Origin of the sequence: Acetobacter sp. DmW_136, assembly GCF_008690365.1 — a bacterium.
Lineage (GTDB): Bacteria > Pseudomonadota > Alphaproteobacteria > Acetobacterales > Acetobacteraceae > Acetobacter > Acetobacter oryzifermentans.
In genome coordinates this window covers 1-57,671 of record NZ_VHON01000036.1, presented here as the reverse complement: position 1 = coordinate 57,671, position 57,671 = coordinate 1, and the positions used below count along the sequence as shown (strand labels likewise).

The window sequence follows — 57,671 nt, the reverse complement described above, 5'->3', positions numbered from 1 at the left end:
TTTGCGCCCTCGTATGCTGACACTGCATGCTGTTGGCGGTGCAGAAATGATGAAAGCTGCACGCAAGGCATGTGATGAGGCTTTCCCGGAAGGAGAGCGCCCATTACTGCTGGCTGTAACTGTGTTGACCAGTATGGATGATCAGGCCTTGGCAGAAGTAGGTGTGCCGGATGATACGCGCACGCAGGTTTTGCGCTTGGCGCATCTGGCAATGAAGTCCGGGATGGATGGATTGATCTGCTCCGCGCATGAACTCAAGGCACTGCGAGAAGCTCTGGGTGACAAGCCTGTGTTGGTAACGCCAGGTATTCGGCCCGCAGGAGCAGCTAAGGGTGATCAGAAACGCGTTATGACGCCTGCGGAAGCACGCGCTGCTGGAGCAGACTGGATTGTGGTGGGAAGACCCATAACTCAGGCTGCAGATCCAGCAGCAGCAGCAGCAGCAATTGCTGCGGAACTGGCAGCATAAATCTGCTGCATATAGCTGGAGTAGGTTATGAGCAGCGTTCGGACAGGCGTAAAAATCTGCGGCATTACAGAAGAAGCCGGGCTGGAAGCCTGCATGAAATATGGCGCAGATTGGGTCGGCTTTGTTTTTTTTGAACGCTCTCCTCGCTATATAAATGCATTGCGGGCAAAGGTTTTAGCTGGCCGGGTTACAGATGGCATCAAGAAAGTCGGGCTCTTTGTACGCCCTGGCGATGCTGATTTGGAACGCGTGTTGGGTCAGGTCGATCTAGATATATTGCAGCTTTATACAACGCCTGAACGCGCCTTGCAGATACAAGCCAAGTTTGGGCTGCCTGTTTGGTTATCCATTCCAGTTGCCTCAGAGGCTGACTTGCCACAACAAAGCATAGTGGAACGGCTTGTGATTGAGCCTAAGCCCCCAGTTAATGCAACACGCCCGGGTGGTAATGCGCAGCGCTTGAACTGGGATATGCTGCAAGGTTGGAAGCCTGCTTATTTGTGGATGTTGGCGGGGGGGCTAAATCCCGAAAATGTAGGACAAGCCGTTGCAACAACCGGAGCAGCAGCGGTGGATGTTTCATCCGGCGTTGAAACTGCGCCTGGCATTAAGAATCCGGATGCAATTGCGCGTTTTATCCATAATGCGCGCACTTCAGCCGTTGATTGAGATAAAAACTTTATTTTTTCCGCTTTAGGTCTTGTTTGTTCCGAAAATTTTGCTATTACCTCTCTCGCGTCGGAGAGATGGCCGAGTGGCTTAAGGCGCACGCTTGGAAAGCGTGTGTACGTTAATAGCGTACCGAGGGTTCGAATCCCTCTCTCTCCGCCATAACATGATTTTCCTCTAAAAATAGTCAGTTCAATTGAGCTGTAGAGCTACAGTGTTTTGTGATGTTGTTCCGTATCACAAGATACATACAATATTTTCCGATGCCCTAAAGCTTGGTACGGCTATAAGGTTGCAGGCTAATTGTACGAGTAGGATAGCAAAAAGTAGGGCTGCAAATACATCGTATAGTGGAAGGCCTAAAGTGAATAGACTTCCAACGGTGATGTATCCTGCTACACTATGAATGTCCGACATCCATAAAAACAGATAATCTTTTCCTTGCCATGTGCGTGTAGCAGATGGTTCTAACTCTTCATTTATTAAACGATTATTATGTGTTGCATGATGTGTTCCATCCATAATGCTTTCCTACATTACGATTCGAATACGAAATATATTATTGACCAATTAGCCAGAATAAAAATACGATTTCGATACAAAATATCATTTACCCTTTAACGATTGGAAAACAGAAAGGCAGTCCTCTTCCTGCTTCATGTTAAAGGCGGAGCGCTTATTATAGCAGAAGGCAGTATGCGGGCGGACATTCTGTGTGGCCCAGATGGAAAAATTGCTCATGTAGCAAACACGATAGAAACACCAACGGGTTGTGATGTTGTGGATGCCGCAGGGTTATTGGTAATGCCGGGAGGTATAGGTCCGCATACTCATATGGAAATGCCTTTTATGGGCATAATTACAAGTGATGATTTTTATACTGGAACAGCTACTGGCTGAGGCGCTGAAGAAAAACCCCCTCTCATGAGTGGGGGGTAGGAAAATAATGAATAAGGGAAATGACCTGAGTTCTGTAAATCTAGTTAGTATAATGCGTTAAAGGCAAATTGTGGTGATACAATGCGGGATGTGTTATGTCCCGCATAATACACGGAAACACCAGCAATAACGCCATAATTAGGTGTCCAGTTGTATTCTAGTGCTGGGGCAACCTGCCAATCTCCCGAACCGGAACTCAGTTCATCTACTTTCAAACCAGAAGCATAATGGCCTTTTAGGCGGGTGCCATTAGCCCAATCTCGTGCCACGTCAATTGCAAAAACCCATCGCTGTGTAATGCCATATTCCAAGGAAAATCCTGCTTCACCATACATGCCGGGCTGTCCGTGGCCGCGAAAACCGCGTGTGGTACCATAACTGGTAACATCTCTTAGATGAGCAGAATTAAGAGCGCGCCGGAAGGTTGCCCATAGCCGTAACCGCAACTCATGGTTATTGGGCATGGTGTATGTGGATTGTTCAGTTAATGTTGCGCGATATGTGTAAACGCCGCTGCCAACGCCATCCTGTGAGCGTCCGAGGTGAGAGTAATCACCTGTAGGAAAGGAAACGCCGGTAATAAGGTTGAGTGTGGGAATAAACCGTTTGGGATCTGCCGTAAGATAGCGCCACATGAGATCAACTGGCACATCTCCAATTTTCAGGCCGCTACTGGTTGTATCTCCATGCTTCCACCGGTAGCTGATAGCTGGCGTGGTCTGAATGCTCAGGTAATCCGTTAAGGCGTACCGATAAATGGTAAAGCTGGTAACCGATTGCTGACGCGGGGAGGACATGGGCACATTGTTATTGTGCGGACCGATCATACCTGAAGGTACAGAGTAGTACATATAGGGTTCTAAAAGAAACATGCCCTGTTTAGAGAGAGGGCCTGAAGGAGAAACCAGAGAGCCAGTGTACCATTGATCGGCCGCGCATGCGCTTTGGGAATATGTGCTTACAGTGATGGCAGATAGGGCAAGGGGCAGAAGAAAACGCAGAGATTTATCAGAAAAATATCTGAAAATAATGCTCATCAAATGTGCTCCTTGGAAACTTGATTGTTTTCCGCACATGGAAAGCCTGCATCATCGGTAAGTTCCACAGAGGAGAGTGTTTGCGGAACAATATTCTGTGGTTTCTGGTTGGAGGTTTTCCACCCAATAATCAGCACAAGAGCCAATAATGGAATGGCAGCGATAGACATGGTGCCGGTTGGGTAATCCAGTGCCATCAGCAGTAAAATGCAAAGGAAAAACACAATACTTAACCAAGATGTAAAAGGGGCACCGGGCATTGCAAAACCCGTAGGGGCAATACGACCTGCCTTAATGGCCTGACGTAATTTGATCTGGCATAAGAGAATAAAGCACCATGTGCTGATAATCCCCAAAGATGCCATGTTGATTACGATTTCGAAAATTTGTGATGGCAACAGGTAATTTAATCCAACACCAACCAGATAAATGGCAACAGTTGTGAGAATGGCTGCTGCGGGAACAGATTGTTTGTTCATATATGATAGGTAACGTGGTGCGGAACCGTTAAGTGCCAGAGCCCGAAGTACTCTGCCTGTGGAATAGAGGCCTGAGTTTAGACTGGAGAGTGCTGCGGTGAGCACCACAATGTTCATAACGGAATCCATCCCCGGAATACCGAGTTTGGAAAAAAATGTAACAAATGGGCTAATGCCTGCCTGATAAGAGGACCATGGCAGAAGCAGCACAAGAAGAGTAACAGTGCCAACGTAAAAAATAATGATCCGCCAGATAACATTGTTAATGGCGGATGGCAGGATTTCGCGTACATTCTGGCATTCACCAGCGGCAGTGCCAATCATCTCAATGCCGAAATAGGCAAATACAACGCCTTGCATCAGGGCGAGTGCAGGAAGTGCCCCATGAGGGAACAGGCCTCCATGCTCAGTAATCAACTGTAGGCCAGTCGTATGTCCATCAATCGGAACGCGCAGGCCTAAAATAGCACTTCCAACAACAAGAAAAATTAAAAGTGCTGCAACTTTAATAAGCGAGAACCAGAATTCCATCTCGCCAAACCATTTTACACCAATCAGATTCATTGATGTAATAACCATAAGGGCCATAAACGCCATAACCCATTGCGGAACAGCAGCAAATACACCCCAGAAATGCATGTAAAGGGCTATGGCGGTAATATCGACAATACCTGTCATGGCCCAACTAAAGAATGAAAGCGCACCTGCTACATAAGAAGCATGAGGCCCTAGAAATTCCAGCGCATAGGAAACAAAACTACCGCTGGTAGGCCGGTACATAACCAATTCCCCCAGTGCTCTGAGCATAAGGAAGGAAAAAATACCGCAAACTAGGTAAACTATTGCAAGAGAAGGCCCTACAGCTTGAAGCCTGCTTCCCGCACCCAGAAAAAGACCAGTTCCAATAGCGCCTCCGATAGAGATCATTTGGATCTGACGTTTGCCTAAAGCTTGTTTGTATCCTTCTGAAGTCTGTTGAAGAGGGTGGGATGAAGAAGTTTTTGTGTCCAAAATTTCTATCTCCATGACAACAGACAGTGCGAAATCTGCAATATATTTTATGGAACGCACCTTGTTTCGATAATGCAATAACAGTAATCGCAGGATCAGGGAAGTCATTGCAGAATCGAAATGCCATAGAGCTAATGTATAAAATGTTTCACAAAAATAAACTTAATATGTATTATTTAAATATATATTGACTTTATAGGTGAGTATTATCGAATTTACTTAAATTAAAATGCAAATCACAAAGTAAAAATTTTTTTATATATTATATAGTGAAGTTGAGAATATATTATAATATCTCAATCAAGATTTGTTTTTTCTGAATACGAATAAATAGTTAATTTATAAAATCCGATAAATACTGATATTTATTAGGCGTTTAAGTGAGGTGTCGTTACCATTCTATTGTAAATGGCACGACACCTCATCAAAAAGTTACTCGATGCAGACAGTCGCTTCGCTTGTAAGCACGCGGAAAGTAAAGCTTTCCTGAAGATACAGCTCAACGGTTTCTGCCGTATGGCTTAGATAACCGATGGAAAAGTCCTGCCCGATATCAAGCTGCAAATCTCCACCGCGCTTGGAGATAACAAAAGCACCTTCAATAGCCGGAGCCCAGATGGGTTCACCTTCAATCAGGCTCTCAATATGTTTGAGAACAGGGTAGCCAACATCATCTCCACCGCTTACAGCCTGATAGGCTTTGGTGCCAAGAACAAGAGAATAGGGGCCATTCACGCCAGCAAGGCGCAAGGTATCCAATGCAGCAGTAATGGCATGCGGATAATCTTTTGCAGAAGCTGGCAGCTTTGTATGTGGGTTAGATGATCCCTGCCGAATGCCTGTAATTCCGGCAGCGGCATAGCCATCAAAAATGGCACGATCCTCTGCGAAAGCAATTTTCTGGGCAGCATCCTTAACGGGCTGCCAATCAGAATCCAGAGAGCCACGTTCTACAGCATCAATTTCTTCGCGCGATAAGGTAAAGGGAACCCGCAGTTCCACAAGGGGAAGCACTTCGCGCTGTACGGCCTGTATGCCATCGCTCAGGGAGCTGATTTGTTTATTGCGGCCAGTACCAACGCTGGAAAATGCTGTGCCTTTTGGTTCTGGTGTGTCAACCACGCGCCGTCCGGCCAGATTGCGGCAGATTGTGCGAGAAGCTTCCTGTTCAATTTCGGTCCAGGCAACGTGGGAAATGGGTGCAAGATGTTTATGTAGGTTGTTCATTTCAGGCGTCCTTATTGTTTAATGATCCAATTCCAAGGGAACCGTGAAGAGGTTTTGTGTTTTGAGAAGCAGATGCAGGTTCTGGAGATGCCTGAATATTTTCTGTGCTCATGTTGGGAGCATCGTCAAGGAAGTCACTCGTGGGAATGAAGAAAAGTGACCCGGTTACCGCTGTGCTTACATCCAGAATTCTATCGTAATTGCCAGGAGGCTTGCCGATAAACATATTTTGTAACATCTGCTCTGTGCGTGCAGGAGAACGCGCATAGCCAATAAAATATGTGCCAAACTCTCCTTTACCCACTTCTCCAAAAGGCATGTTGTCACGTACAATCTGAAGTTGCTGTCCGTTTTCTTCAATGTTTGTAAGAACATTGTGCGCGTAGCTGGGCTTGGCTGCTTCGGGCAACTCTATGTCGGATACTTTTTTGCGGCCAATGATGTGTTCCTGAACTTCAGTTGGGATGGCATTCCATTTTTTAAGATCATGCAGGTATTTCTGCACAATAACGTAACTGCCACCCGTAAAAGATGGATCTTCATCTCCAATAACTGTTGCCGCAAACGCTGCTTGGCCTGTTGGATTTTCGGTGCCATCAACAAAACCGAGTAGATCTCGTGCATCAAAATATTTAAAACCGTGCACTTCATCTACAACTGTTGCAGCACCTTCCAAGCGGGAAGTCAGGGCTGTTGCCATCTCAAAGCATAAATCCATACGCGTGGCACGGATATGGAACAGAAGATCTCCCGGTGTTGAGGGGGCATGGTGCACGCCGTTAATTTCCTGAAAGGGGTGGAGTTCCTTTGGGCGAGGAGCCCCACAAAGCAGATCCCATGCGTTTGATCCAATACCGGTAATACAACTTAATTTGCCATCTGGAATACGAAACCCGACACCTCGCACAAGTGACGAAATATCGCCAAGGAGATCTAAAACCTGAGTGCGAACTGTAGGGGCATCATGCAGAGTCATCACAAGGAAAAGGGCTGATTGTGTTAATTTCGTATCAACTGGCTGCGGTGTAACCACTGTGAGGGAACTCCTGAATGCATAACGCGTTATATAATCACGACTGATACCTAGCATAGGCAGATGAATATTTGAGGCAAGATGGAAGGTGGTATCAAATAAACGCATCCATCGGATAATAAATTTTCATGATAAGTATCTTTTATCATAAGATAAACAAAAGGTCTTGGACGAACATTTTCTGTTGATTTATTTTAAATACCAAATCATGGAGGTGTTGTTTCCGGTGCATAATGCGTAATTATAGCATTTATGGCGTATAGATAGAATTTTTGTTGCTATCCAATGTCAATTTTCGGTCAAAATACCACTAATTATAAGTTTGGAAAGAACCTATGCAACCTGCGCATGATATTGCGCTTCTTTTGGCGCGCTTCCAGTTTGCCTTTACTGTAGGTGTTCATATCATCTTTCCGGCCTTTTCAATCGGGCTGGCAGCTTACTTGGCTGTATTGGAAGGATGCTGGCTGAAAACCGGACGTTCTGTTTTTCTTGATCTGTATCGATACTGGATCAAGGTATTTTCGATCGTTTTTGGTATGGGTGTCGTGTCCGGTCTGGTGATGTCGTATGAATTCGGCACGAACTGGTCGGTTTTTTCTCAAAAGGCAGGCCCCATTACCGGGGTTCTTTTGTCTTATGAAGTTATGACAGCATTTTTTCTTGAAGCCGGATTTTTAGGCATCATGCTGTTCGGCATGAACAAGGTGGGGCGTAAACTGCACTTTGCCGCCACATGCTGCGTATCTATAGGCACTTTAATTTCCATGACGTGGATTCTTTCTTCCAACTCATGGATGCAAACGCCACGTGGCTATATGATAGACCCCGCAACTGGGCGTTTTTTGCCAGCAGATTGGCTGGCTATTATTTTTAATCCGTCCTTCCCTTTCCGGCTGGTACATATGGGGTTGGCAGCCTTTTTGTCTGTTGCCTTTATTGTTGGCGCAACAGGTGCGTGGCACATGCTTAAGGCACGGCGTGAAGGAAAAGTGGCCACGGCTCCAGTGCGCACCATGTTTTCCATGGCCATGTGGATGGCAGCTATTGTGGCCCCGCTACAGATTATGGCGGGTGACGCGCATGGCCTGAATACCCTGAAATATCAGCCAGCAAAAATTGCAGCTATGGAAGGGGATTGGGATTCAACGTCTCGCGCGCCAGAGCTTTTGTTTGGCATCCCCAACATGAAAACCGAGCACACGGATTATGCAGTAAAAGTTCCGCTGCTGGGTTCCCTGATTTTAACACATAGTCTGGAAGGTAAAGTGCCGGGGCTAAAAGACTTCCCGCGCGATCAACGTCCACCTTCACAGGTTATTTTCTTTTCCTTTCGTATCATGGTTGCGCTTGGTGTGCTCATGATGCTGGTTGGCTTTTGGTCTCTGTGGCTGCGGCGCACACGCACCTTGTTTACAAATGCTGTGTTTCATCGTGTTGCGGTGTGTATGGCTCCGGCTGGTTTTCTGGCCCTGCTCTGTGGTTGGGTTACTACGGAAGTGGGGCGGCAGCCTTGGACTGTTTATGGTCTTTTAAGAACATCACAGAGCGTTTCACCAATTATGCTGCCAAGTATGGCTGTAACAATGACAGCTTTTGTTGTGGTGTATGTCATTGTGTTTGGGTCTGGCATTGGCATTTTGGTGCGCCAATTAGGGCATGAGCCGCAAGAGGGAGAGCCAGAGGCAAGTTCCGCAAATGCATCCGATATTTTGGCAGAACGCATGCACCCGGAAGTTATTGAATCTTCTTCTGGTAAAGGAGCTTGAGCACAATGGATCTTACATATTGGCTCCCGGTTATATGGGCCGTTATTTTGGTGGCGGCTATTTCGATCTACGTCATTCTGGATGGTTTTGATCTTGGTATTGGTATGCTGTTTGCATTGGAGCGGGACCCAGGCCGCCGGAATGTAATGGTCAGCACCATTGCGCCGGTATGGGATGGTAATGAAACATGGATGGTACTTGGTGGGGCTGTGCTTTACGGCGTATTTCCCGGGGCGTATGGCACGCTTCTGCCAGCATTTTACCTTCCGATCATTCTTATGTTGTTGGCGCTGATTTTTCGTGGTGTAGCATTTGAATTCCGGGTCATGACGCATGGCACAGGCCGTGAGACATTGTGGAATGTTGGTTTCATGCTTGGGTCTGGTATTGCGGCGTTCTGTCAGGGTGCCATTCTTGGAGGTGTTGTTCAGGGCGTAAAAGTTGTTGATGGAGCTTTTGCCGGAAGCGCGTTTGATTGGCTGACGCTATTTAGTATTCTATGCGGTATAGCCGTGATGTGTGGTTATGCCCTGTTGGGGGCAACTTGGCTGATCTGGCGCACTACTGGAGTGCTGGAAGCTTCTTGCCGCCGCTGGGCCAGTAAATTGGCCATAGGGCTGTTTCTGGGGATTATTGCAGTAAGTCTTTGGACACCACTTTTGCATGCACCTTATTTACGCCGTTGGACAGATTGGCCAAATGTCGTTCTCGTTCTTCCTGTGCCAATTCTTGTAGCTGTGTTGGGGGTGCTGTTTGTACGTGGTTTGCGGCATGAGCATTCCAAGGGCCCATTTTTATGTGCTCTGGGCTGGTTCTTTTTATGCCTTTCTGGTTTGGGGATTACGGTTTGGCCTTATATTGTTCCGCCGGGTCTGACACTTTGGGATGTGTCCGCTCCCCCAAGTAGCCAATTGTTCCAGCTTGTTGGCACAGTTATTCTGCTGCCAATTATCCTAACCTACACAATTTATTCCTATCGTGTGTTTCGCGGAAAGGTAACGGAAACAGATGGCTATCACTAAAATTGTTCAGGGAAATGGAGATGGTGCCCCAAAAAATATTGGGGCACGGATTGGATGGTTTGTGGCGATCTGGACACTGAGCACCATAGTATTTGTTGCTGGAGCTTCTTTGTTACACCTGATAATCCCGAAATAAATTAGGCTTTAATTTCCCCTATTTTAAATTACAAATAGGGGAATAGCTTAACGAGTGTATTTTATTTTGAGATAGCAGTATTTTCTCTTTGTTGTTTTACAGGATTATTTTTGTCTGTTTTAGAAAAATCTTCAGCATTTTCTAATTGATTGCGTGGTGTGCTTTTAAAAGGCGGGATTTTTTGCCCAGGAAAGTAGTAAGGCCCCCGGTAATTTTGATCGAGCTGAGCGTTATTAAGTTTGTCGACCATATTATTACCCGTTCCATCAGAATAAATGGAAGATTGCGGCATGGGGGTAGGCTTCTGCAGTTTAGGAGCGCTGTGCGCCAAAGCTGGCAGTATCAGGCATCCCAAAGCCATTCCAGTGTATATGATTTGGTTTATGCGTGACATGAGGGCTTTCTCTTTGCTGAGTATAGGCAGGTGAGAGACGATGGGCCTATCAAAACAGAAGCCTTCTTATAACCACTCATGACTATGAGATGTTCCTCTGGGAACGCAAAAATTTTTCATTCAAAAATGCAACCTTCGTATTGGTATTTCGTCTCTGATCTATCGGTTTGTTTTATATAATCTGGATTTATTTGGGTAATTTAAAGTATTGATTTTAAATACATAAATGAATATATCGTATGAAATATCATAAAATAGTATAGCTTAGAAAAATATTGAATAAATTTCTACATAATGATAATATTTTAGATGCACATTACGTATGAAATAAGAGGTGAGGAAATATTTTATGAAAGATTCTGGAACGGCGCACGCGCATTTTGGTTGGTTTAAGCGCCGTAAACAGATGAAGCCGCAGGACATTACTGTTGTTGATGCCCAGATGTTAAACAAGGCAGTAGGCGCGGCAGCTTTGGGTAATGCCATGGAGTGGTTCGACTTTGGTGTCTATGGCTATATTGCTGTCACACTGGGGCAAGTCTTTTTTCCATCGGATGATGCTGCCTCCCGTCTGATTGCAACTTTTGCTACGTTTACCGTAGCATTTTTGGTGCGGCCTCTTGGCGGTATGGTTTTTGGACCGCTGGGAGATAAGTACGGCCGCCAGAAAGTTCTGGCTTTTACAATGATTGCAATGGCAATCGGCACTTTCTCCATTGGCCTTATCCCGTCTTATGCTCAAATTGGTTTATGGGCGCCTTTGCTATTGCTGCTGGCTCGTTTGGTGCAGGGGTTCTCAACTGGCGGTGAATATGCCGGGGCAGCCACCTTTATTGCGGAATATTCGACCGATAAAAATCGGGGGCTTATGGGGAGTTGGCTGGAGTTTGGTACTCTGGCTGGTTATGTGGCAGGTGCTGGTATTGTAACAGCTTTGCAGATTGGCCTTAGCCATACGGCCATGCTGCAATGGGGATGGCGTATTCCTTTTTTAATTGCAGGCCCACTAGGGCTTTTGGGTGTGTATATGCGCTCCCGGCTAGAAGAAACGCCAGCTTTTCAGGCATACGCCGAACAGGCCGCGCAGCGGGATGATGAAAAGCCCGGTTGGGGTGAACTGCTGCGTGTGCATTGGCGGCAGTTGCTAAAGTGTATGGGTCTTGTTCTGGTATTTAACGTAACCGATTACATGTTGCTGACGTACATTCCCAGCTATTTGACGGTTGCTTTGGGATACGCCGAAAGCAAAGGGCTTTTGCTGATTATCATTGTCATGCTGATGATGATGCCACTGAATGTTATGGGTGGGTATTTAAGCGATAAACTGGGCCGCCGACCAATGATTATCGGGGCCTGTGTTGCCCTTTTGGTTCTCTCTATTCCTTCTGTTCTGCTGTTGCAGAGCGGGAATGATTGGTTGATCTTTTTGGGTTTGATGCTTCTTGGCCTAGCACTTGTTTGTTTTACCAGCAGTATGCCTTCTACTCTGCCAGCACTTTTTTATACTCCGATTAGATATACGGCGCTTTCCATGGCGTTTAACGTATCTGTTTCAATGTTTGGCGGCACAACACCGCTGGTAACAGCATGGCTGGTTGGGCATACGGGTAATTTGCTAATGCCTGCATATTATCTCATGTTTGCAGGGGGTATTGGTATTGTGACAATGCTGACAGTAAAGGAAACCGCCTGTATGCCTTTGCGTGGATCACCACCCGCAGTGGGAAGCGAGGCTGAAGTTAAAAAGATCCTTCAGGGGGATCACCCTATCACAGTGGATTCTACGTTACCGTCTATTCCTCAGGAATAAGGTAAAGTTAGGAACACTTCGTATGATGCAGGCCCAGTATGAAACTCTCATGCTGGGCCTGTTTTGCATTTAAGTTAGATGGTCTTTCAGCCAGTTTTCAACAGTCTCAAGTAATGCGCGCCCACTAGCTTCATCTCTGGTAGGAGCGGGAAAGCACGGGCCAGTTTGTATCTGGTAACGCATGGGGAGGGGCGGTTGTTTTAGAAAAGACCAACCCTGCGAAAGATAGGGTGAATCTGTTTTGATCAAAATGGTCTGCACTGGCAGGCGTGTGCGTTGGGCAATAGCAGCAAAGCCTGGCTGCATGGGGCTGGGTTCTGTTCCTGCGCGGGAGCGCGTGCCCTCAGGAAACAATAGTAATTGATTGCCTTCTTGCAGACGTTCAGAGGCAGGGCCAATGAGCCGCAAAAGACTATCATGCCGGATATAGCCCGCAGTGCGTAATGTACTGCCCAGAGTTGGGCGTTCCCAGATGGAGGCTTTGGTAACGCAAACCAGATGCGGCAAGGCAGAGGCCAGAATAAGGCTATCCAACCGTGAAGGATGGTTGGCAACCAGTATGATGTTGGGAACGTTTTTAAGTGTATTGAGTTCTGTTAGATCACATTCCAAAATATCGGCAGCTTCAAGATAACGCACGGCAAGCCGTGCCATGAAACATAGCCATGCTTGGCCTATTTTGCGGCGTTTTGGCCCTTCTGGCAAAGCGTGCCGAAGAAGGAAAGATCCTGCATCCAGCGCCAGAAAAATAATACCAATAACGGCAAGTGATGCATAAAACCGTAAGCTGGTACCAAGTTTTGAAAACAATGACATGAGAATACAGTACAGCTCTGGCAAGAAGAAAAGACATGCAGAACACATACATGATGCCACGCTATAGAGGGCATGGCGTCATGTATATTTAGAGTAGATCATTCACCGTTCTGAGATTGCATAATACGGCGTAGATCCGCTGCCATATGGGCGCTATCTGCACGGGCATCAACCATTCCCTTATAACGCACCTCCGGCCCCATCACCACAAACTGTGGAGACATCCGCATGCTATATGTCCATTCAGGGTCAGGCACCTTTTCGATAGGGGCATGATATTCCTTTGCCAGATCAGCCAAAGCAAAGGGCGCTGCTGTGCCGCTTACAATACGCGGGCCAATACTTTCACCATATTGGCGCAGGCGTTCTGCATCATCTCTGTCTGGGTCAAGGCTTACAAAAATGATAACAGCATTGTGCCTGCCACCTTCTACCTGATCCAATGCGGCAGACATATTGCGCAGGGCTGGGGCGCAGGCGTCTTCTGCGCAGTGTGTGGCGCCAAACAGAACAAGCATCCAACGGTTACGGAAGGTCTGATCCGTCATGGTGCCAGTTGTGGAATCCATCAGGCGGAAGGAACCTCCCACCTCGTTACCATAAGTGTTTAGTTGCACGCCGTGTTTTAAGGCCAGGTGAGTGGCCGTGTAGCCTCCGGCGGCTGCCAGAGCCAGCACGCCAAAGGTCATGAGGGCTATACGTTTTCCAGCCGGTGTCATGGTCTTAATGTGCCTCCGCCCAATTTTGGCCTATTCCGGTTTCTACAACCAGCGGAACAGCAAGATCTGCTGCTGCTTCCATAACGTTTTTAATAATTTCTGCCACAGCTTCAGCGTCTGATTCATCTGTTTCAAATAACAGTTCATCATGCACCTGCAGGAGCATGCGTGTTGCGCCAAAGCCTGCTTTTTGTAGAGCCAGTGGCAAATGAACCATGGCGCGTTTTATAATATCTGCAGCACCACCTTGTAAGGGAGCATTGATAGCTTGTCGCTCGGCATATTGGCGTCTGGCAGCACTTTTTTCATGAATGCCCGGCACATAGCAGCGGCGGCCAAAAGGTGTGAGAACATAGCCATGGGTACGTGCTTCTTCCCGCATACGTTCCATGTAATCACGAATGCCGGGGTAACGGGCAAAATAGGCATCTATATAAGTGCGCGCTTCACCAGCAGGAATGCCAAGCTGTTTGCCTAGCCCAAAGGCTGAAATGCCGTAAATAATGCCAAAATTAATGGCTTTCGCGCGCCGTCGCGTAAGGGCATCCATACCCTCAAGCGGGATATTGAACACTTCCGATGCCGTGCGGGCGTGAATATCCTGCCCGAGCTGAAAAGCTTCACGCAATGCAGGAATATTGGCAACATCGGCCAGTAGCCGCAGTTCGATTTGCGAATAGTCAGCAGAAATTAGCTTCTTGCCAGATGGCGCAATAAAGGCCTGCCGGATGCGTGTGCCTTCTTCCGTTCGCACTGGAATATTTTGCAGGTTGGGATCAGTCGAAGATAAGCGCCCGGTGGAGGTGATAGCCATTTGGAAAGATGTATGCACGCGGTCATCCCGCCCGGCTTGGCGCAAGAGCGCATCCGTATAAGTGGATTTCAGCTTGGCAAGTTGTCTCCATGCTAAAATACGCGCAGGCAGATCATGCCCTTGGTCGGCTAGATCCTGCAATACAGAGGAATCTGTGCTCCACGCTCCGGCCTTGCCGCGTTTGCCACCCTTCAGGCCCATTTCGTCAAACAGGATTTCCCCCAATTGTTTGGGGGAGCCGATATTGAACTGTCGCCCGGCGGCTTCGTAAATATCGTTTTCCATGCCCTGCATACGGACTTCAAAATCTTTGGAAAGCCGGTCAAGCTCTGTACGATCTACAGCAATGCCAGCTTTTTCCATATCGGCCAGAATAACTGAAAGCGGGCGTTCAATCTGTTCATAAAGTGCCAGTGCCTTGTTGGTGCGCAGCGTGGGGTGCAGCACATACCAGAGGCGCAAGGTTACATCGGCATCCTCAGCCGCATATTTGGTAGCTGTTTCAACAGGAACTTGCGCAAAAGGCACGCGGTTACGGCCTGTGCCGGTCACACTGTCATACGTAATGGGCGTATGGTTTAAATGCAGGTTAGAAAGCTCATCCATACCTTGCCCATGCAACCCGGCAGACTGGCTGTAAGAGATTAGCATAGTGTCATCAACAGCGGTGATGCTGGAAAGCGGAATGCCCGCATGATCCAGAATGAGCAGATCAAACTTGGCGTTATGGAAGATCTTTAAAACGGCATCATCCTGCAAAAGTGGTGCCAGAAGTTTAAGGGCCGCATCAACAGCAAGTTGTTCACCCGTAGGAGCTTCCAGAGTGCCTTCATGTTTTAATGGCACATAGCAGGCTTTGCCCGGAGCCGTTGCAATAGAAAACCCAACAATATTAGCCGCCAGCGGGTCTAACCCATCTGTTTCTGTATCAACGGCACAGATACCGGCTTCCTGCGCTGTGCTGATCCATTTTTGCAAAGCTTCTGCTGTGCGTACGGTTTCATAGTCATGATATGGCGCAGAAAGTACAGAAGCATCGGTGGTTGGCGCGGCATCAGCAGGCGTGGTGGCTCCGGCAACAGATGCTGCAGCCACTTTTTTTGCTGCACGATGTGCGTGGGCGCCAGAGGGATGCCCAAGCCCCATACGGCTGAGGATGGAACGAAAGCCCATGCGGTCCAGCCAGTCTGCCAGCATTAGCATGTCTGGTTCACGCGTGTTGAGCTCATCCACCGGCACGGGGAGGGGAACATCTGTAGCAAGTGTTACCAATTGCAGAGAAACGCGAGCGGCTTCGGCGTGTTCAATCAGCATGTCACGCCGCTTGGATTTTTTCATTTCCGGTGCGGCATTCAAAACAGCTTCCAGTGTGCCATATTCCTGCACAAGGGCTGCTGCTGTTTTGGGGCCAATACCGGGCACACCGGGAACGTTATCTGTGGGGTCTCCCATCAGGGCCTGCACATCCACTACTTTTGTAGGGGGCACCCCAAATTTGGTTTCCACTTCTGCAGGGCCAACAGGTGTTTGCTTGATTGGGTCCAGCATGCAAACGCCATCCCCCACCAACTGCATGAGATCTTTGTCTGAAGAAACAATGGTGCAGGTACCGCCCTGTGCCCGAATGGCTGTTGCGTAGGATGCAATAAGATCGTCTGCTTCCCATCCGGGCAGTTCGATGCCCGGCACATTGAAGGCCTGTGTGGCCTCCCTGATCAGGCTGAACTGGGGGCGCAGGTCTTCAGGTGGTTCGGGCCGGTGTGCTTTATACTGCGGATAAATTTCTGAACGGAATGTCTGGCGGCTGGCATCAAATAACACAGCCAGATGGGTGCCTACATGGTCTTTAAGCAAACGAGCCAGCATGGTGGTAAAGCCGTAAACGGCATTTACGGGCACACCTTCTGGGCTGGTCATGGGCGGGAGGGCATGAAAGGCGCGGAAAATAAAGCCGCTGCCATCTACCAGAACCAGATGGGGTGTTTCTGTCATACTGATGCAAACCGTGTAAGCGGAAGGGAAGGCAGAAAGAAAGCCATAGGGGTTGGATATGCCCCTTGGGTTTTGATGTCCAGCACTGGGCACCTGGCTTTCTGGAGGGTGTTAAGGCTTGTAACAGACAAATACCCCGGCGAAGGCCGGGGTATAGGGAGTATGTTTACAGGAAAGGCACCTGCAAGTTAGCCAATTTTTTTAACCCAGCCATGCGGGTCTGCTGCGCGGCCAAACTGGATATCGCACAAAGCTTTACGTAGGCTGCTGGTGACCTCACCTGTCTGGCCGTTACCAATGGTGCAGCCGCCTTCTGTGCTTTTGAAGGTGCCAATGGGTGTCACAACAGCGGCTGTGCCACAGGCAAACACTTCTTTCAGCTTGCCGGAATCGGCATCACCATAAAGCTGATCAATAGCGTAGCGTTCTTCTTTTACCTTAAGACCACGATCACGCGCCAAGGTGAGAAGGGAATCGCGCGTAATGCCGTGCAGAATGGTGCCGCTATCCAGCGGAGGTGTTTGCAGGGTGCCATCTTCAAACACCATCATCACGTTCATGCCACCCATTTCTTCCAGCCAGCGGCGTTCCTGCGCATCAAGGAACAGAACCTGATGGCAGCCATGTTCCTTGCCTTCCATCTGGGCCGTTAGGCTGGCGGCATAGTTGCCACCACACTTGGCCGTACCTGTTCCCCCGCGGGAGGCACGAACAGTGCGTTCTTCCACCCATACGGAAACCGGGCCGGCATCCTTGGAGAAATATTCACCCGCGGCACAGGCAATCACAATAAACTTGAATTCAGATGCCGGTTTCACGCCCAACGCGGCTTCTGTGGCAATCATGAAGGGGCGGATATACAGTGTGCCGACTTCTGGCTTGGGCACCCAGTCCTTATCCAGTTTTACAAGCTGGGTGACTGCTTCCAGAAAAAGTTCTTCAGGCACCTGCGCCATAGCCATACGTTCGGCAGAATGGCGGAAGCGGTGGGCATTTGCATCTGGGCGAAAAAGCTGCACGCTGCCATCTGGAGTGCGATAGGCCTTCATGCCTTCAAAAATTTCCTGCGCGTAGTGCAATACGGATGCCGCAGGATCCAGCATCAACGGCTGGCGGGGCAGGATTTCAGCAGAATGCCAACCCTTACCTTCCGTATAGGTGACAACAGCCATGTGGTCGGTAAAAACGCGGCCAAAACCCGGATTGGCCAGCATGGCTTCCCGCTCTGCTGCGGGGGTAATGTCTGTTTTGCGGGTAATCTTGAAGGCGGTGTCAGATTCGGTGGTCATGGGTTCTGCTGTCTCCACGGCGCTGGGGTCTGAGCCAGATAGTCTGGCAGCTCCGTTGCCTCGGTTCTTTTTTTGCTATCAGACGTTCTTATATCTTAGGTCTGAGTTGGCAGGCTTGATGGGGCTTTTCCTATCATGTTCATGCTTTATGTGCCAGAGAGCCAGACAGGCATGTCCCGTAGGGCGGTTTTGCATCTGGCGGAATAGGTGGCTGTTTTCGGCAAGGCAGGCTGTTATCGGGCCACCTGGGCACTTCCGTCTTTTTCCGGAGAAATGCGTTATGGCACCACTTCCTTTCCAACAAAGCTATGCAGCATTGCCAGAGCGGTTTTATGCCAGCGCGCCTCTTTCTCCTGCGCCAGATCCCAAGCTGATCCGGTTGAATTACGCCTTGGCAGAACAACTTGGGCTGGATGCACAATGGCTGGCCAGCCCGCAGGGCGTGGCTATGTTATCTGGCAGTGCAATGCCAGAAGGTGTGGATCCACTTTCCACGGCGTATGCGGGGCATCAGTTTGGCAGCTTTAATCCGCATTTGGGCGATGGGCGCGCCTTGTTGCTGGGGGATGTGCAGGACGCTCAGGGCCATGTGTGGGAAGTGCAGCTTAAAGGTTCTGGCCCTACACCGTTTTCACGCAGGGGGGATGGCCGCGCTGTGCTGGGGCCTGTGTTGCGTGAATATGTGGTCAGTGAGGCCATGCACGCCTTAGGTATTCCCACAACTCGTGCGTTGGCTGCCGTAAAAACAGGCATGGCTGTTTTACGTGAAACCATGTTGCCTGGGGCTGTTCTGGCACGTGTGGCTTCCAGCCATATCCGGGTTGGCACGTTTCAGTATTTTGCATCGCGGCAGGATTTGGCAGGGCTGCGGATTTTGGCGGATTTTGCCATTGCCCGGCATTACCCGCAGGTAGCACAAGGCCCAGCGCCGTATCTGGAGTTTCTTCAGCAGGTTATTGCGGCTCAAGCCAAGCTTATCGCGCAGTGGATGCTGGTTGGGTTTATTCATGGTGTAATGAATACGGATAATATGGCCGTATCAGGGGAAACCATAGATTATGGTCCCTGCGCTTTTATGGATCAGTATGACCCCAATACCGTGTTCAGTTTTATTGATGAGCGCGGGCGTTACGCCTTTACCAATCAGCCAACAATCGCCTTGTGGAATCTTACGCGCTTGGCGGAAGCCTTGTTGCCACTTCTTTCTGAGGATGAAGATGAAGGCGTGGCCTTGGCCGGGCAGGCGCTTGAGCAATTTGGTGGACTGTTCCATGGCGCATATTTTGCGGGATTGCGTGCAAAACTTGGTTTAAAAACACAGCAAGCCAAGGATGAAACATTCTTCCATACTTTGTTTGCTCAGATGCAGGAGCATCAGGCTGATTTCACCAATACCTTCCGCAGTTTGAGTGATGAGCGTGTGATAGCGGGTGAGTATGTGCCCGATACGTTAGAGGGTATGCAGCCCTGGCTGCATCAATGGCGGCAGCGCTTAACGCAGGAAGCGGAAGATGCACCAGCGATACGGGCAGAGAATATGCGCCGCGTAAACCCGTGTTATATCCCGCGCAACCATCTGATAGAGTCCATGATCGGCACTGCTGTAAATAATGATGATTATACGCTGTTTGAGGAAATGCTGCGCCTTACCGCATCACCTTATGCAGAGCAGGCAGATATGGCGCGGTATGCGCAACCACCCCAGCCTGAAGAGCGCGTAAGATATACATTCTGTGGCACGTAATCGCCGCTTATACGCAACCGGTAATGACGATAAAGCGGTGGTTATCGGCTGTGGTTTCAATGCGTGCTGCTACGCGGTACACAGTGCGTAACAATGCTGGAGTTAAAACCTCCGCTGGAGGGCCGGAGGCAATAATACGGCCTTCGTGCAGCACACAAACCAGGTCGCACAAGTTTAACGCGATGTTCAGATCATGTAGCACCATCACTGTAACAAGGTTGTTTGCACGCGTGATCTGCGTGAGTAGTTTTGTAACAGCATACTGATAATGCAGATCCAGCGCACTAAGTGGTTCATCCAGCAACAAAGCCTGCGGTTGGCGGCCAAGAGCCTGAGCCAGACCAATGAGCTGACGTTGACCGCCGGAAAGCTCATTCAATTTTCGCAATGCCAGATGGGCAATATTAAATTGCTTCAAAAGGCTTAGTGAAACCTCAATATCTTCTTCATTTGGGGCATCAGTAAAACGTTGCCCTTGCTTGTTGGGCATAACACGTTTTGCAGCCAGCATAGCTTCTAGCGCAGTGATATTAACAGGTGCGGGTAGGGCTTGCGGAAGATACAGGCAGTGTTGGGAACGTTCAGGCAAACGCATGCTGGTAAGCTGAAGACCATCCAGCGCAATAGTGCCTTGAGCAGGTAATAGGCCACTCATGGCGCGTAACAAGGTGGATTTGCCGCTGCCATTTGGCCCCAGCAGGGCACAGATACGCCCATGTGGAAAGCGAGGTGTTGTTAGATCATCCAGCACCGTATTGCGTCCATAATGGACGGTGAGATTTTGTGCTATCAGGCCAGAGGAATATTTGCCTGCTGTCATACCATTGGCCGCTGTTTAAGGATAATGGCCAGAAAGAATGGAATGCCCACCAGTGAGGTAATAATACCAAGAGGCACCACAATGCCCGGCACCAAAATACGCGCAACCAAAGAAGAAACAGACAAAATAAGCGCGCCGGTGAATAAGCTGCCGGGTAGGCTGAAATGATGATCTTCTCCCACCAGTCTGCGTGCAATATGTGGGGCTACTAATCCCACAAACCCGATCACTCCCACAAAAGCAACGGAAAGAGCGCATAAAAAACTGATACGTAAAAGGGTTGCTCGGCGCAGCCGCGGAACATCCACCCCAAGACTGGCGGCGCGTTCTTCTCCCATTCTTAAAAGAGTCAGCCTTCCAGCAGAGCGCAAAGAGAGTGGGAAAATAAGAACCAGACTGCCAGCCAACAAAGCTAAAGAGGCCCATGTAGCGCGGCTGAGGCTGCCGAGTGTCCAGAAAACCAGATCTTGCAGCGTATCTTCACTGGCAACAAATTGCATAAGAGCAACAAGCGCCTGAAACGAAAAAACAAGTGCAACCCCACAAAGAATAACCGTGCTGGTATCGGCTTGTCGGAAGCGTGTTAGCATATCCAATGCAAAAACGGAGAAGACCGAGAACACAAAGGCACACCCTGCTACCAGCCAGTTATCGGGCACGCCTGTAATGTGCCATTGCAAAACAATAGCTAAAGAAGCTCCAAACGCTCCGGCAGCGGAAACACCTAATGTAAATGGGCTGGCTAATGGATTGGCCAGAACTGTCTGCATTTCTGCACCTGCCAAGCCCAGAGCGCCACCTATGCAGGCAGCCATGAGGGCATAAGGCATCCGAATTTGCCATACAATAATGGCAGTTTGCTGCGGTACAGATGCTGAATTGAACAGTGTATGCAAAAAGAGGGTTGGAGAGAGATGAGCAGGCCCAACCAGAAAATTGGCACCAAGTGAAAGCACAACCCCAACAGCCAGACAACCAAGGATAAACAGCCGTTTATAGATGCTGGCACGATATGTAACTTGCACAGCAGTAAGGTCTGGCAGCGTGTTCTTGAGACCCGGCATAGTATCCTGTGCTTGACGGTGTGCAGTGGAAAAGGCTTTGTGCGTTTTCATCTTTTCCTTCTGCATGAAACTCGAAAAACGGATAGGTGTTGGCACAGATGGTTATAATGCAAAATGGTTATGATCCATCTTTGCCCGTAAAGGAAACATCCTTCTCCTTTACAGTAACGCCAGAGCAGGCAGGAGAACGGATTGACCGTTTTCTGGCAGCTATAATGGAAACGCTTTCACGCTCACGCATTAAAAGCCTGATTGAAGAAGGGCACCTTAAGTGTGATGGCGTGTGTATAAGAGAACCGGCAGCCATAGCTCGTGCTGGCATGAAAGTGGAATTGACCATTCCGCCCGCAGCCCCCGCAGTGCCGCAAGGGGAGGATATTTCTTTTACCGTTTTGTATGAAGATGATGATCTGATTGTGCTGGATAAGCCCGCAGGCCTTGTGGTGCATCCTGCGCCGGGGAATGAGACAGGCACGCTGGTTAATGGCCTGATTGCCCATTGTGGTGAAAGCCTGAAAGGTATTGGGGGAGAACGCCGCCCGGGTATTGTGCATCGGCTGGATAAAGATACCTCTGGCGTTATGGTGGCAGCTAAAACAGAGATGGCACATCAAGCCTTGTCAGAAGATTTTGCCGCTCGTCGGATAGACCGTGCCTACTTGGCCTTTTGCTGGGGGCTACCCAATCCGGCGGAGGGAGATTTTGAAGGGGCAATCGGGCGCGATAAGCGAGACCGCAAGCGCATGGCGCTTACCCCCAAAGGCGGAAAATGGGCGCTCACACATTACCGCACGTTGCAGGCTTTTGGCACGGGGGCTGCCCTTGTGGCCTGCAAGTTGGCCACAGGGCGCACACACCAGATCCGTGTGCATTTTTCTGCGAACGGACACCCTTTGATAGGTGACCCGCTGTATCTGCGTCGGATTCCCGCAGCCTCTCGTGTGCTGTCTTCTGCGGCCCGTGCTGCTGCTCTGGACTTTCCGCGCCAAGCTCTTCATGCCGCGCGGTTAGGGTTTATACATCCCAGAACGGGTGAAAAATTGTTGTTTGAAACCCCTATGCCGGAAGATATGCAGGCATTGGAACGCAGCTTGAAGGCTGATCAGGAATAGGTTTTTCGATTCGGAAACGAGAAACAGGACTGCACAGGTCCAGAAATATGGCTGTCTTCTGCCATGCATCTTAGAATTCTTGACACATGTGCTTTTTCCAGCGCACCCTATTGCACCTACTAGGCCTTGGAAACCGTAGCCGAACTGGTGGGAGAGCCTCTTTTCAGTTTGCCGCTCATACGGAGGGCAGAGGAATTGAGGGTTAAGACATCTGTCCATCGCATGACTGGATCTTGCCTCTTTTTATGAATGCATTGCGGGCGTTACGGGAACCCAAAGCATTCAAGGGAGTTTCCAGTTCAGGGGAGTAGTCAGCACATGGTATCTTCCGTTATCAATGTTGGGCCTGAAAACAATCTTTCAAGGTACCTTCAGGAAATCCGCAAATATCCTCTCCTCACACCAGAAGAGGAACTCAGCCTTTCACGTCTGTGGCGCGATAAAGGAGACGTTAAAGCCGCGCATCAGCTTGTAACCTCTCATCTGCGTTTGGTTGCAAAAATTGCCATGGGTTACCGTGGTTATGGCCTGCCAATCAATGAACTGATTAGTGAAGGCAATATTGGCATGATGCAGGCCGTAAAGCGATTTGATCCAGAAAAAGGGTTCCGCTTGGCCACATATGCCATGTGGTGGATTCGTGCAGCCATTCAGGAATACATCCTGCATAGTTGGTCTTTGGTGAAAATGGGCACCACTGCGGCTCAGAAAAAGCTGTTCTTCAATCTGCGTCGCCTGAAAGGGCAGATGCAGGCTATTGATGATGGTGATCTGAAGCCAGAGCAGGTGAACAAGATTGCTACAACACTGGGTGTTTCTGAACAGGATGTGGTGGATATGAACCGCCGCATGGCAGCCCCAGACCATAGCCTGAATGCACCCATGCGGGCCGATCAGGATAGTGAATGGCAAGACCGGCTGGTTGATGATCACACCAATCAGGAAGACGTTTACGCTGAGAATGAGGAACTTTCTGGCCGTAAAGCGCTGCTTTCTTCCGCCATGGAAAACCTGAACGAACGTGAACGCCGGATTTTTACGGAACGCCGGTTAAAGGATGATCCCTCAACGTTAGAAGAACTGGCGCACGAATATGGTATCTCGCGTGAGCGGGTGCGCCAGATTGAGGTGCGTGCGTTTGAAAAAGTGCAGGCGGCCATGAAGAAGGAAGTTCAGGCCCGGCGCGAAGAAACCTCCCAGAATACGTAATAAGCTTTGGCGTTTCCTAATTGCAGACCATGCAGGCAGGAAACGCCAAGATGCTTATATTTGTTTGAGCGTATAAGGGAATGCTTACGATCAGGCAGCCGCAGCGTCTTGAATGAAAAATGTGGCGTCTGTTCTGCCGTTCCAGCTTTCTGCCCGCAAATACCCTGCAAGATGCAGGGCCGGGCGTGTTGTATCTTCCAGTTTGGCCGCGAGTGGGTTTTCATGCGCGCGGAACAGAAGCGCTTTCAACCGGCCGTTATTTTCACCCTTTAAAAGCAGACGCAGCGTATTGCCATCGCGGCCAATGCGATCTGCACGTATAACTGTTACGCGTGGTATGGCCAGCAGAGGTTCTGGGTTTCCAGCACCAAACGGCGCAAGGGCACCCATGTCTTGTGCTAATTCAGCCGTGGCGCCAGAAATGGCCACCACCGCATCTACTGTAAGCGGCACTTTTTCTGGAAGCGTGGCAGCCTGCGCCAACCGAGTATCTAGAAAGGTATGAAATTCTTCCAGCTTATCTGCTGTAAGGGAGAAACCAGCAGCCATGGCATGGCCCCCGCCGGTTTTCAACATACCTGCCTGACGGGCTGCAATAATCACGGTGCCAAGATCTAAGCCGGGAACAGAGCGGCCAGAACCTTTAATCGTGCCATCTTCTTGTTCTGCGCCTACAAGGGCCGGGCGATTGAACCGTTCCTTAATACGCCCCGCTACAATACCGACAACACCGGGATGCCAATCTTTCCCCGCTAGCATGATAACAGCGTGTCCGGCTTTTTTCTGAGCTTCTGCCTGTTGCATGGCAAGATCCAGAATATCGGCCTCAACACCTTGCCGACGACGGTTTACAGCATCCAGACGTTCGGCCATCTGGCGTGCTTCAAAGTTATCTGGGCAACGCAGTAGGCGGAGGCCTAAGGCTGCTTCTGCAATACGGCCACCCGCATTAATACGAGGCCCTAACGCAAAGCCGCAGGAAAAAGCATCTGGCGCTTTGGTAACGCCAGCAATTTCCATAAGTGCATTCAGGCCAGTACGTTGGCGGCGGGCCATAATTTTAAGCCCTTGCGTTACAAACGCACGGTTAAGCCCATGCAGTGGCATAACATCACAAACCGTTGCCAAAGCCACCAGATCAAGCTGGCGCATAAGATCGGGCGGAGGCTGGTTTGCTGTAAACCAGTCTGCACGCCTCAGATCTCTCGTAGTGGCAACTGCGGCAAGAAAGGCAAGGGCTGCTGCGCAAATATGATGCAGGCCAGAGGGGCAGTCTGGCCGATTAGGGTTGACCGTTGCCAGAATAGGGGGAAGGGCATCTTCCGATTTGTGATGGTCCAGCACAATCACATCGGCTTTGTCTGTCATCTGACACAAAATATCTGCTGAAGCGGTGCCGCAATCCACACAAATCAATATGGAAGCGCCCTGCGCCACCAAATTATCCAGTGCGGCTACGTTAGGGCCATATCCTTCGGTCATTCTGTCTGGAATATGGGTATGAACAGTGCAGCCGAGTTCTTCAAAAAAAGAGGCAAGAATGGCGGAGGCGCAGGCACCATCCACGTCATAATCACCAAAAATCCCAATTACTTCACGATTCTGGACAGCTTTTGCCATGCGGGCAGCAGCCTTATCCATATCCGTGAGAGTGGAAGGATCGGGCATAAGTGCCCGCAACTTGGGTTCCAGAAAATGAGGGGCTTGATCCGGGGTAATCTGGCGCATGGCCAGCAGACGGCCAACAATTTCTGGAATACCCAGTTGTTGAGCCAAAGCAGCCCCCAGACGCATCAGGGCAGGATCTTCTGCCCCGGCACGCCAAACCCAACGCCGCCCAACAAAGCTGGCTTCCACCCCTAATACAGCAGGCGTGGAAGTTTCTTCTGGTTGTTCGGTAAGTTGCAAGGTGCTGCTTTGCATCACAATTCAGAGCTGTTTATTGCGGAGCCCATGTTTTGGTTTTGAAATTATGGTGGCCTTCAATAAAGCGCACCGTTCCAGATTTGGAACGCATAACCAGAGAATGCGTAATGGCCTGATGCGGCAACTGCCGAACACCACGCAGCAACGTGCCAGTGGTTACCCCCGTGGCAGAAAACAGCACAGAGCCAGCAGCCAGATCATGCAGGCCCAGCTTGCGATCGGGGTCTTTGCCAGGGTTCATTTTGCGGGCGCGTTCACGCTGTCCTTCATCTTCAAACAGCAGCCGTCCTTGCATTTGCCCTTCTACGCAGCGAATGGCAGCCGCAGTCAACACACCTTCAGGTGCACCGCCAGAGCCTACATAAATATCAACCTGACTGGTATCAAGGCAGGCGGCAATTCCGCCAGCCACATCGCCATCTGTCAGCAGGCGCACACGCGCACCGGCAGCACGGGCACGGGCAATCATTTCTTCATGCCGTTCCCGGTCAAGTGTGCAGAGCAGAAGATCCTGAACACTTTTGCCTTTGGCTTTGGCCAGATTTTTCAGGTTGTTTTCAATGGAATTATCCAGATCAACAACACCTTCGGGCAGATTGGGGCCAACCACAATCTTGTCCATATAAATATCTGGCGCATGCAGGAAGTTACCACGTTCTGCCAGTGCCACCACGGTAATGGCATTTGGCATATCTTTGGCGCAAAGATTGGTGCCTTCTAGCGGGTCCACGGCAATATCCATGCCGGGGCCGCCAGAGCCTACTTTTTCACCAATATAAAGCATGGGGGCTTCATCCATTTCCCCCTCACCAATCACCACCATGCCATCAATGGCTACGGTATCAAATGCTGTGCGCATGGCTTCTACGGCAGCGCCATCCGCATCGTTTTTGCGGCCACGCCCTGTCCACCGGGCGGAAGCCAGAGCAGCGGCTTCCGTGACACGCACCAGCTCAAGCGCCAGATTGCGGTCAGAAACAACAAAAGGAGAGGGGCCTATGGAATCAGACATCAGAAACAGGATCCTTGCTTAAAAGTCTATGATACCGGAAAAGGTGGCTAGAATCAGGCTGTTTCGATCCGAATCATCACAGGGCTGTCCGTCACCACGCTCAATGCATCTATTTTGGTGATGGCATCCTGCATGGCGGCTTCTGATGTCTGATGCGTAACCAGAACAAGCGGAACATACGGTGTTGTCTCATTTTCCGCAGGATGCTGAAGCATGCTGCGCAAGGAAACACCGCAATCACGCAAGACAGCTGTAATGTCTGCAATAACGCCGGGGCGGTCTTCTACCATGAGGCGGAGATAGAAAGCGCCTGCTCCGGTGCCAGCAGGGCAAGCGCGCAATGCAGGTTCTGCACTGGCCTGCACGCCCCATACCGGAATGGTGTGGCCACGGGCAATATCAATCAGATCCGCGGTTACGGCACAGGCTGTTGGGCCAGCACCGGCACCGCGGCCTTCCAGCATGATACGGCCAACAAATTCACCTTCAGCTACAACGGCGTTAAACACGCCATCCACCTGCGCAATAGGTGCGTTGTGTGGCAGCAGGCAAGGTGCAACACGCGCTTGCAGGCCTGCATCTGTCAGCCGGGCAAGGCCCAGAAGTTTGATGCGGTAGCCAAGGGTGCGAGCAAAAGCAAAGTCAATGGCGCCAATTTGGCGGATGCCTTCTACCTGCACGGAATCAAATGCTACTGGGCGACCAAAAGCCAAGCCTGCCAGAATTGTCAGTTTGTGGGCTGCATCTATGCCGTCAATATCGGTGGAAGGGTCGGCTTCTGCATATCCCAGATCCTGTGCATCTTTCAGCACCAGATCGAAATCCTTACCCGTTTCACGCATTACGGTAAGAATATAGTTGCACGTGCCGTTCAGGATGCCGCCAACATGCAGGAATTTGTCTGCGGCCAAGCCTTCTCGCACTGTTTTAATGGCAGGGATGCCGCCTGCTACGGCGGCTTCAAACAACAGGGGAGCGTTGTTGTCTGCACTAAGCTTGGCAAGGGCGGAGCCGTGAACAGCAAGAAGAGCTTTATTGGCGGTTACAACTGGTTTGCCAGCAGCCAGCGCTTTTTCTACCAGCGCACGGGCCGGGCCTTCGCTTCCACCAATCAACTCTACAACAACATCCACATCTGGGTCTGAAACCAGATCCAGCGAGTTATCATGCCAATGTAACGTGGAAACATCTATGCCGCGGTCGCGCGTGCGGTCTCGAGCGCTTACGGCCACCACTTCCAGTTTGCGGCCTGCGCGGGCGCTCAGCAGATCTGCATTCATACGCAGCAGGCGAATAACGCCAGCGCCAACCGTGCCCAGACCGGCAATACCAAGACGAAGAGGAGAAGAATTGGAACAGGATGTCACGGTGCAACAGGCTCCGGCTTTTTGGTAGAGGAAGAAGAAGATGGCGAGATACCATGCGCAGACAGGAACCCACGAATGGAACGCAGGGCCTGACGCAGGCGCTGGGTGTTTTCAACCAACCCAATACGAACATGGTCATCACCATATTCACCAAAGCCAAGGCCAGGAGCCACAGCCACGCCAGCTTCTTCCAGAAGGAGTTTGGAAAAGGCAACACTGCCCATTTCACGGAACGGCTCAGGAATAGGGGCCCAAGCAAACATGGAACCTTCTGGAGAAGGAACATCCCATCCAGCTCCGTGTAGGCCGCGAATCAGCACATCGCGCCGGTCTTTATAAAGAGCACGCAAGTCAGCCACACAGTCCTGCGGGCCGTTAAGGGCGGTTACAGCAGCTACCTGAATAGGCGTGAAGGCACCATAATCCAGATAAGATTTAATGCGGGTAAGTGCTGCAATTAGGCGCTCATTACCCGCAGCAAAGCCTACGCGCCACCCAGCCATGGAATAGGTTTTGGAAAGAGATGTGAATTCTACAGCAATATCTTTCGCGCCCGGCACGGCCAAAATGGAAGGAGGCACAAGATCACCAAAATAGATTTCAGCATATGCCAGATCAGACAGAATCCATATTTCTTCCTTGCGGCAGAAAGCAACCAATTCCTTATAAAAATCCAAATCAGCCAGATAGGCCGTTGGGTTGGACGGAAAGTTTACAATCAACGCGGTGGGCTTGGGCACGGAATGGCGTACAGCCCGCTCTAGCGCGCGCAGCATGTTTTCATCCGGCGTTGCCGGAATGGAGCGGATGGAAGCCCCGGCAATAATAAAGCCAAACTGATGAATGGGGTAGGAGGGGTTAGGCACCAAAATGGTGTCCCCCGGGCTGGTAATAGCGGAAGCCAGATTGGCTAACCCTTCCTTGGAGCCCAGTGTGACAATCACTTCCTTGTCCGGGTCCAGCCCAACGTGAAAGCGACGTTCATAATACCCAGCAACAGCCTTGCGTAGCCCCGGAATACCGCGACTAACAGAATAACGGTGGGTACGAGGATCCTGCACCGTTTCCAGTAGTTTATTAACAATGTGCTGCGGGGTGGGGGTATCTGGATTGCCCATGCCGAGGTCAATAATATCCTCGCCCCGCGCGCGGGCTGCTGCCTTGGCCTGGTTTACCGAGGCAAATACATAAGGCGGCAGACGGCGGATGCGATGGAATTCTTCAGTCATGGGTTTTTAATGCTCTAAAGAAACAGGGGGTAAGGAACCCCCCGCAGGTTTGTGGGAAGAAGCATAGTAATCGTCAGAGCAGAACAGGCAACTCCTCACTCTGCCCAAAATGCTGGAATGACACTTTTGTAAGTGAGTTTCAGGGGCTGGTCGCCACTTTGGCACCTGTGCCAAAGGCATCCCCCCGTACATGAATGCTGGAGGAAGGCACGCCAAGATTTACCAGTGCTGTTGCCAAACGTTGAGCCCGCAAAATCCCAAGTTTTACAGCATCAGACTGATCCTGCGCGCTTAATGAAAGGGCATTACCAAACCCACGGATAAAGAATGGCCCATTAGGGTGATCCGCTTTGAGTTTGCTGAGCGTATTTTCCTGCCCGCTGGACAGCACATCTGACTGTGGCACAAAATGGAAAGAAGTGCCTTTCACATCAACCAGATCATAGTTTGGCTTGATGGTATCTGGCACATGCGCATCGGAAGGCACATCAAAGCCCGGAAAAGATGGGGCTGTGGGAGGGCCATCTGGAATCTGCGGAATATCAGAGGCCGGTATTTCTGTTTGTGCGGCTTTTGGGCGCACTGCTGGCATGCCAACTTCTGGTTCGGCTTCTGCCGTTTTATCCTGCGCCTTGTTAGCGTGGCTATCCGTGGAAGATGCCTTGCCGGTTGGGGAGGCAGCGTTTTGCGTATTTTGGTTTGGTGAGGAATCCGCGGCATCCATAATGGCACCACTTACGCCTTCTGGCAGGCTGGCCTGTTGAGAGCCATCTTGTGCCGCGCCATTTTGCTGGGGGGAGGACGCAGCAGAAGGGGCCGCTTTTGCCGGAGGCTGTGCTGTAGCAGAAGGCGGAGGCGGAATATTGGGGATAATGCTGCCATTGGCAGCGACTGTCCGGTAAGCCAGATTGCGCTCACGAATCAGCCCTTGAGTTACCAGCGCGCGATCTTGGGGGGAGGGCATTTCCGGCGCTTGTGTGGGGGTAAGGCCAACATGCGGGTAGGGATCGTAAATACCGGGCGGCGGGGGGCGTTGAGAAGCAATAACCCCACCGCGCATATGCTGCACCCAAGAAAGCGTGCCATCAACGGCATCCTTATGGGGGCTGCATCCGCCAAGAAGAAGCGCACCAGAAGCCATGAGCACTCCAAGCCGTACAGCATTTAGACCTATGGCGCTGCGGGGTGTCCGCTTGTGTTCTAAGCTGGGTTGCGGCATGGCAGCGCGGATACTCCGACTAATGGAAACCAGACAGTAAGACAGAGCGCACCTTACCCTTTTCCGTCCCGGCTGGCGAGACAGCACATGATTGCCCCTTGGCAGGCAGCCTTAGGCAGCGCAGGATAAGAGAATGTACACAGATACAGAACATGCGGAGAAAGCAATGACGGGCATTTTCCCCCGTAACGCCATCAAGATGGATGACGAACCGGAAACTCCGGCAGCCCCGGAGAAGGCAGAAGAAAAAACAGCCGGCGCCCCGCATGGCGAACTGGAACACAAGTTGTTCAAGCAGCGGAAAGTGCTGATTTTTGGCGGAATTGATGATAAAATCGCCCGCGATGTAACGGGCCGCCTTTTGGCGCTGGCTGGTGAATCTGACCAGCCGATTGATGTCTATGTCAATTCTCCCGGTGGGCATGTGGAAAGTGGTGACACAATCCATGACATGATCCGCTTTGTCGATTCGATTGCCCCGATCAACATGATTGGCACAGGCTGGGTGGCATCTGCTGGTGCGCTGATTTTTGCCGCCGGGCATAAAGAGCGCCGATTCTGCTTACCCAATACACGCTTTTTGCTGCATCAGCCGATGGGTGGCGTGCGTGGTCCGGCAACGGATATCGACATTGAAGCGCGTGAAATTATCAAGATGCGTGAACGGCTAAACCGGATTTTCGCTAAAGAAACCGGCCATAGCTATGAAAAAGTCGCAAAAGATACGGATCGCAACTATTGGATGTCTGCCAAGGAAGCGATTGATTACGGCTTAGTGACCAAGATCATTTCAAAGCTATCTGATCTGCACTAATACACATCGCGCCTGCTTCGCATTTCCAACTTTGGATTGGGCGAGGCAGGCGCGTTTGCGTTACTGGATCTGCCAGAATGTCTGCCCAAAAGGTTGGGTGTCGTATGAGGCAAGATCCCTAGAAAACAGGTTCCTCACATGGGTTCTCTGAGCGATATCTATTCTCATCTGCCTGAAAGCATGGATGATTTGCCTCCGCCGCCCAATGAGGCTGCAGTGGAAGAGGCTGATTATCGTGCCCGCCATTGGGTAAGCCCCGTAAAAGGGCCGCTTACGCCGGGGTCTGAGGCGCATAAACATGCCTTGGCGGAAATGTTCCGCGAGACGTTTAATCCTTACAGGCCATCCGTTATCAATTGGCCTAAATTGGACCCGGAAACGCTCAAGCGCATAACGTCCCTGCCTATCTGGGATATCGCCGTGCAGACGGAAGGCAAAGCGCGCCTGCGCATGGCTGCTTATGCTAATCTGGTTACAGACCCGGATATGAAGGATGCCATCTCCCGCAATGCGTGGGAGGAAAACCGGCATAAGGAAGTGCTGTCCAAAATGGTGGCAGCCTATGATATCCCTATGGCGCCGGAACCTCCTTACGTTGAGCCCAAGGATGTTGAGTGGGCGTATCTGGTGACAGGTTTTTCTGAATGTGCGGACAGTTTTTTTGCCTTTGGCATGTTCGAACTGGCCAAGCGTTCTGGCTATTTTCCGCCTGAACTGACAGACACGTTTGAACCTATCATGCAGGAGGAATGCCGCCATATTCTTCTGTTTGCCAACTGGTTGGCATGGAACCGGGCTGTTATGCCCTGGTGGCGTCGGCCTTACTTTGAGCTGAAGGTTCTGGCTGTTTGGGCATTCCTTGGCTACGAGCGCTTGTCTCTTGTGCGCACGGTGGATGATAACGGCCAGGTACATACGCAGGACAACAATTTTACGGTAACTGGCACCAAGGAAGTTACCAACATTCAGATCAATCTGCCTGATTTCATGCAGCTTTGTCTGGATGAGGATGACCGGCGTTTTTCCGGCTATGATCCACGCCTGCTGCGCCCAACAACCACGCCTGCCATTGCACGCGTTATTCGTGATGTTGGGCGGTGCTGGGAATTTGCTAGCGGTGTTTTCAAGGCAAATCGTAAAACAGCAGCTTAATCTGTTTTAAGGTTTATCCCAACCAGCCCGATTGTCTTATTTGGGTTGGTTGGGTAATTTTTTATCTGCTTGAGGCTTTGGCGTTGCCATAGCGCCTATAATGGAAAGGTGGGGGCGTTTTTGGGCGCTCTGTTATAGCTTGGGCAATAAGATCATGATCCGGTGCACGGTGGCACACAGGGTCAGTCGCCGTAGCATCTCCCGCTAGAGCCAAGGCTTGGCAGCGGCATCCGCCCCAATCATCTTCCTTGAACGCGCAGGACTGGCATGGTTCGGGCATCCAATCTGTGCCACGGAACAGGCGGAACAGGGGTGCATTTTCCCAGATATCGGCGAGAGAACGTTCTGTAACAGAAGGCATCTGAATGCCCGGAATGCTCTCTGCAGCATGGCATGGCAGCACTTTGCCTACAGGAGAAACGTTTAGAAAGCGTTGGCCCCACCCCCCCATGCAGGGTTTGGGCCGGTCTGCATAATAATCTGGCGTTACAAAATCTATGCTCATGCGGCCAGCGAGACGGGTGCGTGCTTCAGCAACAATTTTTTCTGTTTCTTCAACCTGAGCACGGCTGGGCAGTAACGCATTACGGTTGAGTAGCCCCCAGCCATAATATTGCGTATGCGCAATTTCTATGCGTCTGGCCCCAAGCTGTTCAGCTAAGGCCAGCATAGCTGGCACACGTTCACAGTTTTGCCGATGGATTACAAAATTCAGTGTAAGGGGCAGCCCTTCGGCCTTAATAAGTTGTGCTGCTTCCAGCTTTTTGGCGTGGGCGCCTTTCATATGGGCAATATGGTCTGCGCTTTCAGCTTCGGCATCCTGAAAGGAAAGTTGGATATGGTCCAACTCAGCATCAGCCAGTTCTTGCAGGCTTTTGGCATTGAGCAGCACGCCAGAGGTAATCAGGTTGCTATATAATCCTACTTTGGCGGCATGAGCGACAAGTTCGGGTAGATCTGGCCTTGCCATAGGCTCACCGCCAGAAAAGTGAACCTGCAATACGCCCATTTCAGATGCTTCGCTCAGCACACGTTTCCAGTCTTGTGTGCTGAGTTCCTGCGTGCGGGGTTCCAGTTGTAAAGGGTTGGAACAGTAAGGGCACTGTAAAGGGCAACGGTGCGTGAGTTCTGCAAGCAGGCTCATGGGAGGGGGAGGCATGTTCATACTGCCAGCAACACCTGCTTGGTGGTTAGATCCTGTAAAAGGGCTAGCACATCCCGTGCAATAATATCCCGCGGGGCGGAAAATTTTTGGCAGAGCAGCTCTAATATATCGCCCACATTGCGGGTACCATTTATGAGTTGCAGCACTTCAACCGCGATAGGGTCTGCATGAAAGGCGCGTTCAGGTGCTTGAATGAACCATACTTCCCGCACGCGGTCATATTGCAGGCGTGTGCCCCGCGCAAATCGGAGGATACTGCTTTCAGAAATCATGGAAGTATCCGGTGTTTGGCTCATGCTGCAGTTGCTGGGCGAAAAGAACCCGGTGGAATACGAGCGGGCGTGACGTAAGCATAATCCAGCGCATCCAGCATGGACCATAGCACGCCGCATTTAAATTTAAGTGCGTTGAGCACACTCTGCTGTTGTTCCACTGTGCGAGCGTGCTCCTTTACATAAGCAAGCGCAAAAGCAGAATCCTGTGGTGCCTGTGTCAGGCGCGGCTTAAAGTAAGCCAGTGTTTCTTCGGTAATAAAGGCATAGTTCTGCAACATGCCCGAAACACGCTCGCTGATAATGGTGAGGGAGAACAGTTCTGTCAGGGAGGAAGCAATAGCCTCCAGCACAGAACGTTCGCGCACAAAATGCACATATGCCTCTACAGCAAACTTTGTGCCAGGCAGCAGACCTTCGAGTGATTCGACATAGGCACGATCCAGCCCCAGGCCATCTGTAAGCTTCAGCCAGCGCGCTACGCCGCCGGAGCCCGGTTCTGTGCCATCATGGTCTTCTAACCGTCTCCGCCATTCACGCCGCAATTCGGCAGTGGGAAGGCGTGCGAGAAGAGAGGCATCTTTAGCGGGAATGCTGGCCTGATAGTAATATCTGTTCAACGCCCATGCCTGAACCTGTCCTTTGTTCAGTTTGCCATCGTGCAATGCGCGATGGAAAGGGTGCAGATTGTGGTAGCGTTCTGCGCCTATGGCACGCAGGGCTTGTTCCAGTTCATTCGGGGTGAGCAGTTGGGTGGTCATAGCGAGACTTTCATTCCATCAAATGCAACATCCCATCCTGCTTGCTCTACGGCATGGCGCTCTGGTGAATCGGCCAAGAGAATAGGGTTGGAATTATTGATGTGGATGAGAATTTTACGTTTCACATGTAAAGGGCGGAAGGCGGCAATGGTGCCATCGGGCTCATCCGCAATGGATATGTGGCCCATGCGGTGCCCGGTTTTGCTGCCCAGTCCGGCGCGGATCATTTCATCATCTGTCCACAACGTGCCATCAAAAAATACAACATCTGCGCCATTTATGCGGTTGCGTAGGGCATCTGTCATCATCGCGCAGCCGGGAATAAACAGGGCTCGGGCGCGGCCATCCGTTATTTCCAGCCCAATGTTTTCCCCGTTACTCATGATTTCAGCAGGGTTTTCGGCCTTTTCTGCGTAAAGGGGGACTTTGCCCGGTACAATAAAGGGCATGATGCTAAACTCAGCCGGAACCAAGGAAATGGGGTGCTCCGGTTGCATGGCGTGGCGCGGCACAAGCGTGCGATCTAGTGCATTAAAAATAGGATTTGCGTTAAGCTGATCCAGCACAGGTTGTGTGGCATATAGATTAAAGTGCTGCCGCTCGCGCAGGGTGAGCAGGCCCGTAATGGCGTCTATTTCCCCACTTGTAAGCACAACGCCAGAAATGGGGGTGGAGCGTAACCCTTCACGCGGGAACATATCCGGTGTCTGGTTGATCTGGGTGCGCAGATCGGGCGAGGCATTGAGTACATACCAGTGCTGGCCATCTCCGCTTACGGCAATAGATGCCTGCGTGCGGGAAGGGGCTGCGGGGTCTCCCGCACGGGCGCGGCGGCAAGCCGGGGCGTTAGAGTTCCATTGCGGAAAGCCGCCACCCGCACCTGCACCAAGAACAACAATTTCAAGCATAACAACACATCTAAATAAAAAAGCCGCCAGTGCAAAACCGGCGTTAAAACCGGTAATGGCTGGCGGCTAAGCTGGGCATAACCCCGACTTATTTCTTCTGGCCGCAAACGTAGCTGTTGATTTCAGCGCCCAACGGAATTTCGGTAACTTTTGGTGCAGTCCAAGCCATAAGCCTGTCTCCTTGATTGAGTTGAAACAGAGCAGATTCCTACAGGCTCTCCAGATAAAGATCCGCAGGAAAAAGCCGCTTTTGCGCCTTGCAGTGTGATGAAAAATGGCTATCACGCAAGGGTTCTACCCCCCAAAGAGGCGCGTAGAGGGGCTATTTTCACGCAACTGTGAATAAAAGAAGGGCTGTACAGCACAACAGCACAAAATGCGTGCAAGATTTGTCTTGGCTGGCGGAGTCTTCTAAAGCAGCCCAAACAGGCAAGGCCTCAGCCCAGCGGGGTCACTATGCCGGGGAGGAAACAGATGAGTGACCAGATACGGGTTGGGGTAAGACGCACGCATGATGAATAGTCAGGTTAAGGCTCTGTTTGTCCGTGTCTTTCGCAATACCGGGTATATTCTGGGGGGACGTGGATTTTGCGCGGCTCTATCACTTATAACCACAGCAGTTTGCGCACGTGCATTGGGCTTGCAGGATTATGGTGTTCTGCTGCTTATCAATTCTTTTGTTCTCTCCTGTTCAGCAGGGTTGCGGTTTCAATCTTGGCAACCTTTGCTGCAATACGGCAGTAGCTTGTACCGTAAGGGAGACAGGCATCCGTTTCAGATGCTCTTACGCCATTGCATGCTGCTGGATGGCGTAGGCGCTGTGGCAGGTATGGGCGTTGCCTTGCTGCTGTGTGAATGGTTCGGAAATCTTTTAGGCTGGGGAGATGCGTCTTCCGCTACACCGTTTTGGTACATGACAGTTATTCTGTTCATGAACACAGGTGGCGCTATGGGCGTGATGCGGTTGCTGGATCGGTACGAACTCTCTGTGCTGGCAGATAGCGGAAGCGGGTTGATCCGTTTGGTGGGTAGCCTTGCGGGGCTGTTCTGGCATTGGTCTTTTACCAGTTTTTTGGTGATCTGGTATTTCTCAACTGTTGCATCATTTTTTATCAATTACGGCATGGGCGCGTATCTGCTTTTGCGCTCAGATGGGTTGCAGAATTTCCGTATATTCGGCGTACCTTGGGTAAGCCCTATCAAGGGTATCTGGCGCTTTATTTTTTCTGTCAGCATCAATCAGGCGCTTGCACGGCTTTCTTCGCGCTTAACGGTGATGATTGTAGGTGCCGTTCTTGGCCCGCAGAGTGCTGCCATTTATAATGTAACGTGGCAGATTTCTGATGGTCTGGCGCGCCCGGCCCAGATGATGACACCAGCTTTGTATCCAGAACTGGTGGCCTTGAAAGATAAGCGAGACTGGGCATCTATCCGGCAGGTAACGCATCGTATCTTGCAAGTGCTTGGTGTGTTCTCGGCAGCGGTGCTGGCGATTGTGTTTGTGTTGGGGCCTTGGTTGTTGCATGTGTTGCTGACTGTGCCGTGGTCTGGCACCCGCACACTTCTGCTGCTGATGACATTAACTGCCATTCTGGACTTGTGGGATGTGCCGCTAGAACCTTTGTTGGTTTCTCTTAATCGTGCCCATCAGATTTTGCTGGGGCGGTTGTTTACAATGTGCGTAACACTGCCCTTACTGTATTTCCTAACTTCTGGGTTAGGGATGACCGGAGCCGGTCTGGCAACATTAATAGGCGAGTTGGTAATCTTCCTAACCCGGCTTGTGCCTTACCTGTTGATGAGCCGAAAGCAGGATTTTGGAAGAGGCAATGGCTAAGGCAGCACCAGTTTCTGATACATATGAGGTGTGGATACTGGATACACATCGTGCCGGTGAAATGGCGCAGTGCAGGGCTTTGGCGGATATGCTTGGATTGCCGTGCCAGATTATTCCACTCCAGGCAGATTTTAGCTTGCCAGAGCAGATTCCGGATACCCGAAACCTCCGGTTAATTCTGTCTTTTGGTAATGCAGTGCAGGCGGCCTTGGCGTTGCGAACGCGTTGTAAAAACACGCCAGCCATTGTGCAATTAGGGCGGCCAAGCCATGTGCCCGCAGCAGATTTGGATCTGATAATTATTCTGCCGCAGGATGATTATCCAGCAGCTTCCAACGTATTGCGTTTAAGATTTCCCTTAAATGGCGCGGATAAAGACCAGAGATTTATACCGCAAGCAAATCCAGTTACGCGGCATGGCGGCACGGTTGTTTTGTATGGTGCGCCCTCAAAGCAGTTTTTTCTGGATAAGCAGGATACATATAAACTTCTAAGTTTCAGCCATAAACTGGCACAGGCACACCATGAACCATTGCATGTGCTTACCAGCCCAAGAACTCCTGTAGAGGCTGAAGGTTGGCTGGAGGATATAAGTAAAACCATTCCAATGCAGATTTACACGTTCCGAAAAGGCGTTAACCCTTTCCAGAGTTTTTTGCAGGAGGCCAGCAGGTTTGTTGTAACTGGAGATAGTGCATCCATGTTGGCAGATGCGTGCCGTACGGGGGTGCCTGTATGGCTATTTCCATTACGGACTAAGCAGAGCTTCATGGAATGGTTGCAAGCCAGCGTAGATTGGCTGGGGTTACACACTATCCGCAACAGGCTCGTGCGTTCTGGTTGGTTGGGAAGTGGGACATGCTTTGAGAAGTGGCATACCACTCTGGCCGAGCAGAATTATATCCATTTGGTGTCACCACAGGTTTCTTCTCAGGCATTGATGTGGCAGCCAGATGCATTGCGGCGGGATGATGATATGCAAAAATGTTATGAGAGTATCATGAAACTGCCTTTGTTTATTGCCAGATAAGCCACGGCATTAGATATGCTGGGGAGCGTGGCAATGTTTGCCACATTTATGGTTTCTGCCATTGGGAAGTCTGTTTCGGCTGACGACTTATAACGGCATTTCACAACGGGCAGACATGTGCATGCACGATAATCTTGAACGGAATGAGCAGGAAGTTCTGCAAGGAACATGCGCAGCCATTGTTACGTATGGTGACCGTGTCCATTTTCTAAAGCAGGTTTTGGAAGGTGTTTTTAGCGCCGGTGCCGGACATGCCGTTGTTGTAGATAATGGCACGGCAGAAAGTGTGGCGGCAGAAATTGCCAGATTGCCAGAAATATTCGGGGCGGATCGGCTTACCATTATTCGCCTGCAAACCAATACGGGTTCAGCCGGTGGTTTTCATGCGGCTATTCAGGCAGCGGCTTTGCGTGAAAGCACACAGCATATATGGGTGCTGGATGATGATAACAGGCCTGAGCCAAACTCCCTGAAATTTCTTTCCAAAGCATGGATAAGTATGGGGGCAAGTAAGCAAGTATGTCTCAGTGGTTTTAGGGAAGATAAAACAACATATAAGAAACTTTTTAAAACCTGTAAGTTTCACGGAATTACAAAAAACTCATTTTTCGGCTTTTCCATGCAGACTTTGTTGCGGAAACAAAAAGCAAAGGTTTGGCAGAAAGATGGGTTGAAATGCCTGCAAATGCAGATGTCGGCTTATGGTGGTTTCTGGTTTCATAAAAGCTGGATTCAAAAAGTTGGTCTGCCGGATGCACGGCTTTTTCTTTATTTTGATGATTACGATTTTACCCTACGGATTACAGAAAACGGAGGGCAAATTTGGGCGTGCCAGAACAGTGTTCTAAAAGATCTGGAACTATCATGGCAGGTCAATGATTCCGTATTGCAACACTGGCTGCGTGAAGAAGAAAACTTTTCCCGCACTTATTTCTCTATTCGAAACCGTGTTTATATTGAAAGAAAATTTGTAAAAAATAAGTATATTTATGATGCAAATATCATTCTGTATTTTATATCAAAGATTATTTTTAAAAATAGGCAGAGTATTTACTATCATTTCCGGCATCCTCACTTGGTGTGTAGAAGGTGGAAGCTGATTGCGCAGGCTATAAAAGCCGGTAAGGCTGCAGATTTTCAAACACCCCCTCCGGCGGTTTGAAACGGTTTGAAGGAAATGTTTGCTAAGCTGCTTAACGCGGTTTTAAAGAATTTTCTTTCTGTAAGGCTAAGCAAAGCCTGATACCTTTAATCACGTCTGTTTAACCCCAGCGCAATAGTAGAATGGCGCCGGGGTTTTTGCGTCTTAAGCGCCCGATTTTACTGGGTCTTTCAACGTGACAATAAAGGGCACATGGTCAGATGGGCGCGGCATTGCGCGTTCATTTTTATCAGGTTCAGCCGTTTGCAGACGTTCTGCAAGGCGAGGGGAAAGCAGCATGTGGTCAATCCGCAGCCCGCAATCCCGCTCCCATGCGCGGGCCTGATAATCCCAAAATGTATAAGCTGCGCCTGTTGGATGCACTGCCCGCAAAGCATCTGTCAGCCCCAGCCAGAGTAAGCGACGATACGCAGCCCGGCTTTGTGGGCGCACAAGAGCATCTTCTGGGCCAAGGGCTCCGGGGGCGCAATCTATAGGGGCAGGACAGATATTGTAGTCACCCGCCAACACAAAATCTGTTTCTTCAGCTAGTAAAAGGCGCGCGCGCGCTGTTAAGGCATTTAGGAACTCAAGCTTGGTGGCATAGCCCTGTTCTCCACCTGAATTGCCATTGGGCAGATACAAATTGCCCAGCACAATATGTTGGGTGCGCACTTCCACATATCGTGCTGCCGGGTCTGAAAAGCCGGGGAGGTGATCTGTCGTGATGCTAAAATCTCCACGCACAAGAGTAGAAACCCCGTTGTAGGATTTCTGCCCTATTACGGCGCAGCCATACCCAGCATCCTCAAAGGCAGCTTTGGGGAATAGATCCGTCTCGCACTTGATTTCCTGCATCATTAACACGTCTGGCTGTTCGCGCTTCAGCCAATCCAATACCAGATCCATGCGTTGACGGACGGAGTTTACATTCCAAGTTGCAAGTTTCATGCCACGGAAAAGCTTGTGCCACAGCCGCAGGAAGATGCTGCATTAGGGTTGTTCACCGCAAAATGCGCGCCCATCAGCTTGTCTGCAAAATCAAGCTCTGCGCCAGACAGCAAATCCATACTGGCCGGATCAACCACAACCAACGCCCCATTTTTTTCTATGCGCGTATCATCGGCCTCAATATCAGCCGCGGGAATAAGCGTGAAAAGATATTGAAAGCCGTTACATCCTCCGGCTTCTACAGAGACACGCATGGCAACCGGTGCTGGCGTTTCTGGGGTGGCAGTTGCCTGCTTTTTGGCAATTACACTGGCAATGCGATTTGCCGCAGATTCCGAAACGGAGAAGGGTGTTGGCTGGGTCATCTTTCTTAAATAGCTTGCGCGCCCTCTGGTTTGAAGGGGCAAGATGCCAAGAATAGTCAACTTTGGCGGAATATTCTAAACTCCTGTAAGTTTCATCCGGATTGGATACCGGCAACAGGCTGGTGGACCGTGCTGCAAAGGAAACCGCAGGAGTGCCAGACACGACAGAATGCAGGGATCTGATGCCCTATGCCGTTCAGCCAGGAGTAGGCCGGGCGCGCCGCCTTTATGATGAGCCAGAATCTCTCACACGTTCACCGTGGCAGCGTGATCGGGATAGAGTAATCCATTCTTCGGGCTTTCGTCGCCTGCAATATAAAACGCAGGTGTTTGTGAACCATGAGGGAGACTTCTTTCGCACGCGTTTGACACATTCCTTGGAAGTGGCGCAGGTGGCCCGCTCCATGGCGCGGTTTCTGAAGCTGGATGAAGATCTAACAGAAGCCGTCGCACTGGCGCATGATCTGGGGCACACGCCTTTTGGGCATGCGGGGGAAGATGCGCTGGCTGCCCATATGCAGGAATGGGGTGGGTTCGATCATAACACACAGGCCCTCCGGCAGGTGATGCTGAAGGAACGCCGGTATCTGGCATTTGATGGGTTGAACCTGACATGGGAAACATTGGAAGGTTTGGCCAAGCATAATGGGCCAGTTAAACGTGCTCCTGCACGATTGCTGGAATTAGATGCACTGTTCCCGTTGGAACTTTCCACATATGCCTCTGCCGAGGCACAGGTGGCGGCACTGGCGGATGATATTGCCTATCACGGGCATGATCTGGACGATGGCGTAAAATCAGGCCTACTCTCGCTGGATGATCTGGTGGATGTGCCCGTAGTGGGGGAAGAACTGTTTGAAGTGCGGAAGGCTGCGGCTGATCTGCCTTCTCATGATACACGCACTTTGCAGCGTATCCGTCATGAAATGGTGCGTCGTGTTATTCATAAACTGGTGACAGATGTATTGATCTGTACGCGCGAACGCTTGCAGGATCTGGCCCCTCGGCATGTGGAGGATATACGCGCGGCATCCGGCCCTGTTGTGGCCTTTCAGGAGCAGATGGCCCAAGCCAATAAAGGTATTCGTAAGTTTCTGTTTGCCCACCTGTATCGTCATTGGCGCGTGAATAGGATGACGCACAAGGCCCGGCACGTTACGGCAGAACTTTTTGATACGCTTACGGAGTCGCCATCCCTGCTGCCAGCTGAATGGCAGCGTGAGGCAGAGGGAAAAGATGCCACAGGGTTACGGCGTGTGGTGGCGGATTATGTGGCTTCCATGACAGATCGCTACGCTATGGAAGAACATAGACGGTTGACGGACCTGTCTGTTGCAGGCTGATAAACGCGCTTTCAGCGCTTTCTTACTATTACGGGGTTAAGTGTTTTATGTCTGACTGTGTGTTTCAGCGTTATCGCCAACATGTTCTGGCCATTGTGCAGGAACTGCTGCCCAATGTGCCGGAAGAAACGCTGGCTCGCGTGGAACTGACCCCAACGCGAGACCCCGCGCACGGAGATATGGCAACCAATGCTGCTCTCCTGCTGGCTAAGGTGGCACGCCGCAAACCATCAGATATTGCGGCCGATCTGGTCGCCGCCCTGCAAAAGGTGGATGGTGTTGCCTCTGTAGCCGCAGCCGGGCCGGGTTTTGTAAACATTACACTTAAGCCCGATGTCATGCGTCGTGTTCTGCCCGCAGTGTTGCGTGCGGGTGAAGCCTATGGGGCATCTCAGGCAGGCAAAGGCTTACGGGTGAATGTGGAGTATGTTTCCGCCAACCCAACAGGGCCTATGCATGTAGGCCACTGCCGTGGGGCTGTGGTGGGGGATGCCCTTGCCAACCTTATGGCCAAGGCAGGCTTTGCCGTTACCAAGGAATTTTACATTAATGATGCCGGTGCACAGGTAAAAGCGCTGGCATGGGCGGCTTACTGGCGCTACCTGCAAGCTCTTGGCACCAAAATGACGCAGGATGATTTTTCTGCGTTAGCTCCCGGAGGCCTGCAATATCAAGGTGAATATCTTATTCCAGTAGGTATGGAGCTGGCGGCAGAATACGGGAACAAGCTGACAGAAACCGATGCAGATGGTGCGCCCCTGCCAGCGCCGGAAGCCACATGGCTGGAAACAGTGCGTGGTTTTGCCGTGGCGCATATGCTCACGGCTATCAAGGAGGATCTGGCAGCCCTTGGTGTGCACCACGATGTGTTTACATCAGAAGCCGAAGTGCTGCGCCGTGGCGTAACAGATGCAGCCATCAGCAAGCTGGAACAGCAGGGCCTGCTATATGAAGGTGTGCTGGAGCCCCCCAAAGGCAAGTTGCCGGAAGATTGGGAAGAGCGTGAGCAGCTTTTGTTCCGTTCCACTCAGTTTGGGGATGATGTAGATCGTCCACTGCGCAAATCTGACGGCACCAATACCTATTTTGCGAACGATATTGGCTACCATGCAGATAAGGTAGCCCGTGGTGCGCAGATGATGATTGACGTATGGGGGGCCGATCACGGTGGTTACGTCAAACGCATGAAGGCCGCCATTAAGGCGATTACGGGTGATACGGTGCCGCTTGAAGTGGTGCTGTGCCAGATTGTGCATATTCTGCGTGATGGACAGCCTGTTAAAATGTCTAAACGGGCAGGCACGTTTGTTACTCTGCGTGATCTGATTGATGAAGTCGGGCGTGATGCGGTGCGCTTTACCATGCTTACCCGCAAGAGCGATGCCCAGATGGAGTTCGATCTTGATCTGGTGGTGGCGCAGCAGCGTGATAACCCGGTGTTTTATGTGCAGTATGCCCACGCTCGTTGTCGCTCCGTGTTGCGCGCCGCAGCAGAAGCCGCTGCATATGGTGATACGGATGATGCAGCCCTTGCCTCAGCATCACTCGAATCTCTGACATCGGATGCTGAAATGGCGCTTATCCGCCGTTTGGCAGAATGGCCGCGGATGGTGGAAGCCGCCGCGCTTGCGCGCGAACCCCATCGTGTGGCCTTCTACCTTGCAGATGTGGCGGGTGATTTTCATGCCTTATGGAATCGTGGCCGGGATGATGCTTCTTTGCGCTTCCTTCAGCCAGATGCTGTAGAGGCAACCCGTGCGCGTCTTGCCCTTGTTGCAGCTACGGCGGTGGTTATCCGCTCTGGTCTTGCAATCATGGGTGTGGAACCCGTGGAGGAAATGCGCTGATGAGTGATGAAGACCGGCCCAAATTTTCAGCGGATGACAGGATCAGTCGTGCGCGTGAGCGTATGAGTATGGATTATGAAGACCCGGCACCAACACGGCCAACGGTTGTAGGTGGCCGCCCAACCGAAAACGTGCTGACCCGCTTTTTAAGCAGTGATACGGGTACGCGGCGGCTGGTTTACGGAGCGGCTGGTCTGGGTGGTTTACTGGTGTTGGGGATTGGTGGCTGGGCGCTAATAGGGCACCATCAGCATGGTATCGCCATTATGGGGCCGCCACCGGTTTCCATGCGCACAAAGCCGGTTGATCCGGGTGGGATGCAGCTTGATTCTGTTGCCATGCCCGATGAGGAGGGTGATCCAAAAGCACACCCTGTTCCGGCCCCAGAAAAACCTAATCCAGAAGCCTTGGCTGCCCAGTATGGCGCACAGGGTGAAAGTGATTCTGCGAAGCCGGAAGGGGTGCCCGTTCCGGCTACAGGAGCAGAAGGGGTAGGTGCTGGGCATGCAGCAGATCAGCAGGCGGCTGCGGCACCTCCGGCAGACGCGCCAAGCGCCTCTGCGCAGGAAGAAACCGAAGCTTCTACCAGCGGGGAGGAGGGGGATACAGCGGCTGCGCAATCGGTTGCCAATAACCCGAAACCCAAGCCAGACGCGGCTGTTCCGGCCAAGGATAAGGATACTGCTGCAGCAAGTAAAGCAGCACCGGCTGATACAAAAACATCAACTGTGCCACATGGCGGTGTAGAGGGTGGAAAGTATCAGGTGCAGTTGGCTGCGGTGCAGAATGAAGATGAAGCACGTAAGGAATGGTCACGTCTGAAATCGCGTTACCCCACCTTGTTTGGAGAGAGCACTCCCTCCTTTGTGCGGACGGAGCAGAATAACGCTACGTTCTATCGTTTGCGCGTAAAAGGCTTTGCTTCTGTGGCAACTGCGCGTGAATTCTGTTCTGCGGTGCGCGAACGCGGCATGGCCTGCATGGTAGTGCGGCAGTAAGCTGCAACTGGTCTGGCAGAATGGAAGCAGGACACACGCAGGCAGATGTTGAAAGTGCGCTAAGCCCGGCAGAGGCTTCTGGCGTGTTGCCTGTTCATGTTGATACCCAGGTAGAGCAGGTGCCACGTGTGCCGCTGTTGCGGTTAGAGGGGTTTGAAGGTCCTATGGATCTTCTGCTTGATCTGGCCCGGGCGCAAAAGGTTGATCTGGCCCGTATTTCCATTCTGCAACTGGTAGAACAATATCTTGCCGTTGTAGAAAATGCCCGCCGGGTTCGGCTGGAATTGGCCGCAGACTGGTTGGTTATGGCGGCATGGTTGGCGTGGCTTAAATCCCGCCTGCTGCTGCCTCCGGATGATGAACTTGCTGTAGAGGGTGAAGAAGCCGCAGAACTGTTGCAGGAGCGGCTGATAGAACTTGCCTGCATGGGTGAGCTGGCCCGTTGGTTGGATGACAGGCCCAGATTGGGGCGGGATGTATTTGCCCGTGGCGTGGCAGAAGATCTGGTGGAAATAGACCGTTCTGGTCTGGTGCTAGATATGCCGCAGCTTATGCGGGCCTATATGGCGGCTATGCGGCGTAATGCACGCAAGCGTATTTATGCCCCACGCACTTTACGGTTCTGGACTGTGCAGGATGCCTTAAGCAGACTGACACGTCTGCTAGGTGAAACACCACCAGGCTGGAGCAGTCTGGATGCTTTTTTGCCAGATGTTTTACCTGAACAGGCAGAAGGAGCAGATGCGGTGCGCCAACGGCGTGCTGCTGTGGCGGGTACACTTATTGCGGGGCTGGAATTGGCAAAAAGTGGAAGGCTGGAATTGCGGCAGGAAGAGGTTTTTGGACAGATCATGCTACGCCCGCATGAAGAAATACATGAAACCGAGCATGATAGTGCTGAAAACATACTTCCAGCCGAAGAAGCGCAAACTTCATGATCACTGACATGGCGGATAAACCTGCTTCTGAAAGTGAAGGAGCCATTAAAGTGGTTCAGTCTGAAAACACTATGGTTTCAGAAGAGGCTTTGCGTCTGGCTGAAGCGCTTATTTTTGCTTCTACCGAACCCGTAAGTGCGCGCCGGTTAGCGGAATTGCTGGAATTGCGTCAGCTTGTGCCAGATGGGGTGGATAATCTGGCAACGTTTGTAACGGCTGTTTTGCAAGCCCTTGTGCAGCGTTATGAAGGCTGCGGTGTGATGCCTGTTGAAATAGCCGGAGGATGGCAGTTTCGGACAGCGCCAGATTTGGCACCAGCCCTTACGCGTGTATTGGAGCGGCCTCGCCGTTTTTCACGTGCAGTTATGGAAACACTGGCCATTATTGCTTACCACCAGCCCTGTACACGCGTACAGATAGAAGAAATACGCGGTGTCAGCCTTGGGCAGAATGTGCTGGATACGTTGATAGAATCTGCACTTATTATGCCTAAAGGGCGCAAGGAAGTGCCGGGGCGGCCGGTGCTGTGGGGCACCACGCAGGATTTTTTACGTCACTTTAGCTTACGCTCCTTGGCGGATCTGCCGCGTAGGGAGGAACTGTTGGTGGAAGTGCCCGAAAATGCGGGAGCAATGGGGCGCCCTCAAACCGAAATTACGTTTGCAAAGGGCGAGGAAGAGGCCGCAGACCAAACAGAGCATACCCTCAATACGTCAGATGCTGATGCCGTGCTGGATAGTGAGCTACAGGCTGAGGCTGATCCAGTTGAAGGTGCTGAAAATACAGATGCGCAGGCAGAGAAAACGCCAGAGGTTGCGGAAGAAAGCGTAAAACCGCGTGTTCCCGCGCCAGAAGGCTCGTGATAGATACTCTGCATCTGGTTGTGCGGGCGTTTTTGTTTTTCCCGTGCGGTGCGTGCAGCAACGGAACTGCCCATGTTTGATTTTGCCTGGTCTGAAATTGCGCTAATTGGCGCCGTGGCTCTGGTCGTGATCGGCCCGAAGGATTTGCCCGTGGCCATTCGTGGGCTGGCTGGAGCTGTAAAAAAGGCACGTAAACTGGCTGGGGAGTTTCAATCTCACGTTGATGAGATGGTGCGTGAAGCTGATCTGACAGAAGTGCGCGATCAAGTCCGAGACCTCAAAAACCTCAACGTACGTAATCGGATCATGAAGGCCATTGATTCGGATGGTACGTTAAGCAGTTCTTTCGCACCTCCGCCACAAATTGCTGAACAGCATATTCCTGCGGGCCCTCGTGCATTGGATATGCCAACTTCCAGCACACAAAGCACAACCAATGTTTCTGCTTATGTGCCCAGTACATATGAACCAGCCGTAACAGATGAAGATATTGCCAGTGCCCCGCCAGAATTACCGCCCAATATTGTGCGCCGCATTTTAAAGGAGCAGGAACGCTTGCATCCACCAGCATTTTTGCCACCAGTGCGCGTCATGCACGGTGGGCGCAGTGTGGCGCCGGGTGAAAGATTGGGGAGCGTATCTGGCCCAAGTAAACCGGCATGGCAGCAGGATATGGATATGCAGCCAGAGCAGCCGAAAGGGGCTGAGCCAGAACAGCAGGTGGTGGATTATCAACCATGAACGAGAATGAAACCGTGGGGGAAGATCCTATTCACGATCAGCCAATGCCGTTGATCGAACATTTGCTGGAATTGCGCCGCCGTTTATTATGGGCGGGAGCGGCTTTTATTCTGTGTTTTGCGCTGTGTTACCACTACGCGGGTGATATTTATCTGTTTCTGGCGCGCCCGTTGGGTGAAATTATGCGCCAGCAGGGCGAACAGCCACATCTTATTTATACGGCACTGTATGAGGCATTTTTTACCTATATCCGTGTGGCGTTTTTTGGGGCGGCGTTCCTCTCTTTTCCCGTTGTGGCCATGCAGGCATGGATTTTTATAGCCCCCGGCCTTTACCGATCGGAAAAACGCGCTTTTGCACCTTTTTTAATTGCAACGCCCATTCTGTTTCTGGTTGGGGCCTCTTTGGCCTATTACTTTATTTTTCCCATCGCGTGGCGTTTCTTCCTGTCGTTCCAAACAGCAGGCGCTGGGCATGATGGGGTGCAGATTGAACTGCAAGCCAAGGTTTCCGAATACCTTTCTCTGGTTATGAAACTGATCATGGCTTTTGGTGTGGCGTTTGAATTGCCGGTGGTGCTTACGCTTCTGGCGCGTGTGGGCATTGTTACGGCGGATATGCTGCGCCGTTTCCGCCGCTATGCCATTGTAGGTGCCTTTGTTATTGCTGCTATTCTGATGCCGCCAGATGTCATTACCCAGATCGGTCTGGCCGTGCCTTTGGTCTTACTTTACGAAATTTCCATTATCTGCGCGCGCTTGGTTGAACCTAAGTTTAAGGCGAGCCAAGCGGAAGATACATCCAACACCCAGCAGGAGGTTCCCTAACCCATGCATGATATTCGCGCCCTGCGGGCTGATCCCGCTGCTTTTGATGCTGATCTTGCCCGCCGCGGGATTGAGCCAGTTTCGGCTCGGCTACTGGCATGGGATGAAGAACGCCGTCAAGCACAAACTGTGTTGCAGGAAAAGCAGGGCCGTCGGAAAGCGCTGGCGCGTGAAATTGGCACACTAAAGCGGAGTGGTGGCGATAGCAGTGATCTGGAGGCCGAAGGTTTGGCCTTGCGCGCAGAAATGGAAGCGCTGGAAGAACAGGTTAATACACTGGGTCGTGAAAGCACAGCCCTTCTCGCCAACCTGCCAAACCGTTTGGATGCCACCGTGCCAGAAGGCCCGGATGAAAGCGCAAACGTGGTGCAGCATGAATGGGGCACAAAGCCTGCCTTTACGTTTACACCCAAGCAACATTTTGAGCTGGGCGAAACGTTGAAGCAGATGGACTTTGCAACAGCCGCCAAGCTTTCTGGCTCACGTTTTGTTGTGCTGCGTGGCGGTATTGCCCGTCTGGCACGTGCCTTGGGCCAGTTTATGCTGGATCTGCATGTGACAGAGCATGGATATACGGAAACGCAGGTGCCCGTCATGGTGAATGATGATGCCATGTACGGAACAGACAAACTGCCAAAATTTGCAGATCAATCCTTTCGCACGGAAGATGGCCGCTGGCTTATTCCCACAGCAGAGGTGCCGCTTACGGCTTCTGTTTCTGGGGATATTTTGGAAGGTTCGGCACTGCCGCTGCGTATGACAGCGCTAAGCCAATGCTTTCGGAGCGAGGCAGGGGCCGCCGGGCGCGATGTGCGCGGAATGCTCCGTCAGCATCAGTTTGAAAAAGTGGAAATGGTTTCCGTCACCACGCCAGAAGAAAGTGATGCTGAGCATGAGCGTATGACGCGCTGTGCAGAAAAAGTTCTGGAAAAGCTGAATATCCCATATCGTCGTATGCTGCTATGCGCTGGAGATACCGGGTTTGGTGCAGCAAAAACCTTTGATCTGGAAGCATGGTTGCCGGGGCAAGATGCTTGGCGGGAAATTTCTTCATGCTCCAATACGCGGGATTTTCAAGCCCGGCGCATGAACGCCCGTTATCGCCCACAGGCAGGGGCCGCACCTGCTTTTGTGCATACGCTGAATGGTTCTGGCCTTGCTGTAGGCCGCACCCTTATTGCGGTAATGGAAAACTATCAGAACGAAGATGGCTCTGTGACCGTACCGGATGTTTTGCGCCCATATATGGGGGGCATTGAAAAAATCAGCTAGGGGAAGGCTTAGATACAATGGTTTCCAAACCCACCTTATACTTGGCAATCGCCATTGTATCTGAAGTGATCGGCACATCCTTGCTCACAGCTTCGCACGGGTTTGCGCGCTGGGGATACGCTATTGCCAGCTTGGCAGCTTATGGGTGTGCCTTTTATTTTCTGTCCATTCCGCTCAAAACTATTCCAACAGGCATTGTTTATGCCATTTGGAGCGGGGTTGGCATTGTGCTTGTTTCTGCTATTGGCGCTTTGTTTTTCAAACAGATGCTGGATACACCGGCCCTTATTGGCATTGGCCTGATTATGGCCGGGGTGTTGGTGATCAATGTGTTTTCAGGTTCCATACAACATTAATGTGCGGAACTGATGGTTTTCATAACCAACCCCGGTGTGAGCACCTGTGGCAGTGTTACGGGCGTTCCGTTAGCTGGAATGAACAGATAAAAAGGCACGCCATCGCGCCCATGTTGGCGTAGGAAAGCCGTAATAGCGGCATCATGTGTCGTCCAGTCTCCGCGCAACAGGGTGACATTCTGGGTTTTGAAGGCTTCGCGCACTTCCGGCACATCTAACGCCACGCGCTCGTTTACCAAACAGGTAATGCACCAGGCAGCCGTCATATCTACAAACACATTTTTTTTGCTGGCATGTAGGGTTTGCAGTTTAGTGGCGGAAAAAGCTTCTACGCCTTCAGGCAAAGACATGCCTTGTACGGAAGAAGGAGCCGCAGTTTGTTGCCGTAATATGGGCAGCATGGATAATGCGCCAAGCAATGCCAATAAAGCCAAGCCGTGTAGGGCAAAGCGTTTGCGATCAGATAATGTGTTCTGGTGCGTTTGGGCCAAACCATAAACCCATGCAGCCAGACCTAAAAGCACCATACCAGACCCAAGCAGCACAACTATGGAAGCACCACCTTCCAGCGTGGCAACCCATAGCAACCACACGCAGGATGCCAACAGGGGGAATGCCAGAAACTGGCGCAAATAAACCATCCATGCGCCGGGGCGGGGCAACATTCTGGCGCAGGAAGGGTAAGCTGCAATCAACAGATAAGGCAGCGCCAACCCCAGACCGAGTGCGGCAAATACGGTAAGCCCAGCAATTGGGGGGCCAGAAAGTGCCCCTGCAATAGCCACGCCCATAAAAGGGGCGGTGCAAGGTGAGGCCACAACAACAGCAAGTACGCCTGTTAAAACATCATTCCATAAGCTGTGGCGCGTATGTGGTGCGCTGCTGATAGAAACGGCAGAAAAAGAAAATACGCCCAGAAGATTCAGGGCCATGGCAAAAAGGAGCCAACAGACCATCCCCACAAAAAGAGGGGATTGAAACTGAAAGCCCCAGCCCGTTGCAGCACCTGTAAGACGTGCTGCCATCATGATTGCGCCCAGAAGGGTAAAACTGCCAATAACCCCAACTGCGTAACAGGATGCACTTAGGATCTGTTCCCGCTTTGCGGCATGGCTAAGCCGGGTGATCGCCAAAGCCTTCATGGCCAGAATGGGAAAGACGCATGGCATCAGGTTGAGGATAATGCCGCCTATAAAGGCAAACAGCATTTGCTGTATAAAGCTGGGGGAAGCAGCGAGCGTATTTTCTGGTGTATCAGTTAATGCGCTATGGGTGGCATTTATTTGCAGTGCGCGTTCTGTGCCCGCTTTGTCCTTCAAAACCACAATGCCAGCTAAGAACCGTAGGGCAGAAAAATCCGCAGTCGGTTTAAGGTGCAGTGTGACAGAGCCATTGCGGATAGTGGATTTTTGTTCGGCAGCTTCGGCAATTTTTCCCTGTTGTTCTGGCATGAACCACGCATCGGATACGGATGTGGGGTTCAGATCCTTGCCAGTCAGCTGTAAAATACCGTTGGAGGAAAAGGTTGCCGTGTAAGGTGAGGGCACAGCCATGTGCTGTGAGGTTTGCTCAAATAAAGGTGCTTGAGCGGAGGGCGTTGGAGAGCCTTTATTCAGCGTAAGAGCAAGATCAGCTTCCTCTGGCACGCAGACGTGCTCGCACACCAGCCAGTTTGCATGTGCCTTAATGTTTATTTTGTCTGATTTCTGGTCTGCGGTCTGAAGGGGAAGAACCAAAGGCAAAATAACATCGCCTGTATAGGCGTAAGACATTAACGAAGAATCGGGAATGCGCTGAGGTACCGGCCAATGGATGATTTGCGTGCTGCCTTGCAGTGCGCCATCAGCATTTATGGTGATAGTTGGCGGATCTCCCGCATCTCCCGGATTTTGCCAGTAGGTATGCCAACCGTTTTGAAGCTGAAGCCGCAAGGCAATGTGTAAGGGAGCACTGGCATCAGCGGTATCAGATGCTGTTATCAGGCTTGCGATGCTATGGCCGGTTTTAACCTGTGGGCTTTCCGCTGCGATTGCTGAAGCACTGGAAAAAACACATGCCATCATCAAAATGGCCACAAACCCAGACCGCCAGCCTGTAAAGCCATGCCTGTTTCGCCTTGCCTGCATCCAGGTAAGAGAATGAGATAGGCCAGAAGCAGTAAGACGTAGGAAGGACATAACAGGCAAACTCATGGTGCATTCTGCGATAAGGAGCGCGCAGCATAGGCCAAACTTGCCTGTAATTGTAACCTGCTGTTGGTGAAAGCAAAGGATGCAGAAAAAGCAGTTAGTGTTCTGCCTGTCCTTCGGCATCTGGTTGCAGCACAAACAGGCGTGAACAATAGGAGCATACAGTTTGATGTCCGCCAATTTTCAGCCATACGCGGGGGTGTCCAAGTTCGCTTAAGCCGCCATCACAGGCAATTTTGCGTTTGTCTACCATAATGGTTTCAACATGCCCCAGTTTGGGGTGTGGCACAGGGTTGGCAGGCTGTATCAACATAGGTGTGGTATCCCCTTTTTGCTATGATGCCTAAATGAAAGACATGTGCAGGCTGTGTGCATGATAGCTGGGTGGGCTGTGGTTTTGCACCTTTCTTATCTTCCCATGCGCGTGAGCAGGCATGGTCGCTATTGCTGCGCATTACTGGTTGTGTTTTTGAGTATGACAGGATGCAGCATGAAACTTCCTGATCCCCCCAAGCCTCCCCCACGCTTTGCGGCAGCCGCCCGGTTGGTTCCGCCTGACCGTATGTTTACACTGTCGGATGGTGCAGCTCTTCCTGCGCGCGTATGGCAGGCACAAGGACAACCTCGTGGCATATTGCTTGCGCTGCATGGGTTTAATGATAGCCGTGATGCATGGGAGCAACCTGCACCATTTTTTGCCGGGCAGGGCATAACTGTGGTGGCCCCAGACCAACGCGGGTTTGGAGAAGCCCCAAACCGTGGAGAATGGGCAGGTTCAGACCGCATGGTGCAGGATGTGCGGGAGGAAATTGCCATTCTTCAGCAAGAAAACCCGCAAATACCGCTCTATCTTACGGGCGAAAGCATGGGTGGTGCTATTCTCATGCTTTTGATGTCTGGCACGGATGCACCATCTGTTGCAGGCACGTTGCTGTTGGCACCTGCTGTGTGGAATCTGGGGCTTGGGGCCGATATTCCACTGGATGTTTTGGCAACGCTTTTTCCACACCATTTGGTAACGGGGCAAGAACTGCCCGTGCATGTGGTGGCAAGTGATAATCCGGCAGCTCTTTTGCGCCTGTATTTTGACCCGCTTACTCTGCGAGCTACCCAGCTTGAGGCTTTACGTGGGTTGGTAAGCTTGATGAAACAGGCAGCCACGGCAGCACCGCAAATGAAAGGGCAGTTGCTCTGTGTGTATGGAGATAAAGATCAACTCGTGCCTTCCAAGGCAATGGCTAAGGTATGGGAAACTCTGCCCAAAGGCGCGCGGTTGGACCTAATTTCTGGCGGCCATCATTTGTTGCTGCGCGACAAAAACGGAAAACAGGTGATGCAGGACATGCTGACCTGGATAACGCAGCCAGACAGCTTTTTACCATCAGGCGGAGATGTTGCCGCCAGTGCATGGCAGGCACAAAACCCGGCAAAGACAGAGGGAAAGTGGTTTCCTGCCTCGTGGTTGGATGGTTTGGCGCGTTAAATTCATCCAGACAGAATGACAGACTCAGAATAAGAAAAAAATCTATCTACGGGAAGTTATCAGGATAATGCAGATAGAGGCTTGGCAAATACCCCTGAATTGCGTTAGGGAAGGCGCACGGACCCGTAGCTCAGCTGGATAGAGCGTTGCCCTCCGAAGGCAAAGGTCGCGCGTTCGAATCGCGCCGGGTCCACCATCCTTTGAAATGATTGGCTATTTTTTGCAGTATTCTGCAAAGGTTAGACACTTTTGTGGTTTCGGTTAGACAGTTTGCCTTATTTTTTGCGTCGGTAATGGTCTTTTGCATCTTCTAACAAGCTACGCAGGCTTGCGCGTGGGGAAGCAATAAACCCGATAAAACCCAAAAATACGGTAATACCCGCGCCACTTCCCAAGTTGGCTCCTGTTTGAGAGGAAGATGCCCGTTGGGTTGCCCGATCTGTGTTTGGTGTGTCGTTTTTAGGTTTGGGCATACGGCGCATTCTCTCGGGCAGTAAGTGTCTCAGCACCAAATATGTAAGACCGTGAACAGGGCTGAAAAACCATTATTTCATGGGGGCAGCCAGAACATGCAGATATGTGCATATTTTTTGTATGAGCGCTTGGTCTGGAGCAGACGGAATGACATCTTTCTGTTTCAGTCTATTTAGAAGATCCTGAGTTTGTTGCATGCGCATGGAGCTGCCAGATGCCCAGATGCGAAGGATTTTTTTGAGTTCGGTTTTTAAGGCATCGGGAAACGTTTTGTCTTTCACAGTATCCCGTAGAAAAATCAGATACAGGCCTTTCACCATGTATAAGATTTGTTCCTGAATATACTGCTCCGTCTTTTCCTGAGGGAGAGCTTTAGAGGTATTGATAATTCTCACAAGGCTTTCGGCATTTCTGGAAAGCCAGATATGGGGTTGGGTTTTATCACCCGTGCGTGCCAGATGGTTCAGACTTTTTTCAATCCATCGGCGTGTGCGGCGCATGTGGGAATCAAGCCGGAATGGAAAGATAATCAGAAAAGTCCACCGGGTGAACAACACAGCGCCCAGAAACGCTAGGGTAGTATTGAAAAAAGATTGTTCATCAAATCGTCCCTGATTGGCAGGGCCTAGCAGCACTGGCAGGAACATGTTGAATGAAAAAGCATATCCTGCTGTTTGTGTGTGGCGCGCGGCCAATCCACCAATAATCATTGGAATAAACAGTAGCAGAACCAGAAGTTCTGGTGCCGTTATGGCGGGAATAACAAGTAACGCGTACAAAGCAGCAATTAACCCGCACCATAAAGCACCCTTAAAAAAAGGAGCTGCCGCCAAAAGCGGATTTTCACGCGTAGCCAGCAAGCCATATACGAGAGAAACAAAAGAAAAAAACGTAGGGCCTGCGGGCCATGCTGTCACTTCCCAGACAAGCCAGGCCCCCAGAATACCCAAGCAGGCCCGGATACCGTTATCCATTGCCTCTACGGCATGCCTGCGAGATTGCAACCTGAAGCGGAAATGATCTCCGGATTTTGGGTGCATACAAGTCTGAATGTGCTGGCGAATTATAGCTTCATCAGCCAACATGGTGTGGTTTGTTGGTGTGAGTTGATGCGTTAGGGCAAGGCCATATCCGCGGGCCAGCATGGTAATCATGCCTGCAAAAGCAGCGCGTGCGTGATCCGCGGCATGAGAATGTGGGCCTATTTCCAGCGCATCATATTCTGCGCGCGCATTGGCATTGAGAAGTGCAGATAATGCTGGCTCCAGTGTGATGGCGCGAGGGCGATGGATAAGTGAAGCAATACTTTGGTTTGTGCTGAGCAGGGTTGTGCTCAGGCGCTCTAAAAGGCGTTTTTGTGCTTGTTCCTGCAAGCCCGGCATAAACACCACGGCCAAAGTGGCCTCACACACAATTCCCAAGATAATGTAGGAACTACGGGCCATAGCGATATCAAAGATATTGTCTGGCTGCATAATGGCGCCAGATGCCACAATGGCTGAAGTGAAACTGGTAACCAGCAAGCCATAGGCACGGTAACCGGTGCCAAAAGTTGCCAATCCGCAGCACACGCCAATCCACAGAGCAAGGCTGCAAAAAAATAGGCCGGGTTCTTGGGGAAATGCTGCCATCAATACAAAAGCGGCGCAGCAGCCAATAAGCGTGCCAACAATACGCCACCGTGCTTTTGAAAGACTTTCCCCGCGGGAGGAAAGAGCCACCACCCATACAGTCAGTGGTGCCCATTGGGGGCTGTCTAGCTCCATCCACATGGCAATTAGCAACGAGAGGCAGGCCGCACTCGCGGTACGGAGTGCGAACAGAACATCTGGCACGCTAGGTGCCAGCAGCCACGCTAAAGCTGATTTGTTAAAAGGTTGCCCTATTGCGGCGGTAAGTGTGCGCATAACATTTCCTGCAGGTCGGAAAACGCACGCTGCCGGATACAAAAACAGCCGTCCAAGTGTTTGTTGTAATTATATCATAAGTAATATTTATGATGAAAACACAACAAATTCAGTGAACATTTTAGATAGAGTAAGAGTGGTGAAAATCCAACTTCTGTAAAATTTCCCAGGCGCGCATGGATAGGGTGGGCATAATAGTTTGTTGCAAGCGCACAATGCCGACATCAGGGGTGGGCAGATTTTCTAACAAGCGTGTTTGTAATATGCCGCTCCGTTCAGGAAGAGCCGCCACCGGCAAGATTGTTGCAAGGCGGCTGGCAAGTACTTCTGTATGCAGGAGTTCCATAGCATTTGTTTCTAGCATGATATGGGGTCTTATGCCCGCATCACGAAACGCAGCATCTATAAATTGCCGACTACGCATCTGTGGGTTGAGAAGCCCCAAAGGCAACCGGCTGATTGCTTCCCATGAACAATGGCGCGTGTGAGGTAGTGTTATGCCCTCGCCAGCAGCTAATACGTGCTGTTCTTGATAGAGGGTGTGCGTATCAAAAGGTCCTTCTTGGGGAATCTGATCCAGATACATCAGGCCAAGTTGGATCTGGTGTTCTCTGAGTTGGTGTAAAATTTCAGCGTTGGAATAAACCGTGATGCTTACATGTAAAGCCGGAATAGCGGCTCTCAGGCTCTCTATCAGCAATGGTATTACCTGCATGGTGGGGGGCATAATGCCAATAGCTAAGGAACCACCGGCAACATCCTGAGCAAAGGCAGCTTCTTGGCGCAAATTAGTTAAGTCTGAAACCGTTTGGCGTGCCCATGCCAGAACACGTTGGCCTTCTTCCGTCAGACCATTAAAGCGCCTGTTCCGATTTATAATGGTAATTCCCAGCTCGCTTTCTAACTGACGTATCCCAGCAGAAAGCGCGGGTTGAGAAACACCGCAATGCTCTGCCGCGCGTGAAAAATGGCGATATTTGTCTAGGGCAATCAAATAAGAAAGCTGGCGTAAAAACATGGTTTGAAATGAACCTAATGAATGTTCAAGAAAGTAAAGTGCGTGCTAGTGGGATAACGGTGTCCTTTGTAAATGGCGCCAAAGGCAGATCATCCGCAAAATTAAAAGGGTTTATCCATATAATTTGCTCTATCTCGGCCGCGGGTGAAACCATTTCTGTCTGAATAGGCAATTGGAATAGTTCGGCTTCAATAATGTGGTCGGGTTCATTGGCTGCTGGAGCACGAAAGCAGCCAATATGGTTGTGTGCAGAAACAGAAACTGTCAGCGATATTTCTTCCTGCAGTTCGCGTTCCAGTGTTTGCTCTGGTGTTTCATGCGTTTCACGCTTGCCGCCGGGTTGCATAAAAAAGTGCGTTCCCTGTTTCCGAACCAATAGAATGTTTTTGGCAGGGGAAACGAGCAAGGCAGTCGAAAGATAGATTGTTCGAGGAGAGGAAGGCATAAAAATTTCTCCTGCAAATAGGGAATAAAGCGTGTGTAACCTGAAATCAGGTGCGCCGTTAGGGCTGAAAATTCAGTTTATTTAAAAGCGCTACAGAAAGGTAATCTCACGGTAACCTAGGAAAACTGCCATTTTTGAGGCTGTAGTCGTTCTGCTAGGAATCGGGTTTTTGCAAGGATATTGTTTATTTTCAGGAGCTTACATTTTTTCTGATTTTAGGGATTGACGTTATATTATGGTGGGGTGT

53 protein-coding genes, 2 tRNA genes and 1 pseudogene (1 of these 56 running past the window's edge) are annotated in these 57,671 nt (G+C 50.9%); 26 read left to right on the top strand and 30 right to left on the bottom strand.

The window, feature by feature from the left end:
• The 3 genes from pyrF to FKW31_RS11940 all read left to right on the top strand — a co-directional run.
• Positions 1–469 carry the 3' portion of an orotidine-5'-phosphate decarboxylase gene (pyrF, locus tag FKW31_RS11950; RefSeq protein WP_063354531.1) on the top strand. It extends 245 nt beyond the left edge of the window, so only the last 469 of its 714 coding nucleotides appear in the window; the start codon falls outside the window, past its left edge; its stop codon occupies positions 467–469.
• Positions 470–496: 27 nt separating this feature from the next.
• Positions 497–1,138 (top strand): phosphoribosylanthranilate isomerase, encoded by a 642-nt coding sequence (locus tag FKW31_RS11945; protein ID WP_150178639.1) that lies wholly within the window; start codon positions 497–499, stop codon positions 1,136–1,138.
• Between the two features lie 71 nt (positions 1,139–1,209).
• Positions 1,210–1,300 (top strand) — tRNA-Ser (locus tag FKW31_RS11940).
• Positions 1,301–1,375: 75 nt separating this feature from the next.
• Here FKW31_RS11940 and FKW31_RS11935 read toward each other — a convergent pair.
• Positions 1,376–1,660 carry a cytosine permease gene (locus FKW31_RS11935; RefSeq protein WP_150178638.1) on the bottom strand — a complete coding sequence of 95 codons (285 nt, stop codon included), beginning with the start codon at positions 1,658–1,660 and terminating at the stop codon, positions 1,376–1,378.
• A 129-nt stretch (positions 1,661–1,789) separates the two neighbouring features.
• On the opposite strand from FKW31_RS11935, the pseudogene FKW31_RS11930 reads away from it, so the two are divergent.
• Positions 1,790–2,035: pseudogene (locus FKW31_RS11930) on the top strand (dihydropyrimidinase); the annotation flags it as partial.
• 86 nt (positions 2,036–2,121) lie between these two features.
• Here FKW31_RS11930 and FKW31_RS11925 read toward each other — a convergent pair.
• From FKW31_RS11925 to FKW31_RS11910, 4 genes are all read right to left on the bottom strand, one after another.
• The gene (locus FKW31_RS11925) at positions 2,122–3,114 is read right to left on the bottom strand and encodes a hypothetical protein (protein ID WP_193562076.1); all 993 of its coding nucleotides are present in this window, start codon (positions 3,112–3,114) and stop codon (positions 2,122–2,124) included.
• Positions 3,114–4,604 carry an amino acid permease gene (locus FKW31_RS11920; RefSeq protein WP_370513058.1) on the bottom strand — a complete coding sequence of 497 codons (1,491 nt, stop codon included), beginning with the start codon at positions 4,602–4,604 and terminating at the stop codon, positions 3,114–3,116. Before FKW31_RS11920 ends, FKW31_RS11925 begins: the two co-directional genes overlap by 1 nt.
• 432 nt (positions 4,605–5,036) lie before the next feature.
• The gene (locus tag FKW31_RS11915) at positions 5,037–5,831 is read right to left on the bottom strand and encodes a family 1 encapsulin nanocompartment shell protein (protein ID WP_150178636.1); all 795 of its coding nucleotides are present in this window, start codon (positions 5,829–5,831) and stop codon (positions 5,037–5,039) included.
• Between the two features lies 1 nt (position 5,832).
• Complete coding sequence (locus FKW31_RS11910) at positions 5,833–6,864, bottom strand: Dyp-type peroxidase (protein WP_150178635.1); 1,032 nt, start codon at positions 6,862–6,864, stop codon at positions 5,833–5,835.
• 335 nt (positions 6,865–7,199) lie between these two features.
• On the opposite strand from FKW31_RS11910, the gene FKW31_RS11905 reads away from it, so the two are divergent.
• Complete coding sequence (locus FKW31_RS11905) at positions 7,200–8,633, top strand: cytochrome ubiquinol oxidase subunit I (protein WP_150178634.1); 1,434 nt, start codon at positions 7,200–7,202, stop codon at positions 8,631–8,633.
• A gap of 5 nt (positions 8,634–8,638) precedes the next feature.
• On the top strand, positions 8,639–9,655 hold the full coding sequence (gene cydB / locus FKW31_RS11900) for a cytochrome d ubiquinol oxidase subunit II (RefSeq protein ID WP_150178633.1): 1,017 nt from the start codon (positions 8,639–8,641) through the stop codon (positions 9,653–9,655).
• Positions 9,656–9,852: 197 nt separating this feature from the next.
• On the opposite strand, the gene FKW31_RS11890 is transcribed toward cydB, so the two are convergent.
• Complete coding sequence (locus FKW31_RS11890) at positions 9,853–10,185, bottom strand: hypothetical protein (protein WP_063354525.1); 333 nt, start codon at positions 10,183–10,185, stop codon at positions 9,853–9,855.
• Between the two features lie 349 nt (positions 10,186–10,534).
• Here FKW31_RS11890 and proP point away from each other — a divergent pair, with 349 nt between their 5' ends.
• Complete coding sequence (gene proP / locus FKW31_RS11885; protein ID WP_035353333.1) at positions 10,535–11,995, top strand: glycine betaine/L-proline transporter ProP; 1,461 nt, start codon at positions 10,535–10,537, stop codon at positions 11,993–11,995.
• 69 nt (positions 11,996–12,064) lie between these two features.
• Here the strand turns inward: proP and FKW31_RS11880 are convergent, their stop codons facing one another.
• From FKW31_RS11880 to FKW31_RS11865, 4 genes are all read right to left on the bottom strand, one after another.
• Complete coding sequence (locus tag FKW31_RS11880) at positions 12,065–12,811, bottom strand: 1-acyl-sn-glycerol-3-phosphate acyltransferase (protein WP_150178632.1); 747 nt, start codon at positions 12,809–12,811, stop codon at positions 12,065–12,067.
• Between the two features lie 98 nt (positions 12,812–12,909).
• Complete coding sequence (locus FKW31_RS11875; protein ID WP_150178631.1) at positions 12,910–13,530, bottom strand: SCO family protein; 621 nt, start codon at positions 13,528–13,530, stop codon at positions 12,910–12,912.
• Between the two features lie 4 nt (positions 13,531–13,534).
• The gene (polA, locus tag FKW31_RS11870) at positions 13,535–16,336 is read right to left on the bottom strand and encodes a DNA polymerase I (protein WP_150178630.1); all 2,802 of its coding nucleotides are present in this window, start codon (positions 16,334–16,336) and stop codon (positions 13,535–13,537) included.
• Between the two features lie 188 nt (positions 16,337–16,524).
• Positions 16,525–17,625, bottom strand: a complete 1,101-nt coding sequence (locus tag FKW31_RS11865) for a branched-chain amino acid aminotransferase (RefSeq protein ID WP_166443405.1) — start codon at positions 17,623–17,625, stop codon at positions 16,525–16,527.
• A 280-nt stretch (positions 17,626–17,905) separates the two neighbouring features.
• Here FKW31_RS11865 and FKW31_RS11860 point away from each other — a divergent pair, with 280 nt between their 5' ends.
• A complete protein-coding gene (locus tag FKW31_RS11860) occupies positions 17,906–19,369 on the top strand; it encodes a YdiU family protein (RefSeq protein ID WP_150178628.1) in 1,464 nt (487 codons plus the stop codon).
• A gap of 7 nt (positions 19,370–19,376) precedes the next feature.
• Here the strand turns inward: FKW31_RS11860 and FKW31_RS11855 are convergent, their stop codons facing one another.
• Both FKW31_RS11855 and FKW31_RS11850 read right to left on the bottom strand, forming a co-directional pair.
• Entirely contained in the window at positions 19,377–20,189 is an 813-nt protein-coding gene (locus FKW31_RS11855) for an ABC transporter ATP-binding protein (RefSeq protein WP_150178627.1), read from the bottom strand.
• Entirely contained in the window at positions 20,186–21,304 is a 1,119-nt protein-coding gene (locus tag FKW31_RS11850; protein WP_166443404.1) for an iron ABC transporter permease, read from the bottom strand. The genes FKW31_RS11855 and FKW31_RS11850 overlap by 4 nt, the downstream gene beginning before the upstream one ends.
• 47 nt (positions 21,305–21,351) lie before the next feature.
• On the opposite strand from FKW31_RS11850, the gene FKW31_RS11845 reads away from it, so the two are divergent.
• Entirely contained in the window at positions 21,352–22,365 is a 1,014-nt protein-coding gene (locus tag FKW31_RS11845; RefSeq protein WP_193562075.1) for an RluA family pseudouridine synthase, read from the top strand.
• 249 nt (positions 22,366–22,614) lie between these two features.
• Positions 22,615–23,574, top strand: coding sequence for an RNA polymerase sigma factor RpoH (gene rpoH / locus FKW31_RS11840; protein WP_006115933.1), 960 nt, complete (start codon positions 22,615–22,617; stop codon positions 23,572–23,574).
• 90 nt (positions 23,575–23,664) lie between these two features.
• Here the strand turns inward: rpoH and recJ are convergent, their stop codons facing one another.
• From recJ to FKW31_RS11815, 5 genes are all read right to left on the bottom strand, one after another.
• Positions 23,665–25,497: a single-stranded-DNA-specific exonuclease RecJ gene (gene recJ, locus FKW31_RS11835; protein ID WP_150178648.1), complete on the bottom strand. Its 1,833-nt coding sequence runs from the start codon at positions 25,495–25,497 to the stop codon at positions 23,665–23,667.
• Between the two features lie 16 nt (positions 25,498–25,513).
• Positions 25,514–26,512: a class II fructose-bisphosphatase gene (gene glpX, locus FKW31_RS11830; RefSeq protein WP_006115935.1), complete on the bottom strand. Its 999-nt coding sequence runs from the start codon at positions 26,510–26,512 to the stop codon at positions 25,514–25,516.
• A gap of 53 nt (positions 26,513–26,565) precedes the next feature.
• On the bottom strand, positions 26,566–27,879 hold the full coding sequence (locus FKW31_RS11825) for a homoserine dehydrogenase (RefSeq protein WP_150178625.1): 1,314 nt from the start codon (positions 27,877–27,879) through the stop codon (positions 26,566–26,568).
• A complete protein-coding gene (locus FKW31_RS11820; RefSeq protein WP_035353357.1) occupies positions 27,876–29,108 on the bottom strand; it encodes an LL-diaminopimelate aminotransferase in 1,233 nt (410 codons plus the stop codon). Before FKW31_RS11820 ends, FKW31_RS11825 begins: the two co-directional genes overlap by 4 nt.
• Before the next feature lie 139 nt (positions 29,109–29,247).
• Entirely contained in the window at positions 29,248–30,414 is a 1,167-nt protein-coding gene (locus FKW31_RS11815; RefSeq protein ID WP_150178624.1) for a hypothetical protein, read from the bottom strand.
• Between the two features lie 46 nt (positions 30,415–30,460).
• Here FKW31_RS11815 and FKW31_RS11810 point away from each other — a divergent pair, with 46 nt between their 5' ends.
• Both FKW31_RS11810 and FKW31_RS11805 read left to right on the top strand, forming a co-directional pair.
• A complete protein-coding gene (locus tag FKW31_RS11810; RefSeq protein WP_006115939.1) occupies positions 30,461–31,141 on the top strand; it encodes an ATP-dependent Clp protease proteolytic subunit in 681 nt (226 codons plus the stop codon).
• Positions 31,142–31,279: 138 nt separating this feature from the next.
• Positions 31,280–32,293: a hypothetical protein gene (locus tag FKW31_RS11805; protein ID WP_006115940.1), complete on the top strand. Its 1,014-nt coding sequence runs from the start codon at positions 31,280–31,282 to the stop codon at positions 32,291–32,293.
• Positions 32,294–32,354: 61 nt separating this feature from the next.
• On the opposite strand, the gene pqqE is transcribed toward FKW31_RS11805, so the two are convergent.
• From pqqE to pqqA, 5 genes are all read right to left on the bottom strand, one after another.
• Positions 32,355–33,458 carry a pyrroloquinoline quinone biosynthesis protein PqqE gene (pqqE, locus tag FKW31_RS11800; protein WP_150178623.1) on the bottom strand — a complete coding sequence of 368 codons (1,104 nt, stop codon included), beginning with the start codon at positions 33,456–33,458 and terminating at the stop codon, positions 32,355–32,357.
• Positions 33,455–33,730 (bottom strand): pyrroloquinoline quinone biosynthesis peptide chaperone PqqD, encoded by a 276-nt coding sequence (gene pqqD / locus FKW31_RS11795; protein WP_081461428.1) that lies wholly within the window; start codon positions 33,728–33,730, stop codon positions 33,455–33,457. Before pqqD ends, pqqE begins: the two co-directional genes overlap by 4 nt.
• Before the next feature lie 20 nt (positions 33,731–33,750).
• A complete protein-coding gene (pqqC, locus tag FKW31_RS11790) occupies positions 33,751–34,491 on the bottom strand; it encodes a pyrroloquinoline-quinone synthase PqqC (RefSeq protein WP_150178622.1) in 741 nt (246 codons plus the stop codon).
• Complete coding sequence (gene pqqB, locus FKW31_RS11785) at positions 34,488–35,399, bottom strand: pyrroloquinoline quinone biosynthesis protein PqqB (protein WP_150178621.1); 912 nt, start codon at positions 35,397–35,399, stop codon at positions 34,488–34,490. Before pqqB ends, pqqC begins: the two co-directional genes overlap by 4 nt.
• Positions 35,400–35,487: 88 nt before the next feature.
• Entirely contained in the window at positions 35,488–35,568 is an 81-nt protein-coding gene (pqqA, locus tag FKW31_RS11780; RefSeq protein ID WP_014457297.1) for a pyrroloquinoline quinone precursor peptide PqqA, read from the bottom strand.
• Positions 35,569–35,910: 342 nt separating this feature from the next.
• Between pqqA and FKW31_RS11775 the strand changes: the two genes are divergently transcribed.
• The 3 genes from FKW31_RS11775 to FKW31_RS11765 all read left to right on the top strand — a co-directional run bounded on the left by FKW31_RS11775 (position 35,911) and on the right by FKW31_RS11765 (position 39,428).
• Entirely contained in the window at positions 35,911–37,236 is a 1,326-nt protein-coding gene (locus FKW31_RS11775; protein WP_006115945.1) for a lipopolysaccharide biosynthesis protein, read from the top strand.
• On the top strand, positions 37,229–38,266 hold the full coding sequence (locus FKW31_RS11770; RefSeq protein ID WP_150178620.1) for an ELM1/GtrOC1 family putative glycosyltransferase: 1,038 nt from the start codon (positions 37,229–37,231) through the stop codon (positions 38,264–38,266). Before FKW31_RS11775 ends, FKW31_RS11770 begins: the two co-directional genes overlap by 8 nt.
• A 61-nt stretch (positions 38,267–38,327) precedes the next feature.
• Complete coding sequence (locus FKW31_RS11765; protein WP_193562077.1) at positions 38,328–39,428, top strand: glycosyltransferase; 1,101 nt, start codon at positions 38,328–38,330, stop codon at positions 39,426–39,428.
• A 144-nt stretch (positions 39,429–39,572) separates the two neighbouring features.
• Here FKW31_RS11765 and FKW31_RS11760 read toward each other — a convergent pair whose 3' ends face one another.
• Together FKW31_RS11760 and FKW31_RS11755 are read right to left on the bottom strand one after the other, a co-directional pair.
• Positions 39,573–40,358 carry an exodeoxyribonuclease III gene (locus tag FKW31_RS11760; protein ID WP_150178618.1) on the bottom strand — a complete coding sequence of 262 codons (786 nt, stop codon included), beginning with the start codon at positions 40,356–40,358 and terminating at the stop codon, positions 39,573–39,575.
• Positions 40,355–40,723 (bottom strand): iron-sulfur cluster assembly accessory protein, encoded by a 369-nt coding sequence (locus tag FKW31_RS11755; RefSeq protein ID WP_035353363.1) that lies wholly within the window; start codon positions 40,721–40,723, stop codon positions 40,355–40,357. Before FKW31_RS11755 ends, FKW31_RS11760 begins: the two co-directional genes overlap by 4 nt.
• 122 nt (positions 40,724–40,845) lie before the next feature.
• Between FKW31_RS11755 and FKW31_RS11750 the strand changes: the two genes are divergently transcribed.
• The 9 genes from FKW31_RS11750 (at position 40,846) to FKW31_RS11710 (ending at position 49,908) form a co-directional block, all read left to right on the top strand.
• Positions 40,846–42,066, top strand: a complete 1,221-nt coding sequence (locus tag FKW31_RS11750; protein ID WP_089179956.1) for a deoxyguanosinetriphosphate triphosphohydrolase — start codon at positions 40,846–40,848, stop codon at positions 42,064–42,066.
• A gap of 47 nt (positions 42,067–42,113) precedes the next feature.
• Positions 42,114–43,913, top strand: a complete 1,800-nt coding sequence (gene argS, locus FKW31_RS11745) for an arginine--tRNA ligase (RefSeq protein WP_150178617.1) — start codon at positions 42,114–42,116, stop codon at positions 43,911–43,913.
• Entirely contained in the window at positions 43,913–44,911 is a 999-nt protein-coding gene (locus tag FKW31_RS11740; RefSeq protein ID WP_150178616.1) for an SPOR domain-containing protein, read from the top strand. Before argS ends, FKW31_RS11740 begins: the two co-directional genes overlap by 1 nt.
• A 20-nt stretch (positions 44,912–44,931) precedes the next feature.
• Complete coding sequence (locus tag FKW31_RS11735) at positions 44,932–45,849, top strand: ScpA family protein (RefSeq protein ID WP_006115952.1); 918 nt, start codon at positions 44,932–44,934, stop codon at positions 45,847–45,849.
• Positions 45,846–46,712: an SMC-Scp complex subunit ScpB gene (gene scpB / locus FKW31_RS11730; RefSeq protein ID WP_150178615.1), complete on the top strand. Its 867-nt coding sequence runs from the start codon at positions 45,846–45,848 to the stop codon at positions 46,710–46,712. The genes FKW31_RS11735 and scpB overlap by 4 nt, the downstream gene beginning before the upstream one ends.
• A gap of 72 nt (positions 46,713–46,784) precedes the next feature.
• Positions 46,785–47,453: a Sec-independent protein translocase protein TatB gene (tatB, locus tag FKW31_RS11725; RefSeq protein ID WP_162870692.1), complete on the top strand. Its 669-nt coding sequence runs from the start codon at positions 46,785–46,787 to the stop codon at positions 47,451–47,453.
• The gene (gene tatC, locus FKW31_RS11720) at positions 47,450–48,280 is read left to right on the top strand and encodes a twin-arginine translocase subunit TatC (RefSeq protein WP_089179480.1); all 831 of its coding nucleotides are present in this window, start codon (positions 47,450–47,452) and stop codon (positions 48,278–48,280) included. Before tatB ends, tatC begins: the two co-directional genes overlap by 4 nt.
• A gap of 3 nt (positions 48,281–48,283) precedes the next feature.
• Positions 48,284–49,552 (top strand): serine--tRNA ligase, encoded by a 1,269-nt coding sequence (gene serS / locus FKW31_RS11715; protein ID WP_089179479.1) that lies wholly within the window; start codon positions 48,284–48,286, stop codon positions 49,550–49,552.
• Positions 49,553–49,569: 17 nt separating this feature from the next.
• Positions 49,570–49,908: a multidrug efflux SMR transporter gene (locus FKW31_RS11710; RefSeq protein ID WP_063354503.1), complete on the top strand. Its 339-nt coding sequence runs from the start codon at positions 49,570–49,572 to the stop codon at positions 49,906–49,908.
• Here the strand turns inward: FKW31_RS11710 and FKW31_RS11705 are convergent.
• Entirely contained in the window at positions 49,905–52,100 is a 2,196-nt protein-coding gene (locus FKW31_RS11705; RefSeq protein WP_150178614.1) for a protein-disulfide reductase DsbD, read from the bottom strand. The two genes, FKW31_RS11710 and FKW31_RS11705, sit on opposite strands and share 4 nt — an antisense overlap.
• Before the next feature lie 94 nt (positions 52,101–52,194).
• Entirely contained in the window at positions 52,195–52,410 is a 216-nt protein-coding gene (locus tag FKW31_RS11700) for a zinc-finger domain-containing protein (protein ID WP_150178613.1), read from the bottom strand.
• A 60-nt stretch (positions 52,411–52,470) separates the two neighbouring features.
• Here FKW31_RS11700 and FKW31_RS11695 point away from each other — a divergent pair, with 60 nt between their 5' ends.
• A complete protein-coding gene (locus FKW31_RS11695) occupies positions 52,471–53,580 on the top strand; it encodes an alpha/beta fold hydrolase (RefSeq protein WP_150178612.1) in 1,110 nt (369 codons plus the stop codon).
• Between the two features lie 119 nt (positions 53,581–53,699).
• Positions 53,700–53,776 (top strand) — tRNA-Arg (locus FKW31_RS11690).
• 79 nt (positions 53,777–53,855) lie between these two features.
• Here the strand turns inward: FKW31_RS11690 and FKW31_RS11685 are convergent.
• From FKW31_RS11685 to FKW31_RS11670, 4 genes are all read right to left on the bottom strand, one after another.
• Positions 53,856–54,062, bottom strand: a complete 207-nt coding sequence (locus FKW31_RS11685; RefSeq protein WP_035353375.1) for a hypothetical protein — start codon at positions 54,060–54,062, stop codon at positions 53,856–53,858.
• 63 nt (positions 54,063–54,125) lie between these two features.
• Complete coding sequence (locus FKW31_RS11680) at positions 54,126–55,961, bottom strand: FUSC family protein (RefSeq protein ID WP_150178611.1); 1,836 nt, start codon at positions 55,959–55,961, stop codon at positions 54,126–54,128.
• Between the two features lie 121 nt (positions 55,962–56,082).
• Positions 56,083–56,979 (bottom strand): LysR substrate-binding domain-containing protein, encoded by an 897-nt coding sequence (locus FKW31_RS11675; protein WP_150178610.1) that lies wholly within the window; start codon positions 56,977–56,979, stop codon positions 56,083–56,085.
• A 25-nt stretch (positions 56,980–57,004) separates the two neighbouring features.
• Positions 57,005–57,424: an NUDIX domain-containing protein gene (locus FKW31_RS11670; protein ID WP_063354498.1), complete on the bottom strand. Its 420-nt coding sequence runs from the start codon at positions 57,422–57,424 to the stop codon at positions 57,005–57,007.
• Positions 57,425–57,671 lie beyond the last annotated feature (247 nt).

Coding starts and splice junctions, on each gene's coding strand:
- FKW31_RS11945 (WP_150178639.1), top strand. CDS start 497: ATGAGCAGCGTTCGGACAGGCGTAAAAATCTGCGGCATTACAGAAGAA.
- FKW31_RS11935 (WP_150178638.1), bottom strand. CDS start 1,660: ATGGATGGAACACATCATGCAACACATAATAATCGTTTAATAAATGAA.
- FKW31_RS11925 (WP_193562076.1), bottom strand. CDS start 3,114: ATGAGCATTATTTTCAGATATTTTTCTGATAAATCTCTGCGTTTTCTT.
- FKW31_RS11915 (WP_150178636.1), bottom strand. CDS start 5,831: ATGAACAACCTACATAAACATCTTGCACCCATTTCCCACGTTGCCTGG.
- FKW31_RS11905 (WP_150178634.1), top strand. CDS start 7,200: ATGCAACCTGCGCATGATATTGCGCTTCTTTTGGCGCGCTTCCAGTTT.
- cydB (WP_150178633.1), top strand. CDS start 8,639: ATGGATCTTACATATTGGCTCCCGGTTATATGGGCCGTTATTTTGGTG.
- FKW31_RS11890 (WP_063354525.1), bottom strand. CDS start 10,185: ATGTCACGCATAAACCAAATCATATACACTGGAATGGCTTTGGGATGC.
- proP (WP_035353333.1), top strand. CDS start 10,535: ATGAAAGATTCTGGAACGGCGCACGCGCATTTTGGTTGGTTTAAGCGC.
- FKW31_RS11880 (WP_150178632.1), bottom strand. CDS start 12,811: ATGTCATTGTTTTCAAAACTTGGTACCAGCTTACGGTTTTATGCATCA.
- FKW31_RS11875 (WP_150178631.1), bottom strand. CDS start 13,530: ATGACACCGGCTGGAAAACGTATAGCCCTCATGACCTTTGGCGTGCTG.
- polA (WP_150178630.1), bottom strand. CDS start 16,336: ATGACAGAAACACCCCATCTGGTTCTGGTAGATGGCAGCGGCTTTATT.
- FKW31_RS11865 (WP_166443405.1), bottom strand. CDS start 17,625: ATGACCACCGAATCTGACACCGCCTTCAAGATTACCCGCAAAACAGAC.
- FKW31_RS11860 (WP_150178628.1), top strand. CDS start 17,906: ATGGCACCACTTCCTTTCCAACAAAGCTATGCAGCATTGCCAGAGCGG.
- FKW31_RS11855 (WP_150178627.1), bottom strand. CDS start 20,189: ATGACAGCAGGCAAATATTCCTCTGGCCTGATAGCACAAAATCTCACC.
- FKW31_RS11850 (WP_166443404.1), bottom strand. CDS start 21,304: ATGAAAACGCACAAAGCCTTTTCCACTGCACACCGTCAAGCACAGGAT.
- FKW31_RS11845 (WP_193562075.1), top strand. CDS start 21,352: ATGGTTATAATGCAAAATGGTTATGATCCATCTTTGCCCGTAAAGGAA.
- rpoH (WP_006115933.1), top strand. CDS start 22,615: ATGCATTGCGGGCGTTACGGGAACCCAAAGCATTCAAGGGAGTTTCCA.
- recJ (WP_150178648.1), bottom strand. CDS start 25,497: ATGCAAAGCAGCACCTTGCAACTTACCGAACAACCAGAAGAAACTTCC.
- glpX (WP_006115935.1), bottom strand. CDS start 26,512: ATGTCTGATTCCATAGGCCCCTCTCCTTTTGTTGTTTCTGACCGCAAT.
- FKW31_RS11820 (WP_035353357.1), bottom strand. CDS start 29,108: ATGACTGAAGAATTCCATCGCATCCGCCGTCTGCCGCCTTATGTATTT.
- FKW31_RS11810 (WP_006115939.1), top strand. CDS start 30,461: ATGTACACAGATACAGAACATGCGGAGAAAGCAATGACGGGCATTTTC.
- FKW31_RS11805 (WP_006115940.1), top strand. CDS start 31,280: ATGGGTTCTCTGAGCGATATCTATTCTCATCTGCCTGAAAGCATGGAT.
- pqqE (WP_150178623.1), bottom strand. CDS start 33,458: ATGAACATGCCTCCCCCTCCCATGAGCCTGCTTGCAGAACTCACGCAC.
- pqqD (WP_081461428.1), bottom strand. CDS start 33,730: ATGATTTCTGAAAGCAGTATCCTCCGATTTGCGCGGGGCACACGCCTG.
- pqqC (WP_150178622.1), bottom strand. CDS start 34,491: ATGACCACCCAACTGCTCACCCCGAATGAACTGGAACAAGCCCTGCGT.
- pqqB (WP_150178621.1), bottom strand. CDS start 35,399: ATGCTTGAAATTGTTGTTCTTGGTGCAGGTGCGGGTGGCGGCTTTCCG.
- pqqA (WP_014457297.1), bottom strand. CDS start 35,568: ATGGCTTGGACTGCACCAAAAGTTACCGAAATTCCGTTGGGCGCTGAA.
- FKW31_RS11775 (WP_006115945.1), top strand. CDS start 35,911: ATGATGAATAGTCAGGTTAAGGCTCTGTTTGTCCGTGTCTTTCGCAAT.
- FKW31_RS11770 (WP_150178620.1), top strand. CDS start 37,229: ATGGCTAAGGCAGCACCAGTTTCTGATACATATGAGGTGTGGATACTG.
- FKW31_RS11760 (WP_150178618.1), bottom strand. CDS start 40,358: ATGAAACTTGCAACTTGGAATGTAAACTCCGTCCGTCAACGCATGGAT.
- FKW31_RS11755 (WP_035353363.1), bottom strand. CDS start 40,723: ATGACCCAGCCAACACCCTTCTCCGTTTCGGAATCTGCGGCAAATCGC.
- argS (WP_150178617.1), top strand. CDS start 42,114: ATGTCTGACTGTGTGTTTCAGCGTTATCGCCAACATGTTCTGGCCATT.
- FKW31_RS11740 (WP_150178616.1), top strand. CDS start 43,913: ATGAGTGATGAAGACCGGCCCAAATTTTCAGCGGATGACAGGATCAGT.
- FKW31_RS11735 (WP_006115952.1), top strand. CDS start 44,932: ATGGAAGCAGGACACACGCAGGCAGATGTTGAAAGTGCGCTAAGCCCG.
- scpB (WP_150178615.1), top strand. CDS start 45,846: ATGATCACTGACATGGCGGATAAACCTGCTTCTGAAAGTGAAGGAGCC.
- tatB (WP_162870692.1), top strand. CDS start 46,785: ATGTTTGATTTTGCCTGGTCTGAAATTGCGCTAATTGGCGCCGTGGCT.
- tatC (WP_089179480.1), top strand. CDS start 47,450: ATGAACGAGAATGAAACCGTGGGGGAAGATCCTATTCACGATCAGCCA.
- serS (WP_089179479.1), top strand. CDS start 48,284: ATGCATGATATTCGCGCCCTGCGGGCTGATCCCGCTGCTTTTGATGCT.
- FKW31_RS11710 (WP_063354503.1), top strand. CDS start 49,570: ATGGTTTCCAAACCCACCTTATACTTGGCAATCGCCATTGTATCTGAA.
- FKW31_RS11705 (WP_150178614.1), bottom strand. CDS start 52,100: ATGAGTTTGCCTGTTATGTCCTTCCTACGTCTTACTGCTTCTGGCCTA.
- FKW31_RS11700 (WP_150178613.1), bottom strand. CDS start 52,410: ATGTTGATACAGCCTGCCAACCCTGTGCCACACCCCAAACTGGGGCAT.
- FKW31_RS11695 (WP_150178612.1), top strand. CDS start 52,471: ATGATAGCTGGGTGGGCTGTGGTTTTGCACCTTTCTTATCTTCCCATG.
- FKW31_RS11685 (WP_035353375.1), bottom strand. CDS start 54,062: ATGCGCCGTATGCCCAAACCTAAAAACGACACACCAAACACAGATCGG.
- FKW31_RS11680 (WP_150178611.1), bottom strand. CDS start 55,961: ATGCGCACACTTACCGCCGCAATAGGGCAACCTTTTAACAAATCAGCT.
- FKW31_RS11675 (WP_150178610.1), bottom strand. CDS start 56,979: ATGTTTTTACGCCAGCTTTCTTATTTGATTGCCCTAGACAAATATCGC.
- FKW31_RS11670 (WP_063354498.1), bottom strand. CDS start 57,424: ATGCCTTCCTCTCCTCGAACAATCTATCTTTCGACTGCCTTGCTCGTT.